The organism is Methylocystis rosea, from assembly GCF_003855495.1.
In the GTDB taxonomy this organism is placed as follows: domain Bacteria; phylum Pseudomonadota; class Alphaproteobacteria; order Rhizobiales; family Beijerinckiaceae; genus Methylocystis; species Methylocystis rosea_A.
Map to the genome: position 1 here is coordinate 115,343 of NZ_CP034087.1, position 57,671 is coordinate 173,013.

Below are 57,671 nucleotides of genomic sequence, written 5' to 3' on the forward strand. Positions count from 1 at the left end.
AAGAGCGCCTCTACCGCGCCGCCGCCTGGCTGGCCGAGCGTCACCCGGAGTGGAAGGGTCTACGCGCTCTCACCGCGATCACTGCAAGGCGCATCGACAAAAAATCCGGCGCGGAGAGCCTCGAGACAAGGCTCTACATCACTTCGCTCGAACCCGATCCAAGAGCCATCTTTGCTGCCGTGCGCGCGCATTGGCGGATCGAAAACAATCTCCATTGGACCATGGACGTAATCTTCGACGAGGATCGCTGCCGAACCCGCAAGGACATGTCGCCCCGAAACCTCGCCGCCATCCGCCACGCCGCCTTCAACATCCTCAAGGCCGACAAAACCAAAGGCTCCCTACCCAGAAAACGCCTCAGAGCCTGCGTCGACCCATGCTTCCGGACCAACCTCTTCGTAGCTTAACGATTTAGGATTTCCCCCTAACGGTACCCCGATCACGGAAGCAATGACCAACAAAAGGTATCCGCCGATCCGATCCCGTCATGAGAGTAGTGTGCGCTCCGGCGACCACGCGAGTTGAAGGTGCTGTTGCCTCCTTCTGTCGCTGCTTTGTTGTAGGACCCTAAGCCCCGGCTAAGAATCGTGTAGTACCAGCCGCGTCCTTGGACAAGGGCGGGGGACCGAAATGAATAAAATAGCTCCGATTCATGTTGCTTTTTGGCTTATGAAAATCAGGGCGACTCTTGGGAAGATAGTTCCCGCCTTGGTTGCGAAGCGCACCCGAACCGCATCGAGTTTCTGGCGAGAATTTGCTTCCGAGGCCTCTTCTTTGCTAATTCGAACGGGTACGAAAGCGCATCCGGCTAAAGCTTGATGGGTTCTTTCATTGCGCCTCCTTCTAATCGAAGACGACTCAATGATCGGCGAAAGCCTGACCCGTGGCCTTCGCTTGCAGGGCTTGTCCGTGGATTGGGTGAAAACGGGCCCTGATGGCGAAGTAGCCATGGCGGATGGCGATTATGCGATGGTGCTCTTGGACTTAGGCCTCCCCGGAAAAAGTGGGTTTGAGGTATTGCGGACGAGACGAGAAAGCGGTGACCAGACGCCAATTATCATAATCACCGCTCGGGACGCCCTAGAAGATCGAATCAAGGGGCTAGATCTCGGGGCGGATGATTACGTGATAAAGCCGTTTGAGCTTCGTGAATTAATCGCCAGAATGCGGGCCGTGCAACGACGGCGAAGCGGATCCGCGCAATCGATGCTAACTGCGGGGGAAATTTGCCTTGATATGGCGACGCATGAAGTCAGCTATCGCGGGCGACGCGCTGTACTGCCTGCTCGCGAATTCGCGCTCATGTCGGCGCTGATGGAGCGGCCCGGCGCCATCCTGTCACGTCATCAGCTTGAAGATCGGCTCTACGGTTGGGGCGAAGAGGTTCAAAGCAACGCCGTCGATGTTTTAATACATTCGATTCGGAAGAAGTTCGACAAGGACATCATCTTTAACGTCCGCGGAGCGGGGTGGATAATCCGCAAGGGCGCCCAATGACTTCTCTCAAGAAAACGATTCTCGTTTGGACAGCCTTCACCCTTCTTGCTATCGGAGCAATTGACGCTGCAGTTTCTTACTGGCGGGCCAGTAAAGAAGCAGATGATTTCCTAGATGGGCAATTGCGCCAAATTGCCTTGAACATCGGCGACCTTCCGGCAGAAGCGGTGAATGCCCCACATACGCAGATAGAGCCAGAAGACGACCTCTTGATTGAGGTGCGAAAAAAAAATGGCGACATTGTGCGGTCGCCTGGAGATTCCATAGAGTTACCGATTTCTGACGTCTCCGGCTTTTCTGTGATAACGGCCGGAGGCATAGATTGGCGAGCCTATACCCTGCACGGTCGGAAGCGCGCTGTCGTTGTCGCTCAGCAACTCATAGTCAGGCGAGAACTTGCGGAGCGCGCCGCAATTGGAGTCGCGGCGCCAATCGCCGTCACTATTCCGATGGCCTGGATCATAGTCAGCTGGGCGATGGCCCGTGTGTTCGATAGGCTTTCCGAAATCGGGCGTTCAATCCAAGCCAGAGGCCCGGATCGGTTGGATCCGATTCCGGTGTCCGACGTGCCTTCTGAGGTGCTGCCTCTGATCGACGGGATGAATGAATTGCTCGCGCGCCTTACAAAGGCGCTTGATCAGCAGCAACAATTTGTATCCGACGCGGCGCACCATCTTCGCACGCCGCTTTCGGCCTTGTATATTCAGTTAGAAAACCTTCGAATGATATTGGATCCTAGCGGAAGTGGGCGCGACTTTGATGAAATGAACCAAGGCCTGCGACGAGCGTCAAAATTGGTCGATCAACTTCTTCGGTTGGCTCGATTTGATGACCCACAGAAAGATCTACGTTTTGAATCCATCGATATTAGTGAGGTATTGATCTCCTGTATTGCGGACCAAATTCCGATCGCGGCCGCCAAAGGAATCGATCTTGGGGTGAAAGCGTTGCTGCCTGGTAGGGTTCGCGGGTCGCGGGATGATCTAGCCGTGCTTTTCAATACAATTTTGGACAATGCCATTCGGTATACGCCCACTGGCGGTTCCGTGGACGTGTCCGTTCGACGAGCGGATGAACGCATAGAGATTGAGATTTGCGACTCGGGACCTGGTGTTGAAGAACAATATTTGCCCAAATTGACCGAGCGCTTCTTTCGCAGCCCAGATGCGGCTGGTGAGGGAACCGGTCTTGGTCTCGCTATTGTAGCGGCGATCGCGAAGCAACATAGCTTCGATTTGACGATATCTAACCGACCCGAGAGCGGCGGCCTATGCGTCGCGATCCAATGTCCTGCGGACTAAGCAAAAGGCCACAGTCCGGATGGGATAGTCGAAGAAGTCGTGCCCGGTTGGGGTCAGTTTCTGACCAGTGTGAAACCTGCTAATTCCCGCCTAATTCTTTTTTGTTAGGTCCAAGCCCGCCCGAGGCGAAGGGCTTAAGGCGCGATGCTGTTTCTCGGAGGACCAGCTGACACATCCTTGGGCTTGCAATGTCCCGAGCGGCGCAGGGACTTTTAAAGCTTTTTCGGATCCAGGGGTGCGATCTTTGATCGTCACTGTATGGAGGAGCCGCGGCGCCCGGCGAGGGAGATCGATGCGCCTGAAGGGAGGGCCTGTTCTAGGTCTCGAGCATCGGCAAGGTGTGAATGGCGGAAAAGCCTGCAGGCAAGTCGAGCCGAGGTTGCAGCTTCGCGCAACAGTGCAACGGACTCATCGAGATATGGCGCTCAAATCGGCTGGCCCGGGAAAATATAAGCTTGGGCACAACGCCGCATGCAAATGTCATACTTGATCCTTTTGGTCTCGCGGACTGTCAAAGAAATGACGCTTTGGGCGTTGCTAACCCTTTGTGCGCATCTTGCGTTGTCGGGATGCGCCGTAGGCCCTGATTTTCAGTCGCCGAGTCCTCCGGAAACAACGAGATTCACCGCAGAAAGACTTACCCGCGCGGGTCAAGACAAAGCGACCGATATAGGTTTCGCTGTAGAAAAAGAGGTGCCGCAGCGGTGGTGGGAGGCATTTCAGAATAAAAAGCTCAATAGACTCATTGAGGCCGCAATTGAACACAATCCCTCGTTGCAGTCTGCCGAAGCGGCGATCAAGATCGCGTATTACAATGCAGAAAGCCAAAAGGGAGCATTTCTTCCAACACTTTTGGCTGGGGCAAACGAAAGCCTGAATCTGACTTCAAATGATCGTTCCCTCGGGACGATCAATCAGACTATATACAATCAATTGTTCCCTACGCCCGCCAATATTCTCCTGGACGCGCCATCCTTTAACACCCAAAACCCTCCGACTTGGGTATACTCTCTGTTTCTGAAACAGCTGACTGTGTCCTACACGCCTGACATCTGGGGCCAGAACCGGCGGGCCGTCGAATCGCTCGAGGCGCAGACAGACCTACAGCGATATCAATTAGAGGCGGCATATCTCGCGCTGACAAGCAATGTCGCCGTGGCGGCGATACGGGAGGCGTCTTTGCGAGGGCAACTCGCCGCCGTCGAGCGCGTCGTAAAAATCGCGCGGGAATTACTCGATATCATTCGCAAACAAAAAGGGGCTGGCGGGGCATCCGAGGCTGACGTCTTGACTCAAGACGCCGCCGTTGGTCAGGCGCAACAATTGATTCCACCCCTGAAAAAGCAGATCGCTCTACAACGGGATTTGATCACCGCTCTCGTCGGGCGTTATTCGTCGGACGAGATCATCGAAACCTTCGATCTCAGCGAACTGAAGCTTCCGCGAAGCGTGCCGCTCTCGCTTCCCTCGAGATTCGTCAGGCAGAGGCCCGACATTCGAGCCGCCGAGGCGAAATTGCACTCGGCCAGCGCAAACGTCGGCGTTACAATGGCCGCGCGGCTGCCCAACATTACTTTAAGCGCCAATGCGGGGTTCAGCGCCTTCAAATTAGCCGAACTCTTCGCGCCAGGAACGCAATTCTTTACCCTCGCCGCCAATGCCGCGCAGCCGCTCTTCACAGGCTTTTCCCTTCTTAATCAGCAAAAAGCCGCGCATGCCGCCCTAGAGCAAGCCCAGGCTCAATACCGCCAGACCGTAATCTCGGCGTTCCAAAATGTAGCCGATGCGTTGAAAGCGATTAAGGCGGACGCCGAAGCGGTCAACGTGGCCGCTCACGTTGTGAAGGTGTCAGGCAGCAATCTGGAGATTGTGCGGGGCCAGATGAATATAGGCAGCGTCGGCGTTCTAACGGTCCTTAACGCACAGCAAACCTATCTCCTGGCGATGGTCAACCGCGCGCAGGCGGAAGGCAATCTTCTCGCCGATGTGGCAGGGCTCTTCATGGCGTTGGGCGGCGGCTGGCAAGATCAGGCGCTCAAGAACTTACCGCCAAGCGTCCCTGGCGAATCGCCCTCCAGGGAGCAGATCGAAGCTATAAAAGCGCCTGTGAATCCGAGTTTGCTTCCCGATATCCTGTCGGATTTGACCATGCGCTGACACGTTAGGGAAGGCCTCCTCGAGCGAACAGCGTTGCAGGTTGCTCGGCACTTTTTTGAGTCCTGCTAATTCGCGCCTAAGTGGATGAGGCTACTTCTGATCCTAGGAAGTTTCTGGCAAAGGAGCCATTCAATGATTTCCCCGGCGCCACTGATGCCATCAAGCCCCACATTTTTTCGTGAACAGTCGTCGGCATGGAAGGGCCAAGCGTCCTTTCTGAAGTTTCATGGAAAAGAACCCCTATCCAAACGACTGGACGACAACTGGGCTTCCGATTGTTCTCGCAACGGCGGGAGCGCTGTCCTGTGCGCTATCCACGACTCTGAGAGAGCATACAGAACTCTTGCTATGGCGATTGACTTGGCGGAAACTCGCAAAGCACAACTCCATGTTGTCTGCGTTGCGGAAATGCTTCATGCGCCTCTCTTCATGAGTGAAGTTGACGAGGCCGTGGAAAACGCAATGAGCGAGGCTCAAAGCGTGCTGGCGGAGGCAACAGCTTGGGCGCAAACGCGAAACATAGCGATAAGAGGTCATGCTCTGACTGGGAGCCCGACCCGGGCAATCGTTGCACTGGCGTCTGCGGTCGACGCGCAATTGCTGGTGATCGGCCGGAGTAAACGATCCAGTCTATCGAGACGCCTGTTTGGAAGCGCCGCGGATGGCATCCTCAGCATGGCTCGTTGCTCCGTCGTCGTCGCGGCGTAGAATTGAATTGTGAGCGCGCCACAGCTGACTCGCTGCGGCGCGCGCGCTTCACTTACAGACCAGCGGATCTTTGAATGCCAGCCGACGCAAACAGCGTTGCTGTTAGATCTGCGCACGCCTTGCGCTGCACAGCGCTTGACGGAAATTCGACGAGAGAAATGCCTTGATCAATGGAAAATTCCGCGCTCACTCGAAGTTCATCGACCTTTCATCAGAACCGTCAACAAATATCCGCCGAGTAGAAATGCTGTGACTGGGCATCGCCGGCTGACTACGACTCGACAATTGTCCGCAATTTTCTGCATCGCCATTCTCGCGCTTGCTGGCTGCAGTGATGCGGTTCAAGAGAGCGACGAGGGCGCCGGAGGAGTATCCGTCCAGGTTGGGGCCATAACGAAAAAGGACCTACGAGCCCGCGTCGAGGCATACGGCGCCGTGGAGCCGGAACCCGCGAAAGCGGGTCATCCAGGCGGCGGCGCGAAACTTGCGGCCCCAATTGCGGGAATCGTGGTTGGAATACATGCCAAGGAAGGTCAGAGCGTCAAAGCGGGAGACGTCGTTGTAGAACTCGATAACCGGATCGCCCAGGCGGCAATAGATAAAGCACGACATGCGCTCGTTTTTGCTCAGCAAGCGGCTGAGCGCCAAGAAAAGCTGATCAATATCGGGGGCACGACGATGCAGGCCAAGCAAGACGCGGCGCAGCGTCTTGCGACGGCTCGCGCGGACCTTGCATCTGCTCAAGCGGCGATTGCGCAAGTGCAGTTAGCCTCGCCTTTGGACGGGCTTGTCGCGCGTGTAAACGCACTGCCAGGCCAGACAGTTGATTTGAATACCGTAGTTGCGGAGATCGTCGACCTAAAGCGACTTGTGGCGACAGTCGCCGTCCCAAGTGATGAGGCTGCACAAATAAAAAAAGGCCAGACCGCAGAAATTTACACCGATAGCAGCTCGAAGCCCATAACGACGGGTCACGTGTCCTTCGTTAGTCCCTCGGTGGATCAGAGGACCGGCGCGGCGCCCGTTCGAATATTGCTCCCGGAGGATTCAGGATTGCGACCCGGCGAATTCGTGAGAGCCCGCATCATAACGGAAGAGCGGATTGGCTGCTTAGCTGTTCCTCGTGAAAGCGTAGTGAAGGTGGCGGGCCAACCAGCTATTTACCTGGTCAAAGATCATAGAGCGATCCAAACGCCTGTCGACACCGGTCTACGGGATGGCGGTTTTATCGAAGTCAAAGCTAAAGGACTAAAGGTGGGCGATTCGATCGTGGCCATCGGGGCCTATGGGTTGCCCGATGGAACGAAAATAAAGACAACAAAACAATAAAGCCGTAACCCATGCGACCTACCGAATTTTTGAGCGAACGATGAGCGCTAAGTCATCCCTCGGACAGTTCGCGATACGCAACGCAACCGCGATCACGTTCATCACCGTGGCTCTGTGTCTCGCGGGGATCTATTCTGCGTTGCAGATGCCGTCCTCCGTTTTCCCGCAAACCAATTTTCCGCGCTGCGTCGTTCTAATCGATAATGGGGTCATGCCGGCGCAGGAAATGATGGCGACGATTACTCGTCCCATTGAGGAGGCAATGAAAGACGTTCCAGGGACGGTATCAGTTCGTTCCGCGACCGGTCGCGGCTCCGCCGAGGTCAATGTCTTCTTTAATTGGCAAGTGGACATGCTCCAGGCCGAGCTTCAGGTTAATAGCCGCCTTGCGCAGGTGAGAAGCACCCTTCCGGCGACCGCCACAACCGCGGTCTGGCGTCTAACCTTCGCTGCTTTTCCTATTATCGGCGTAAGCCTGACCAGTTCGACACACGATATCACCAGACTTTGGGAAATCGCGCGTTATGACATCAAGCCACGATTTCTGACGGTTCCGGGCGTCGCGCGGGTCGATTTGGTCGGCGGCCGGGCCCCTGAATATCACGTTGTCGTCGACCCGTTGCGATTGAGCGCCGCACGGCTCAGTCTCTCGCAAATTACCGATGCGCTCGTCAAAACCAATCTTATTGCGCCGACCGGACTGCATGAAGAGGACCACACGCTGTACCTCACGGTCGTCGATGGACGTGTGCATGATATCGATGAAATTGAAAATGTGACAGTAGCGGTATCGAACGGGCGTCCATTTCGAGTGAAGGATTTCGCGCGTGTCGAACGCGCCCCCGAGCCTGTTTTTAACGTCGTTACCGCCGAGGGCGTAAACGCCGTCCTACTCAACATCCGAAGTCAGTCCAACGGGAGCACGCTCGACATCGCGGATGGGATCGCCAACGAAATCCGCGCGCTGCAACGGGAACTGCCGCCGGGCGCAAAGCTTTCGTTCTTCTATGATCAATCACTACTGGTTCGAGCGTCTGTGAGAAGCGTTTGGGAAGCGATATTTTTCGGTCTGATACTTTCGATTGTGATCATCTATCTCTTTCTCAAGAACTGGGGGACGACGCTCACGGCGATCGTCGTTATTCCGGTCACAGTGCTCATTACCCTGGCCGCAATGCGCGTTGCGGGTTTAAGTTTCAACTTGATGACGCTCGGAGGCATTGCCGCGGCCATTGGTCTGGTCATCGACGACGCGATTGTCGTAGTGGAAGCTATCTACGCCAAATGCGCAACTGGCGTTCCTCGGATCGAGGCTATATGTCTCGCCATCGCCGAAATCTTCCGCCCCCTCGTGGCGTCTACCCTTACTCCCGTCGTCGTGTTCATTCCACTGGTGTTTCTCGATGGGATCACTGGCGTGTTTTTTCGGGCTCTGGCTTTGACGATGGTTGTCTCGTTGCTCACCTCGCTGGCGCTCGCGATCTTGCTTACGCCTTCTCTGGCGAGTTGGTTGGTCCGAGATCAGGGACGTGAGAGAAGCCATGAGGACACTGGATTTCTCTTTGCACACATTGTCCGCATCTATGAAACTGCTTTGCGCTTCGCTCTCCAGCACAAATGGTCGGCTTTAACTGGCTGCTTTCTCCTAATTCTTTTTGGGATCGTTTTTTATAGGAGCCTCGAAAATGATTTTCTCCCGCCGATGGATGAAGGTGGATTTGTCATCGATTATCATACGCCGTACGGAACAAGCTTGACGGAAACCAATCGCCAACTCCTACAGGCTGAGGAGATCCTTCGTCTTACGCCTGAGGTCGAGAGCTATTCCCGACGCACCGGCGCGAGACTCGCGCTTGCGCTTACTGAGTCGAACAAAGGCGATTTCCTGGTCAAGCTGAAAACGTCTCGTAAACGAAGCACGGATGAGATCATCGCCGAACTGCGCAGAAAGTTCCGTGCGGCCGTGCCTGGAGTGGAATGGGATTTCGCTGGGATTCTCAGCGACCTTATTGGCGACCTCACATGGTCACCGAAACCTATCGAAGTAAAAATATTCTCGACCGACGCTGAGCTTCTAAAACGCAAAGCTAGTGATATCGCCGCGGAGATCAAACAACTGAAGGGTGTTGTCGACGTCTTCGACGGGTTGGTTTATGCCGGTCCCACATTGAGTCTCCGGGTCCGCTCGATTGCTGCGCAACGATTTGGTTTAACGCCTGCCGATGTGGCAGCCGCTGTGAATACTGCTATGCTTGGCCAACAAGCGTCGAGCGTGCTCGAAGGCGACCGGGTGGTCAGAATCCGCGTCCGCGTTGATAACGGAAGTATCGGAGACGTCGCGACTCTTCATGAGCTGCCGCTTCGTGCGCCCGATGGCTCGCTGATAAAATTGTCTCAGGTCGCCGACGTAATCGAGATACCCAGCCAGCTCGAACTGCGTCGCGAGGATTTACGTCAAAACGTTGCGGTGACGGCGCGCTTGGAGGGCCGAGATCTCGGCAGCGCTATCGTTGAAATACGTGAACGGCTCAGCGCAGATAAGTCGCTCGCTCCGGGGATGATCGAATTTGGCGGGTTATATCAACAGCAGCAGGAATCGTTTCGGAATCTGCTCCTTGTCCTAATCGTAGCAGTTTTGCTGGTTTTCACTGTGTTGCTGATAGAGTTTGGTTCGTTCCGCGAACCGATCGCTATCGTATTTGGGGCCGTGCTCGCATTGTTCGGGACGGTTTTTTTGCTTTGGCTGACAAACACGACGCTCAATGTGGTTTCGTTTCTCGGCGCAATAATTGGCGTCGGCATCGTTGCAAAGAACGGAATTCTCATGCTTGATCTGGTCGACAGTGTTCGTTCGGATCGCCTAAGCATCGAAGAGTCATTGGTGCTTTCCGGCTGCCGCAGACTGCGACCTGTGCTGATGACGTCTCTCGCCGCAGCGCTTGGTATGCTGCCGATGGCCTATGGCGTCGGCTCGGGCGCTGATATGCTCAAACCGTTGGCGCTCGCGGTCATCGGCGCATTGTGTTTTTCCGTGATGCTTTCACTTATTGCGACTCCCGTTGTTTTCTGTTTGATGTGGAAACTAACAGAGAAGTCCACGTAAAATTATTCATTTAGGCAACACACCATGAAGTTCGGCGACGTCGTCGGCACACACCACGCATTTTTTGTCGCGCATGGATTGCCTTAGCCGGCTCACGCGCGCCAAAGCAGATAGAAACCCAGGAGGACAAGTGTCGATTTCGGTTTCAATGTGAGACTGCGAGCCATTCCGCATTTTTATTCGGTCTGAATCGAGACTCGAGTGTCAGATGAAACCGAATTGCTCGCGAGACCTCATTGACCATCAGATGTGCTGCCGCGTTGAATTTGTTGATCATCAGTCACACACCTGCTGCGATGGAGGTTGGTCGATCGCCCAGTCGAGGAATCTCAATTGAAACCGAAAATTTTGAACTCCGGTCTCAAATGAAGCCGAAACTGCAATGACAGTGAGCGACGACAACTCCTTGGATAATCACAAGGTGCCGGTCTCACATTGAAACCGAAATTGACACCTGTCGCTGTCGATCGGCTACTTCCTCGCCTCCTACGTGATTTACCTCCATGGCCACTGAAAGAATGACGCCACTCTGCTTGAAACAGCTTTCGCCGGGCGGCGGATTTTGGCGGAGCAAAGCGAGTCAGAAACGCACGAAGAATGAACGCCTGGGCGACCTCTCGCGTTCACTCCCCGAGGAGGGCGACCGCCTTCACCTGCGCCCAAACGGCCGATCCGACCGTGACGCCCAGTTGACGACGCGAGCGCTCGGTTATTCGCGCGAGCAGCGGAGCGCCGTCGCGCAAGGAAAGCTGGACAAGCACATGCCCCGGCGTGCCCGTCTGCGCGAAAGCGACGACCATCGCTGGCAGAATGTTCAGAATGCTCGTGTCGGCGCGAGGTTCGATGGCGAGGCTCACGTCACGGGCGTGGATGCGGCACCGTAGCCGGCGACCAACAGATTCCAGGCGACGGGAGACAAGAATCGCGCCGCCGTCGAACTCCAAACGGGTCAGTTCATCTACTTCATGTTGGGCGACGATCACGCTCAACACGACGCCAGCGTCGTCGGCGAAGGCCGAGGGAAGATCGACCCTTCCCAAAGTCTGCGAAAGCGGGCCGCTGGCGACGATCCGGCCCGTATCCATCAGAATGAGATGGTCCGCGAGTCGGGCGACCTCGTCGGGCGAATGGCTCACATATAGAATTGGAATATCCAATTCATCGCGCAACCGTTCGAGATAGGGCAGGATTTCGAGCTTGCGCTTGAGGTCGAGCGCGGCTAGAGGTTCATCCATCAGCACTAGCCTCGGGCGCATCAGCAAAGCCCGCGCGACGGCGACTCGCTGGCGCTCGCCACCGGACAGTTTCCCTGGCATTCGGTCAAGCAGGCCTTCGATGCCCAGCAGAGCGAGAATAGCGTCAAAGCTGGCCGACGCCTTTGTCGTGCCCGAGCGCTTCATGCCGTAGTTCAAATTGCCGAGAACCGTGAGATGAGGAAAAAGGGCGGCGTCCTGAAAAACCATGCCGAGCGGCCGGCGATGCGTGGGAAGAAAAAAGCCGCGCGTTTCATCCTGCCAAATTTCATCGCCGATCACGAGCCTTCCGCCGGGCGCGCGAATGAGGCCGGCGACGCAGCGCAAGGCGGTTGTCTTGCCCGAGCCTGACGGCCCGAACAGCGCCGTCACCCCTCGGCCGGGAATATCGGCGCCAAAATCGAGCGTGAATTGAGGGTAGTCGAGGCGGAATTTGGCTTGTATCGACGCTTGTGCGGGGACTTCAGACATCGCCCTTTTCCTTGCGGCGCGTGTAGAGGGCGAGCAGCACGAAAAAACTGAAGATCAACATGCCGCCCGCGAGCCAATGAGCGCGCGCATATTCCATCGCTTCGACATGGTCGTAGATTTGCACCGAAACGAGGCGCGTCTTGCCGGGAATATTGCCGCCGATCATGAGAACGACGCCGAATTCGCCAATGGTGTGCGCAAATCCCAAGATCGCCGCCGTGACGAAGCCCGGTTTCGCGAGCGGCAAGGCGACCGTGAAAAACGCGTCGAGCGGACTTGCCCGTAGCGTCGCGGCGGCCTCCAAAGGACGTTCGCCAATAGCTTCGAAAGCGTTCTGGATCGGCTGAACGACGAAGGGCATCGAATAGCAAACCGATGCGATAACGATTCCCTGGAAGGTGAACGGGAGCGCTTCAAGACCGAGCAAGTTTGTAAGCTTGCCGAGCGGGCCGTAAGGCCCCATCGCGAGCAGCATGTAAAAGCCGATCACGGTCGGCGGGAGCACGAGCGGCAACGCCACGACGGCGCCCACAGGCCCCTTGAGCCAAGACTTCGTGCGCGCCAGCCACCACGCGATCGGCGTGCCGATGAGGAGCAGCAGCGCCGTCACGATCGTTGCAAGCTTTAACGTCTGCCAGATCGCGGCGAAATCTTCGGCGTCAAGCATATGGCTTCTATTTCAGGGCCGTTTCGCTCGGCAGGACGAAGCCATAGCGGATCATGATCTGGCGAGATTCCTTGGCGCTCATATATCTGGCGAAGGCTTTGGCCAGAGCGTTTTCCGCGCCGTGCTTGGTGATGACGAATGCTTGTTCGAGCAGCGCGTGCAGCTTGTCGGGGATCAGCGCATAACCGCCTTTGCTCGCAAGTGCCGGGCTTTTCGCGAGCGAGAGCGCAATGACGCCAATATCTGCGGCGCCGGTTTGAACGAACTGCGCGGTCTGGGCGATGTTTTCGCCGAAAACGAGCTTGTCCTTCAATTTGTCCCAAAGGCCGACGGCCCCCAGCGCTTCTTCCGCCCGCTTGCCATAGGGCGCGTGGGCCGGATTGGCGACGGCGATTTTGTTCAGTTTGGGATCGTCTAAATCCTTCAGGTTCATTTTGCTGGCGTCACGCGTCGAACTCCACAACACGATGCGGCCAACCGCATAAAGTTTTGGTTCGGTGACAGCGAGCCCTTCGGCTTTTAAGCCTTCTGCAAAGCCCTTGTCCGCCGAGAAAAAAATGTCGAAGGGCGCGCCTTGCTGGATTTGCGTATGAAACTTGCCTGACGATCCGTAAATCACATCTACCTCTTCGCCGGGATGCGCTTTGCGGAACGACGCCGCGATTTCGTCCATCGCGAATTTGAGGTCGGCCGCCGCCGCGATCGTGAGCTTTTCGCCGGCGCGGGCCGGTCCCAACGCCAGCAAGCAAGCGAGAATGCCGGCGCTTAGAATCTTGACGAATTTCATCGCACGCTCCCGTTTACGAGTTCATAGCCATAAGCCAGTCGGCGCCGGGCGCGAGGAGGATCACGTCCTGCTTGATCGGCGGGTAAAGATCGGCCGGTGGCGCCCAGGCCGAGCCCTTTTCGATCTTTCCATCTTGGCCGACGACCTGGGACCAGGCGACGAAGCCAATTTCCGCATTGCCAGAAGCGACGAACTGGTACGATTGCGTGATGTTCTCTGCCAGAACGATCTTCGGCTGAACAGCGTCCCAGACGCCAAGTTTCTTCAAGACCTCTTGTCCCGCGGCGCCATAGACGGTGAGCTTTGGATTGGCCAATGCGAGATGCTGGAATGCGCCGCTCGTCAGAATCGCGCCTTTCGAATCAACCAAGCCGGGCGCAGCGCTCCAGAGAACGAGCTTGCCGACGGCGTAAGTGTAACGGGCAGCCTCGACCGCAAGCCCGTCGCGAACCAGCTTGTCGGGCGTCTCCTTGTCCGAAGACACCAGCGCCTCGAAGGGCGCTCCGCTCTTAATCTGCGCGTAAAACTTGCCGACCGTGCCGAAGGCAAGGAGCGGCCTGTGGCCGGTTTCTTTCTCGAAATCGTCGGCGATCTTACGCATCGGCGCCGTAAAATTTGCCGCAACCGCCACCTGAATCTCATCGGCGCGAGACTTCGAGACGCGCCAACACGATTCCGCTGCTTTACTCATGTCGCCAGACCTTCGCCGCTGAAATCAACAGAATGACCGCAAGCAGCGGCAGCAGAACCGCGCTCGGAACGACGTTGAGCATCTGCCCGCCGATGAAGCTCCCGACGATCGATCCCGCCGCCATGGTCAGGACAAAGCGGCGGCTTCGACCGAGAACCTTGAAACTGCTGTCGCGACTGTATCGGGTGAAGCCGACGATCATCGTCGGGAGACTCACCGCCAGCGAGAGACTTCCCGCGAGCTTGATGTCCGCGCCAAAGAGCAGCACCAGGGTGGGAATAAGGAGTTCGCCGCCGGCCACTCCAAGAAGGGAGGCGACGATTCCGATGGCGAAGCCCGCTGCGACGCCAGCAGCTGCTAGCGGAAGGCCGGTCAATACGGCGCTTGAACGCGCCGCGTCGTGACCGAACATCAGGGCGATGGCGATCAAGACCAGCAGAACCGCGATGATCCGGTAAAGCGTCTCGGCACTCAGTCGCGTCGCCCATCCCGCGCCGAACCATGCTCCGAGAAGGCTCCCGGCCAGAAGGTTGACGATGACGGGCCAACTGGCGGCTATCGCCGCAAGCGGCACGGCGCTTGCGCGAAACGGCAGGGCGAAGGCCACGACAATCAGGCTCATCGCCTTGTTAACAATGACCGCTTCGAGGCCAGGAAATCCGAACGCGCCGATGAGCAGCGGGAGCCGGAATTCCGCGCCGCCAAGACCGATCAGGCCGCCAAGCGCCCCAATGATCGCCCCACCGCCAAACGCCGCGCTCGCATTACCCTTCACGCTTTGTTCAAGCGCCTTGGAGTGAATAGCCGGGGCGGGCATGGCGGCTCCTATCGTTATAGCTCTATGACTATATCGACTGAAGCAATCCTGGGGCCAAGCCTTATTTTTGGGCGTTCGCGCCCATGCGCGCTAAACTCTTAAGCTCCGACTTGATTGCAGCCTCCGTCTTTTCCTGGACGCGGCGATAGCATTCCAGCACCGCGCGACCGGTATCCGTCAGCGACGCGCCCCCGCCGGCGCGGCCGCCCTTGCTTGAAACAACGAGCGGCTCATCGAAATAACCGTTCAATGTGTCGACGAGATACCACGCGCGCTTGTAGCTCATGTTCATGCGCCGCCCAGCGGCGGCGATCGAGCCGGTCTCAACGATTCCCTGCAATAGATCGGCCTTCCCCGGTCCGAGGAATACATCGGGAGCGAGATAAATGCGGAGCGAAAGTCGTGGGGAGTGGTATGAGGACATGAATCTGCGAACGTGTCTTGCGGCATCGTCCTTCTTGTTATGCGCTTGGCTCTTGGCGCCCAGTCTTTTCGCGGGGCGCTCTGTTTGCGTCATATCATTCTCGGGTGACCTTCGCGATGGCGACCAACTGATGTGCGACTGGGACGTCTGTGAGCATGCCGACGAGGATCGCGAGCGCGGCGAGCGAAACCCTTAAAATTCCCGATATCTCCTGGAGTAAGCGCTTCCTAGCGCGCCCGATCGCCCTGTCGCGCCAAGTTCGAAACCGACTTGCAGAAGAGTACGACAACGACAAAAAGAACAACATTCATACGATGTAGCATGGTTGACTTGAAGCTGATCACAGTTCCAGCCAGGAACCATAAGCAAAAAAGCGGCCGGCACGCAGGCTCTGAATTATCAGCCATTGGCTGATACCTTCGGTAGGCTGCGTAGCAGCGGATCCTGCCTTGATATGCTAAACTGCTTCATGAGGTTGTCACTGGAAGATCGGCTGTTCGGTTGCTTGTTGGGGCAGGCCGTCGGCGATGCGTTGGGGTTCCCAGTCGAAGGTCGGCCGCCAACAATCTGTGCCGCTTATGTTGACGACGTGCTGCGTCGCGGGCGCGCCCGCAGCGTGAGCGCCGAATCGTTCGCCTTCGGCCAGTACACAGACGATACACAGCTCGCCCGTGAACTGGTGATCAGCTACGTCAATCGTCAGGGTTTTGATCCTGCAGATTACGGCAAACGCATCGCCGCCATTTTTGTCGAAGGGCGGATTGTTGGACGCGGCCGGATCACGGAAGCCGCAGCGTGGCGTCTTGCACAGGGCGTCCCCTGGAACGAGGCTGGCGCGTCGGCTCCAGCTGTTGGTAATGGCGGCGCCTCGCGCGCAGGGCCCATCGGCGTGCTATACAACTATGATGGTGAACGGCGGAAACAGGTCGCCGCCGACCAAAGCCGTATTACCCACACCGATCCACGTGCCGTTGCCGGTTCGGTCGCGATTGCCTCCGCGGTTGCTCTTGCCGGCCAAACCATACAGTTCGATAGAACGAATTTCGTCGAGGCGCTGAGCGAAGAGGTAGCGTCCACGAATGACGGCTTCACTCAAGCCCTAAGGCGCCTTCCAACTTGGCTCAGATTACATCCCCATGGCGCTGCAACCGAGATCGCCGCGGCGGGCCTCGGCGCTGGCGAGTATCGAAAATGGGATGGCATCTCACCATTTGTTACCTCAAGCGTCCTCTGGGCGCTTTATAGCTTTCTGCGGTCGCCAGACGACTACTGGGAGACGATCCTAACGGCGATTGCTGTGGGCGGCGATGTTGATACCACAGCCGCCATGGCGGGTGCGATCGCTGGAGCTCGACTCGGGCCGGCAGCAATTCCAGCGCAACTCGTACGTCACATCCACGATCGAGGAACGTGGAAGGCTTTCGATCTCAAAAGTCTCGCGCGCGACGCGAGTCAGATTGCCCAAAGAACTACAACGCCGAGCCAACCAGCGCCCCAGGCAGGCGAATCTTCATCCTGAGGTCGAGTGGTCACACGCAGCGCGGGTCTATTCACTATTTCTGCCTGCGCAGCAGTATCGCTCCCCCGCTCTCGCGAAGGACGCGAGCGGCCGATAGGCGGAAGGAGGTCGCTTAGATTCGGTGAGCAGCAGCGGCGCGCGTCGCGGTCCTGAATGTCGACGGTGTGGATCAGGGCATGGACGAGGTTGCCCTTGGTTTCGGTGAGAATGTGCCGCTTGCGCCCCTTGATCTTCTCGCCCGCGTCATAGCCCCGAGGCCCGCCGCTTTTCGTGGTTTTGACGCTCTGGCTGTCGATCACCCCGCAGCTGGGCGAAGCCTCGCGCCCCTGTGTTTCCCGCAATCCCATGCGCAGATATTGGTTGAGCGTGAGCCACAGGCCGTTGTCCCGCCACAGGTAGAACCGGCGCCGCACCGTCGAGACCGGCGGAAGGCAAGGCGGCAGCGTTCGCCGCTGCAATCCGCCGCGCAGCAGATAGAGCATCGCTTCGACAATCGGCCGGATCGGCCACTTGCGCGGACGCCCCACGAACGAGGGGGTGGGAAGAACGGCTCCAGCACCGCCCATTCGCCGTCCGTTAAATCGCTTGGCAAAAGCAAGTCCTGCTCGCGCATGATGCGCGCGGCTGGTATCGGTCCACATCGCTGAAATCTTTTGGTTCATCGCAACCCAGTTAATTTATCGGTCCCATTTTTTCTCCGCTGGGCGCCGCGTCGTCCCCCTCCAACGACGCTCGTGGATCGGCCTGAAGCCGACGGAAGAGAAAATTTCCGACGCCTGCCCGCGGCCGACGACGTTTTCTGACTTCATTGCGATAGGCGCTGGCGCGACGCGATGTCGCGCTGCTCCCCACAAGCCTAAGCCGCCCCATAATGTCCTGACATGCCGGGGCTTGACAGTCGCTCGCGGTCCTGCGCGAAAAATCGCGGGGCCGCGCCGTGGGCTGTCATCCCTTCCCGAGCGGTTCGGCGGCCAAGAAGGAAGAAGCCCGTATGGAGAACTCGCCAGAATACAAAGGAACCTGGGCGGTCGCCTCCGACAAGGTTCTGCAGCAATTTGAAACGACGAGCGCGGGCCTGAGCGAAGCGGAGGCGGCACGCCGTCTGGCTGTTCGTGGCCCCAATCGCCTTGCGGCTCGCAAGCGGCGCAGCGCGCTGCTGCGCTTCGCGCTGCAGTTTCACAATGTTCTCATTTACGTGCTGCTCGCCGCCGGCGTCGTGACGGCGCTCATGGCGCATTGGCTGGACTCCGCAGTCATCATCGCGGTGGTCGTCATCAATGCCGTCATTGGCTTCATCCAGGAGGGAAAGGCGGAAGAGGCCATGGAGGCCGTCCGCAACATGCTGTCGCTGCACGCCACTGTCATTCGCGACGGAAAAAGGGTGGTCATTGATGCAGACGACCTCGTTCCGGGTGACATCGTCTATGTGCAGTCGGGCGACAAGGTTCCCGCCGACATCCGCCTTATCCGAGTCAAATCGTTGCAGGTGCAGGAGGCGGCGCTCACCGGCGAGTCGCTGCCGGTCGATAAGACCACGGAAGCAGTGGCGTCAGACGCCCTGCTCGGGGACCGCACATCGATGGCCTATTCCAGCACGGTCGTTACTTATGGCCAGGGGACCGGCGTCGTCGTCGCCACCGGAGCGGCGACGGAGATCGGCCGCATCAGCGAGCTTCTCTCCGAAGTTCAGACCTTGACGACGCCCCTGCTGCAGCGAATGGACGAATTCGCGCGTTGGCTCACCATTGTAATTCTCGCGATCTGCGTTCTCGTCATGGCCTTCGGCTCGCTGGTCTGGGGCTTCGACCTCGGCGAAATGTTCATGGCGGCGGTTGGCCTCGCCGTTTCTGCGATACCCGAGGGCCTGCCAGCGATCATCACCATCACGCTCGCGATCGGCGTGGAGCGGATGGCGCGCCGCAACGCCATCATTCGGCAGCTTCCGGCTGTTGAAACGCTCGGCGCCGTGATGACGATCTGCTCGGACAAGACGGGCACGCTCACGCGTAATGAATTGACCGTCCGTTCGATCGTCACCGCCAAGGCCGTCTATGAGGCGACCGGCACGGGTTATGATCCGCATGGCGGCTTTACACGCAACGGCGAGGAGGTCGTGCTCCGCGACGACTGCGATCTGATGGCCGTGCTGCGGCCGGCGGCGTTGTGCAATGACGCCGTCCTGCATGAGCGGGATGGCGTATGGAGCGTTGACGGCGATCCGACCGAAGGCGCATTGCGGACCGCCGCGGTGAAGGGCGGCGTCAGTTTGCGCGATCTCGCCCTGACGCTGCCGCGCACGGACGAAATCCCTTTCGAGTCCCAGCATCGCTTCATGGCGACGCTGCATCACGACCATGAAGGGGCCGGCCACATATTCGTGAAGGGCGCGCCGGAGCGGCTGCTCGACATGTGTTTCTGGGAGCACGGCGATGGGGAGGGGCAGCGCCAGCTCGCGCTCGATCGCTGGCTCGCATGCATCGACGAAATGGCGGCGAAAGGTCAGCGCGTGTTGGCGGTCGCATCGAAACCCGCCGCGAAGGGGCAGGAGCAGCTCGCCTTCGGCGACGTCGAAAGCGGCCTGACCTTCATCGGTCTCATCGGCCTGATCGATCCGCCGCGCCCGGAGGCGATCGAAGCCATTCGCGAATGCGCGGCCGCTGGCGTGGCTGTCAAGATGATTACGGGCGATCACGCCGCGACCGCCGAAGCCATAGCCCGGGAGCTTGGCCTTAAGAACCCGGAGGCCGTGCTTACCGGCCGCGACCTCGATTCCATTGCTGACGAGGAACTCGGCGCCGTGGCGCAGCGGACGACGGTTTTCGCCCGCACCAGCCCGGAGCACAAGCTGCGCCTTGTGCAGTCGCTGCAAAGCCGCGGGGAAATTATCGCCATGACTGGCGACGGCGTGAACGACGCTCCCGCGCTCAAGCGCGCCGACATCGGCATCGCGATGGGCGTCAAGGGCACCGAGGCGGCCAAGGAGGCCGCTGAAATCGTGCTCGCCGACGATAATTTCGCCTCCATCGTCCATGCGGTGAAGGAAGGCCGCGTCGTCTATGAAAATCTGAAGAAGACCATCCTCTATATTTTGCCGACGAATGGCGGCGAGGGTCTCACGGTTATGGCCGCCATTGCCATGGGCGAGGCGCTGCCGGTAACGCCGGTGCAGATCCTCTGGGTCAATCTCATCACCGCTGTGACGCTTGGCTTGGCGCTCGCTTTCGAGCCGCCGTCTCCCGGCATCATGTCGCGTCTGCCGCGTCCGTCGGGCGAGCCGATTCTGTCGCGGTACTTCGTCTGGCGGATCGTCTTCGTGTCTTTTCTGATGCTTGGCGCCACATTCGGTCTCTACGAATTGGAGAAAGCGCGTGGCATGGGCCTCGACAGCGCTCGGACCGTCGCGGTCAATACGCTGGTTGCCTGTGAGGTGGCTTATCTTTTCAACGCGCGCTTTCTGTCCGAGTCGTCGCTGTCACTGAAGGGCTTCTTCGGCAGCAGCGCCGTGCTGATCTCCATCGGTATCGTTGTCGCGCTGCAGGCGATGTTCACCTATGTGCCTTTCATGCATTCGCTGTTTCACACGACGCCGCTCGACGCCGAGATTTGGGGGCATATCGCCTTCGCCAGCGCCTTGTTGTTTCTGCTTGTCGAGATCGAGAAAGCGATCTTCCGTTCGCCGGCGGCGCAGGCCTGGGTTTCGGGCCTCGGCCCTGCCGCGCCGGCGCCGCGCGTCGCCGCCGTCGTCGCCCCCGGCGCATGGCGTCAGCCGGTTCTAGCCGGGATATTGGGCCTGATGATCATCGGAGCGAGCGGCGCGATTTATTTTCACACGCGCGCAAATCTCGTGCGTGACGAAGCGCGCCTCCCGCGCGGCGCGATTGCGCGCGTCGTCGTCGCGACAGGCGTCATCGCCCCAATCTCGCAAGCGTCGGTCTTGGCGTCTGCCGCCGGCGTCATCGCGTCGCTGCGCTGCGCGCCGGGCGACAGGGTGACGAAAGGGGAGATATGCGCGACCCTCGATCAGCGCCCCTTCGAGGAAGCGATCGCGCGCGAAAGGAAAGCTCTCGCGGCGGCCGAGACACAATGGATGCAGCGAATCGCCGCGCGCGACGAGGCGCAGGCCGCGTTCGAACGGAGAGAGCGGGCCTCGCAGCGGCGCACCGCGGCGCGCAAGGCGGTTCAAATGGCGCAGCGCGCGCTAGAACGCGCCAAAGCGCAGGTCGAGCGCGCGGAAAGCTTCGTCGCCGAGCGGCGCGCGGCGCTGGAAAAGGCCGAGACCGCCCGCGCCGGCGCCGAGATCGCCGCGCCACTCGACGGCTTTATCATCGAGCGGCGGGCGGCGGCGGGCCAACGCGTCGCCGCCGGCGCGCCGCTCTTCGTCGTCGGCGACGCAAGCACCATTCGTCTCCGCGCGACGGCGAGCGGCGACGGCGCCCTCGCCCTCGCGCCGGGCGCCGAGGCGACGCTGACCAGCGCGGCTGTGCCCGACCGGGCGTTCCCTGGCAGGGTGATCGAAGTGCGACGGCCGACGGCGCCGGAGCAGGGCGATGCGACGGTCGACGTCGTGATTGAGGCGGACAATCCCGACCTTGCTCTTCGGCCAGGGATGGAGGCGTCGGCGCGCATCGAAATAATCGAAGGGGAGGCCACGCTGCGCGCGCCAAACGCCGCCCTGCGCTATGGAGAAAGGCCCCCGCGAGGACAAGAACTGGTTCGGCGGGCGGCTAGCGAACGACCTCGATCATGACCTCGTTACGGCGCTGAAAGCGGAATGGTCGCCATGCCGACGCCGCAGCATCATCTTTCCAATAGGGCCGGTTTTTTCTCGACGTTGCTTTGACTGATCTTCTTTTCCGCACAGCTTCACGCGTCTGACCTCGTCATGGACTCATTCACACAAGGTGCGCTCCGCCGAGCTTAAAGTTCAGCGAGAAAGAGCGTTTGCGCAAGAGCAGCCTTTGAACTTCATGCGCATCTCACCGAAACTGGCTTAATTCGCCAACCCACGTTTTTCATGAATTCCGACTTTAAGGAAGTCCATCGTGAATATGCCGTCGAGCAGCATCCGCGCTACGAGCGTCACGGACGTGAGCGGCGTCCAACCAATGGGCCAGACTTGCCAAGCGCCCGAGACACGAACTCGAACGCCCGTGCCAAAGCTTCCACTTTGCGCTTTGAAGTTCGCGGATAGGATAATTGTGGAGGTAGGCTTTGTCTGTACCCGCTCCCAATCCGCGCGCCGCTTGCAAGGTGTGCTCAAAACGCATGGCGATATGAAACCAGTCGAGCACGAGTGTCGCTTCCGGCATAACCTGACGCTGCAATTTCCACAGGCCAATGTCGCCATCGGATAGCACTGTCGCCGGTGTGCCAAGACGGATGCCGGCGCTCACAATCGCGTCAGCGAATTCACTTGCCGAATTTCCGTTGCGCACAAAAGCGAATCGATGCTGCGATCCATCGAGATTGAGCACCTTGCCGGCGATCACTTCGAAATTGCGTTCGGGACGACGATGTCGACTGCGCAGATAACCGCCATCCAACCCAATCACGACCGCTGGGGTCACTGCGTCGATGTCGGGATCGGGAGTTCCAGCTGGACGCAGCCTTGCGATATGTTCTCCGATGCGGCGGGTTCGATTGCGCACCGTGCCGGCATTGATCGCTCCGCCTACCGGCAGCAACTCGGTGAGGAAATCGGCAACCCTCGCAAAAGGCGCGAGTGCGGCGAACTTGGCGGTCACATATGCGAGTTCGGGCGATAGACCGCCCTCAAGCGTCAGCACCGAAAAGCTTTTAGGTTTCTGGGAGATGTCGCGACACTGACAACTGACAAATCGTCGAATTCGAAGCGGCACGTTGCCGAACAGAGATCGAAAGGTGACGCGTCTGTAGCCCTTGCTGGAGACAGACGATCCGCAATGCCTGCAGTATCGGAAGCGTTCCCCCATCACCTCCGCTTGCGCGCGGACTATTTCGGCTTGGATAGCCGCAGTAAGTTGTTTTCCCTCAGCCAATGTCAGACCGAGCGTTTCGGGAACAGCCCAATCTTCTCTTTCGATCTGGGCCATCTGGATTTCAGTCGCCGCCCCGTCGCCAAAATCGGCCACGAGTTTCACCCGCCACACCAGCTTCTGCATCGCTACGTCTCCTGCCGAAAGAGCAGAAGCTTAATCCGAAAATCAGCAGACCCCACGACTTTGCATGCTCTCATCTCGGACTTCCAATTCACGGAACATCAGCGAGCCTCAAAGCGCTAATACGAATCCGTCTTTTGACGATCGGAGCGTTTTCGCTACCCCCGAGATCGAACATGACGCCGCGTACTTGGCCGCGTTGAAGGCAGCCGACGCTATCTTCGGCGGCAGGGAGGGTGAGCCTCCCAAAATGTTGACACCATTAACCGGCCTTCCGGGGCGAGTGCTCCCGAGCCTCGTGCAAGAAGCCGCCATCCCGATTCATCCAGCGAATGCCGCGCCGAAGAAGACGCGCCGTGTGCGCCAGTCTCTAAAAATCGCGAAATCTGTTTCTATCGAACCCGGTAAATTGGCGCAGAAGGCAGTGACCGTGACCACGGCTCCGGCCGCGCAACGAACGCTAGAATGCAAGCAGGACATTCTGCTCGATTCATCACAACGCGCGCGCAGAGCGATCCAGAAGAAATGGGTTTTGAAGACCGAACTCAAAGCCGGCGAAAAATGGAAGCGTCGCTTGAGCAAAGCTGCTCGTTGATTGCCGTTCGCTACTGAAGTCAGTCGCACAGTCGAGAGCGACAGGAATGAGACGCCGCACGCCGCGTCCTAGATCAAACGCATTTCGAAAATGGGATACAGACAGGTTTTCTCCTCACGCTTCGGCGCGCGATTGCCACGCGTCGATCGTAAGGAGCACCCCATACCGCGCATTGACACTGCTACGCGTGATCGCACCCGCGAATTGAATGATGCGTTTCGCAGGAGCTTCGCTAGCGATCTCGATCGGCCGCGCTTACGGCCAGCGTCAGTTCCCTAGCGAACAACGTGAGGGCCATGGCGATCGGCAAGACCGCTGCGACAAATAGCGGAATTGACCGAGGCAAAGCATACGCTGTTGTATCGGTAGCGTCCTGTTACGCCGTCTTTGACGGAACGTTTCCGATTGGTGTTCGGTATTTCCGCATCACTGAGCGCTTGTCGGCGGCCGCCCGCGAAGAGAAGTGCAACAGGGCGCACCGACCGGCGTGTGGTCGTAGAATGCGCGTATGCGTCCAGCCCGAAATAGCCGGCATCTTCAATAAGAAGCGGCATTAATCGTCGCGCGCTTTCGCTTGGCGTCCCTTCCCATTCTCCGGAAAACAGATCATGCTCTACCGTGTCGATCGACTTCCCGGCGCGCCTCCTTGAGGGTCAGCAGTGCGGTGTTCGGCAAAGGGAGCAACAACGCATTAGGAGTATCTAGCCATGACCCGTAGATTTATGATCGCTATGTTGGGCCTCGGCCTCGCTCTGTTTCTGGCGCCCAAGATTTCACTGGCCGCCGAAGACCATATCGCGGAAGCCATCAAGCACACCAAGGAAGCGATCGACCATGGCAAGCAGGGCCACGCCAGTGTTCTCGTCACGCACGCCGAAGCCGCGCTGACTCACGCCGAAGCCGGCGAGAAGGCAAAGGCAAATCCGCATACTGCCGAAGGAATCAAGCATCTGAAGGAAGCCATCGATCATGGCAAACAAGGCCATGCCGATGTCGCCACCACACACGCCGAGGCGGCGCTGGAGCATTTGCAGCAGGCCAAGTAGCGGCGCTCGTTCGGCTCGCCGAATTTGCCATTCATCACGAAGAACTGATGCGATGGGACGGGCAGTGCATCCGCTGCCCGTCTTTTTATTTTTATCCACTCTGAAACACCCGGCTTGGCAATGTGTGGATCACGGCGCGACGGACAAAACGAGGATTGTCACCTCGCTCCCCCATGAGGTGCGCTCTGGCCGACCTGTAGCTCAGCTCAGAACAATTCGGACACGTTCGACCGTCCCCCAGTGGATATCGCCCTAAATAGAGGTGACTGAGTACGGGGGTGAAATGCGCAACTTCTTTCGAACGCTCGCCCCGGAGCAATTCAATGCGAAGGTCGAAATTCACGCCGATGGAAGTTATAGCTATTCCTATGAGGGTATTCTCATCTTCGTGCCTGCCCTGATACAGGCGAGCCGAGGGAATGTGGACGCACACATGGAGGCGCAACTCACCGAAGCTGCCGTGCAATTGCGCCAAGAAGGATTTCAAAAAGCTGACTACCTCGGCCGGGGCCGCTACTCGGTAGTCCTGGAGCGCTCCGGCTCCAGAGGACAATCCTCATTCTTCCCTTCTCGCGAGATGAAAGTGTTCAGCATTCGGCCGCAACCTGACGGCGCCATCGTGATCGGCGGTTCGCGGCCAGACGCGACCGCTCCTTGTCAACTCAACGGGACGGACGCCCAAATCGACGGCCGGCTCATCGTGACGCTGGAAAGGGGCGTCAACGTTCTCAACCACAATGCGCAATGCAAACTGTCGACCCTGAACCTTTTCGGCGCGTTCCAATGGCACATCAGGTCGCCCGACGCCAATCCGTTCATGCTTGTTCGGCCGATCCAAGCAGAGACGTGAGCTGTTCCATGAACGACCGTGACGGATGTCAGGAGCCATCTTGGCTTGAGAATATTCGATGGGACCGTAAAATTAACTGGGTTGCGACGAACGTTAACGATTTCGGACGCAAGAAATGGCCGACCCTGCGGAGGACGGCGATGCGTTGGAAGATCACGATTGAAGGCTTGGACGAATTCAGCGGACGCGACACCGCCGAGATGGTGATCGAAAAGGACGTCGGCCGATTATCGAAGGGCGAGCTCGGGCTTACGATCGCGGATGGCAAGTCGATCATGACGTTATTGCAGCAGCTTATCGTCAAGCAGCAATGTGAGGCCTACGTCCTGACGAGCCGGTATTGCACCGATTGTCAGACGTTTCGGCGCATCAAAGACTACGGCAAGCGCAAGATCCGGACGGTCTATGGACGTGTCGAAGTCAGCAACCCGCGGATTATGAATTGTCGGCGCTGCGTTCCCTATTTTTGTGACGCTTCTACCGTTTTGCGCGACATCTGCCCCGATCAGGCGACGCCGGAGTTGATGGAATTGTCGGCTCGTTTGGGCAGCCTCATGCCATATCGAAAGGCAGCGGATGTGCTGGCCGAGTTTCTCCCGATCCCATCAACGGAATCGTTCATGACCTTGCGTCACCGGACGATGAAACTGGGCGAACGGCTTGATGAGAAAGCGCGCCAGCGCGAATGGTTCGAACCGCCGTCATCGTCCGAACACAAGCAAGCCGAGCTCGATCTCCCGAACGATCCGGAGCGAGAATTTGTCGTGAGCATCGACACGGCGCATGTGCGCTGCAGCCGGTCAGAAAAGGCGCGGACATTCGAGATCACCGTTGCGCGTTGCGGCCGTGGCCGGCGCGGCTCGCCGCCCGGTCACTACTTTGCGACAGCGGACACGTCGAAGCATGAATTGAGATCACGAGCGCTTCAAGCACTCCAACACGAGGGTTACGTTGGACGTGGCGAAGTGACCGTAATTTCCGACGGCGCCGAGATCATGAAACGTTTGCCAAAGGCTCTGCCGAAGCCGACGGCGCACATCATCGACTGGTTCCATATCGCGATGAAAATTCAGCCCATGCAGCAAATCGCCGATCATATCGTGTGCTGTCGCGACGAATGGACCAATGAAACGGTCGTTTTGGACGAAGAGATTCGCGCCCTGAAATGGAAACTGTGGCACGGACAGGTCGATCGAGCGATGCAGCAACTTGAAAAATTGATCGCCGACATGGCGATGTTACGCGAACAAGGCGACGAGAGCGCCGGGCGCATAGGGCAATTGGGTCAAGCTCTCCTGACCTACATCCGTCAGAACAAGGCGGCGATTGTCGACTACGGAGCTCGATATCGATCAGGGCGCCGGATCGCTTCGTCGCTCGCTGAGTCCGCCGTCGATACCCTTGTCGCCCGACGCATGGTCAAAAAGCAGCAGATGCAATGGTCGCTCAAAGGGGCGCATCGCATGTTGCAAGTTCGCGCGGCCATGCTCAACGGCGACTTGAGCAAGCGTTTGGCTTGGCAACCACCAAAGCCAACGCATCGGTATCACTTCGCGTGGATGTTCGAGCCCACTCCGCCATTGCTGAAAGCCGCCGCTTGAAACCCAGTTAATTTTACGGTCCCTGAGACTTTCTTGAGATCGAGTCTCAATTGAAAGCGCGCTCCGAGCCGCGCGAAAGCTTTGATGTAGCGCGGATTCTGATCGACCGTGCTGCGGTCGATCGACCGGTCGATGAGTCTCATTCGGAGTGACAAGAATCGCTGCCGCAGGCTCAATTGAAATGCCCTCGCGTACCTTGGTCTCATTCAAGGCGTTGAAATTCAACAACGTGTCAGTCTCATATTGAAGGGGTCTGCGTCACTTTACGTGCTTTGCATTGTCAAAGAGGAACTTTGTGCCTCAATAGCGCATGACGAAGAAAGCGAATTTCGCCTTTGGGCCCGGAGTGGTCGTGCGCGGCGTTGTATTTCGAGAGAACCGGTGGTTTGTATGGGCGGACGGAGCCGGGGCGCGGTCTTGTCCGGAGTGCGGAGGAGCATCAGCATCGCGTCATAGTTGGCATGTCCGGCGCCTGCACGATCTTCCAATCCAGGGCGCCCCTGTCGTTCTTGAGCTGCGTTCGGGGCGGTGGCGATGCTTGAACGAGCGATGCGCACGAAAGACTTTCGTCGAAAGACTGACGACGGCGTCACCCTTTGCGCGAAAAACGCGGCGCGTCAGCGATCTCGTGCGATTATTCGGCCACGCCGCTGGCGGCAGAACAAGCGAGAAATTGCTGGCGCGCCTGGCGATGCCAGTCAGCGACAATGCGATTCTGCGGCAGCTCAAACGTCATTCATACGAACGTCGCGATGGCGCTCCCCTGCGCGCCATTGCGATTGATGATTGGAGCTGGCGCAAAGGCTTCAATTACGGAACGATCGTCGACCTTGAGCGTCGGATCGTCGCCGACGTGCTGGAAACCCGCTCCGCCAAAGAGACAGCGGAATGGCTCAAGCAACATGCTGAAATCGTCGTCGTCAGCCGGGACCGCTGCGGGCGTTGCGCGCAAGGCGTCCGGCAGGGAGCGCCGCAAGCTCGACAAGTCGCTGACCGCTTTCATTTGCCTGCAGAACTTGCGCGAAAGCACGAGCGACACATGACCCGGATCAGTCGCTTTGCGGGGCGCCCCAAACTTCCAGCTGTCCCCGGAGATCGTCAAGCACCGTTGCGTGGTGAGCGCGGCCTTCGGTGAAAAGGCGGAAGCGGCCCGTCCGTCATAATTCTTGGTTGTGCCGAGCTTGTTTTCGTTGGCGCCCTCGAAGGCGCGCCAAAACTCCTGGTGCCCCCGAGGGTGAGTTTCCAATCTGGAAACAATGACCAGACATCCTGAACATAGAGGCCCTCGGTTTGTGTCTTGCCGACAGATCTTGAGGCCTGCTCGTATGACCATGACGACCACCACACGGGAGTATTTTACTGATATTGCTTTAAAGCATACTGATCGAAGTGCCCCCCGAACGAGATTTCATCAGCATCGCAAAAGTCCGTGTGATCGCGAACCACTGAGGCATTGGACGAGACTGCCGGAACGAAGCTGAAATGACAAGATAGCGCGGACGCGGAAAGCTGCCACCTCGCCGTTTTCCCGAGCGGGTCGCCCCTATTTCGAAGACAATCTGAATTTGCGGGACCCTGCACTTGAACATTGGGCCACGCGCAACATTCTTCCCTGACGCGAGCGTACTTTTTGAGCGGAGCGCCGGATGACGACTCTCGATTTAGCAGACCCTCTCCGCCGGGACGTTCTTTACGTCGCGACCGGCGCGTGCGCCATCGTGGCGACGGCGGCCGCGATCTGGCCTTTGATCGATGCGTTGAACCCTGACGCCTCCAGCGTTGCCGCTGGCGCGCCGATCGACGTCGATCTTGGCGGGCTCGAGCCGGGCGGGAAAGTGGTCGTGCGCTGGCGCGGCCTGCCGGTGGTGATCTTCAGGAGGCCGGATGCGGCGCTGGAGAAATTGAAGGACCCCGCGTTGCTCTCCGAGCTTGCCGATCCCGACTCGGAAGTCTTGCAACAGCCGCGCTACGCTCGGAACTGGCATCGCTCGATCGATCCCACCTACGCTGTTCTCGTCGGCGTCTGCACGCATCTCGGCTGCATTCCGCTCTATTATCCGACCCCGAGCAATGTCGAGCCGACCGCGGGCTGGCCCGGAGGGTTTTTCTGCCCTTGCCACGGCTCGAAATTCGATTTGGCCGGCCGCGTCTATAAGGGCGTGCCGGCGCCATATAATCTCCCCACGCCACCGTATCGGATGATCAGCGACAGAATCCTGAGGATTGGTGAGAATCCTCCAGGCGAGAAATTCGAGATCACGTCCGTCGTCCAAATATGAGCCGATGCTCCAGCGCAGGTGAAAAGAGGCCTCGATCTTTCGGAGATGCGCAAGGCGATCGCGGCGGCGATGAGCCGTTCGAAGCGCGAAATTCCGCATTATTACCTTACCGAAACAGCTGATCTCCACGATTCGTTATTGCGGCGCCGCGTGAAAGCCCGCGCCAAAGGCCATGCCTCCGATAAACCTCAACTACCCTAGCCCGTCTTATTCGCCCTGCCGACACGCATTTCTGATTTTCTTCGCGACATGATTGCGGACGCAATTCCGCGTTGCGTTATTTCCGCTGGGTCGATCTGCACATCTCGAACGCGCTGGAGTTGGATGGATGGGTGATCTGGGGCGTGCGGACACTGTCTCTGCCCCGTCGTTCACGGTCCCGCTGGCTGCAAGGCGTCGGCCAGATGTCGGAATAACCCTGCCTGAGGGCAGGCGGTGGCGAGCGCAAGTTTGATGCGGCTTGCGGTCTCGACGATGCGCGCGCCTATCTTCAGAAGTTTTTCGCGCAAGGTTACAAATTCAGCGACGGCGAGGGGATGGGTTTTGGGGATGGCGTCACGCAATTCGAGCATCAGCCAATAGGCGGCGGTGTGCAGAATGAGGCGTATCTGATTGGCGAGCGGCGACCGACAGGATGTGCGATCCGACGCCAGCTGGCTCTTGTGCAATTTGATTAGATTTTCCATCTGGCCGCGCGCGCAATAGAGCGTGTCGTAGATATGTTCGGCTGAGCCCGTCGTGATGTTGGTGACGACGTAGCGGATATCCAGCCCCAGTTCCGTCGCTTCGATGCGGGCGCAGACGCGACGCTCGCCTCTCCAGGATTTGGCGCCGTAGCTGGTTTGCGCATAGCCGCGCAGGACGAGCATCTGTTTCAACGCACGACGCGTGCGGATATCGTCGGCCTCGACATCGACGGCGACGGCGAGAATCCTGTTGCCCGACAGCCCGAAGACGTATTCGACGCCGTTGTCCTCGCACCAATCCATCACCTCGCGGCGGCCATAATGGCCGTCGCCCCGGATGGTCATCTTGGTCGTCGGCCAATGTGCGCGGATGCGGCGGACGATTCGGCGCAAATGGCCGCGCACTTCCTCGCCGGACGGTGTCTTGCCTGGCCGCAGAATGATCGCCACGGGGCGTCCGGTCGCGGTGTCGTAAACATGGATCGGAAGAAAGCAACGCTCATCATAATGCGCGTTGAACAGCGACAGCTGTTGATGACCATGCGCGACATCGCAAGTATCGTCGATATCGAGCGTGACGGCTTGTGGCGGCGCGGCGTAACTGGCGCAATAAAGATCGATGAGGACGCCGCTCAGCTTCACGATTTCGCGCAAGGTCGGCGCGTTCTCCCAACGCGACATGGTCGGCTGTGAGCACAGATCGTGTCCCGTATCAGGCAACCGCCCGCAGGCAAGCTTGAACGCTGGATCCTTGCGCAGATGATCGAGGTCGTCCGCGTCCTCATAGCCGCAGGCGATGGCGAGAATGCGCGCGCGAAAGATGCTGTCCAGCGAATGGGTGATCAGCAATGGATTGCGCGGATCGGCGATGACGGCGGCGAGTTTGTCCGCCAGTCCCAGCCGGCGCTCGGCTTGCCCCAGCAACATCACGCCGGCGTCCGAGGTAATGCGTCCGCCGTCGAATGCGGCGGTGATCTTCTTGCGGCCAACGGCTGGAAACGAAAACGGCAGAAGGCTATCTTCAATCATGGCGGGTGTGGCTGTGATGCGATGGCGTGAGGGATCAGCGTAAGCAACTAATCCATACGCTAAATCAACGCCTTACGCCACATCCGCCAGCCCAAAATTACCCCCTCGCTGAATAAGATGGGCTAGTGGTGAAAAAAGCCCGCAGCCGTGAAGCCGCGGGCAAGGACAGAGTGTGCCTGTCGCTGGAGGTTAAGCGCCGACGACAAGCGCGGGCAAGAATATGGATGGCGCCCTAAAGAGCAAGCGTGGCAGGCTCGTGAAGCGAAGCTTGGCCGATGCTTCCCGCCGCGTCCTTCAGGGGTCACTGCTTGCGCCGCAAATCCTCGGCAGGACTCCATTCGGCGAGATCGTCGAACACGCGCCCCCGCGCATCCCCAGCGCGCTAGTCGGATCCGCTGGATGCGGACGAAGAGCGCGGATGGTGGAGTCGGTGGGAGCGGTCATTCGGCCTATTGCACGCCGAAGCCATACTGCTCCGTGACTCCATAAAGCCGCGCTGCTCGCAGCCTTCTCGATTGGCCGCACGTCAAGCTTGCCAAGCTCTCAAACCGTGGCGAAAGCACGATAAAGAACTTCGAGCCAGGTCGATCTGTCCCAACGATAAACGCATCATGATCGACTCGACGCATCTGAAGCGCGTCGCACGGCGGTAAGCCTTCTAAAAAAGGGGTTCTTTCCCGCTGTATCGGGCGCGCGAAAGGCGGGCTGAACCGAAGGCCAGATGAGCGACCACAAGGGCGCCGGCCTTATGTTCCGCGCCCTGCCCAAGGCCAAAACGCTGATCGCCGACAAGGGCTATGACAGCGACGCCTTCCGCGCCGCGCTTAAAGCGCGCGGAACAGCGGCGTCCCGTCGCGCACAGTATCCGCCATGAAAATAGGGCGCGTCAAAATAGGCAAAAAAGCTCGTTGCTGCTTTATGCTTATTGGCGCACGTTCTTGCCAATCAAATTGAAGCGGCGATAATCTATTTTCCCACGGCGGGGCGCGCCAGCGGCATTTTCAATGGATCAACTCTCCGAAAAACGCCGGCCATATTCACCGGCCGCGGGGCTCTGCAACGCCTTACGCGACCTCGAAGGTGCGTGCGTCGAGGTTAGGCGGTAGCGGTTCTGGACTTGGACAGTGACATGTTCATCGTGGTGGATATTGGCGGCACCAAGACGCGGGTTGCGCGATCCCGCGACCTTGAAACCTTGGACCAAACCGTCATCGTCGCTACGCCCAACGATTATCGATCCGGACGCGACCGACTCATCGCCCTTGCACAGGAACTCAGCGGCGGCGAGCGCGTGGAAGCGCTCGCGGTCGGGGCGCCGGGGGTCATTTCACGCGACAGACGCACGCTCGTGCATGCGCCGAATCTTGCCGGCTGGAACGGCGCGTCGCTGGTAGACGATCTGCAACACGTCCTTGGCGCGCCCGTAATACTCGAAAACGACACCGCCATGGTTGGGCTCGGTGAGGCGACATTCGGCGCCGGCAGAGGCGCTACGATCCTCGCTTATGTGACGGTGTCGACCGGAGTCAATGGCGCGCGCATCGTCGATGGCGTCATTGACCGCGCAATATTCAATTTCGAGATCGGCGAACAGATTCTCGGAACCGTTCTCGATGCGCCAACTCTCGAAGACCTCGTGTCCGGTCATGCGATCGGCGAGCGCTTCGGCGCGCCGCCGGAGAGTTTGGCGAAGGATCATCCCGTTTGGGACGAGCTCGCGCGGATCGTCGCCATCGGACTGCACAATACGGTGGCCTATTGGTCGCCTGACCGCTTCGTTATCGGCGGCTCAATGATGAAAGAGGTTGGCGTTTCGATTGACCGAACTCGAAGCGCGCTGCTTCTATTGCGGCGGAAAAACCCGACGATTCCCGATATTGTTCACGCGTCGCTCGGCGATCTCGGGGCCTGTGGGGCGGCCTCGCGCGGCTACGAAACAAGAAATGAAGAGCGTCAGTTTGCCTAACAGCAATTGCCGATGGCGCGCGACGCGGCATTGCGACCGGCATGAGCCGTGATGAATGCCGCGTAGCTCCAGGCGAGGTTTTTCGCTGATGTCTGCACGCCGTCGTCGCGACTAAATTGTTCCGCCAACTCGCCGGTCGGCGGCGTATATGTTCTGACAGTGGCCATAAACATGTCGCCGCGCTTCAACGCCGCTTCCGCGAGTTTTCGTCGACCTCCCGGCGTGTTGAACGCTTGCCCCGGTGTCGCGTCAAACATGCCGGCGAACATCTCGCGCTGCTCCAGAGAAATCTCGATCGCCGGGAGCTGCGCCAGGCTTTCGGCGAGCAGGTAGTAGAATTGCGCGACGCCGAGCGTCGAAAAGTAATAGGCGCCGCCGCTGAAATAGACGTCGCCGCAATAGCGGCCCATTGCCGGCCCCCAATCGGCGGCGCGATCCTGATTAATCTTGTATTCCGACGTGAAGAGGCTCTCGAGTCGAAGAAGCGTCGAGAGCACCTTGGGGTCGAGCACGCCATGCCGGTCGCCGGAACGCGCGGCATGAATCACGCCGAGTACGACGGCGATGTCGAGACGGCGCGTGTCAGGAATTGTCGAGGGCTGGACGAGATCGGAAAGAAAAGCGCGATAAAAGCTCGCATCCTTATCCAAATGCGCGTCAAGGCATCGCGAAATGTCATCTGCGGCGGCTCTGAAGGCGCGCGGCCTGGCGGCGTCTCCCTTCTGTTCAAGCCATTCCGCGCCCTCAACGAGCACTGCAAGCTGAAGCAGACGCGTATAATAATGATGGCCGCGAATTTCCTCCCAGAGATCGAAACAGACGTCGCGCCAATGATTGAAGGTATAGTCGAGGTCCGCCTCGAGAAGTTGTTCGGCGATGCCTAAATCCGCTCGTTGACGAAACGCTTCCAGACGCCACGCGCGCAGCGCCGTCAACGCGCGCAGCGCCGGGCCGTCATTCTGAGGACGGGCCCACCCTAATATGTCGAGCGTTCCGTCGGGATTGTAACGTACTTCGCCAAGCACGCGGTCGCCGGTCACCTGACGAAGTTCCTCTTTCGAACGAACATGACGCAGGAAATCGGCGCTCACATTTCGGCGAAAATCGCCTCTATCCGCGACGACGCGGCCATCCAGCCGACAAAGGTCGAGGCTGAATTGCATGAAGTCGGAAATATGATCGAGCGCGTCAGGGCCGAGCGTTCTGTCCTCATAGAGAACGCGTAAGGCGTCGATGACGATCGCCGAATCTCGCAGCCAGTGGAAAAAGTAATCTGGATCGGGATCGTAAGCCGCGATTTGGGGAGACGCGAGAACCGAGCCGCGTGCAGGACGGATTTGTTGGCCAAAATGCGCACGATTCTTGACGAGTTGCGTTGCGGAAATCGCACGAAGCATCGCCTTCGCTGAGAAGGCGCATTGATGCGTCATCCAGTCAAGGAGACCATCGGCGCTCGAACTCATGCCACGCCACTCCGAGAAGAGATCGCTCTACTGCGACCCTTGATGGGTTCACGCCGTCGCCGCTATCAGATAGGTGGGGCAAGCCGCTGACCAGACACATCCAGCTTGAGGTTCACGACACGCCGGAAAAAGGCCCCCGTCGCAGAAACGTCACTGATCGAGATCAACGCCGAATCCGGCAGTTCCTTTTGGAAATTGGCGACAAATGTCCGCCTCGCTTCTGGCGCGAGCGTTTCGAGAGCGGCGTCGATGATCACCCACCGCGGCTTGTGAAGAAAGAGCCTTGCGAAGGCGAGCGTCTGTTGCTCGGGCGCCGTCAGCTCATGATCCCAGCGCGCCACCACGTCGAGAGAGGGAACAAGCTGCGTCAAACCAAGCTGCTCAAGCGCCGAAATGAACTCCTGATTCGAATATTTCGACGATGGATCGGGGTAGCCGAGCGCCAGAGCGCCAGCGATGATGCCGTAGACGCCCAGCTGCCGCCCGACCCCAGAAAGGTCCTTGCGGTTGATCGCGTCGTAAAATGGCTGGTTCCAGGCGTTTAGTTCGATCTGCGCATAGGCTGTCGCGCCGACGATGACCACCAATCCGAGAGCCAGCCAGACAATTGCGTTTCGCTGAGGCGAGACAAGCAGCACATGCGCCAACGCACGGAATTGTGAAATAAGTCCTGGCTCGATGATTGCCGCGTCGCCGACTTTCTGTTTCTCTCGTTCTTTTGGTCCATTCATTGGCAGCGCCCCCGTGCAAATCAATAAATCGTCGAGTCACGAAGTGTGGTTGACCAAACATGCGCGCCGGCGGCGCTGGCGACAACAATAAACTCGACTGCACCGGAAAGAACGGCCGGTTTCGGCTGGAATGCGATGCTTGGCAGCGCTTGGTTCGCAGCGCCAAGAATCGGGTATGCTTTTGATGTTGAGCCATTCGGTCCGAATGGGAGAGTGCTGCGAGTGGGTCGCGATGGATAGAATCGAAGCGCTTCTTGCGCGAATGACCCTTGATGAAAAGGTCGGCCAGCTCAATCTGGTGACGGCGGGGCAGACTGTGACCGGACCTCAAGGCTCCAGTGACGTGACGGCGAGCATCCGCGCGGGAAACGTCGGCGGAGTGCTCAATATCTGGGGTCGCGCGGCGATCGCTGAAATGCAGAAATGCGCGGTCGAGGAAACGCGACTTGGCGTTCCGCTTTTTTTCGCTCTCGACGTGCTTCATGGGCACAAGACGATTTTTCCCATTCCGCTCGCCGAGGCCTGCGCCTTCGACCCGTCTCTGTGGGAGAGAACGGCGCGCGCGGCGGCGCGGGAGGCCTCGGGCGACGGGATTGATCTTACCTTCGCGCCCATGCTCGACGTGACGCGAGATCCCCGTTGGGGACGAATTGCCGAAGGCCCTGGCGAAGATCCCTTCGTCGCGATGAAATTCGCGGAAGCAAAAGTCCGGGGCTTTCAGGGCGCCGATCTCGGGAACGCCATGGCGATCGCCGCCACTGCCAAACACTTCTGCGGCGGCGGGGCGGCCACGGCCGGCCGCGACTATGCGCCAGTCGATATTTCCGAACGGACTTTGCGTGAAGTTTATCTGCCGCCTTTTAAAGCGGCCGTGGCCGCAGGATGCGCCGCGATCATGCCGGCGTTCAACAGCGTCGCCGGAATTCCGATGACGGCCGCGACAAAGCTGCTGCGCGACTATGTCAGGGGTGAACTCGGTTTCCAAGGAGTGGTTGTCAGCGACTACACCGCCATCCCGGAGTTGATCGAACATGGCGTCGCGGCCGATGTCGTCGAGGCGGCGGCGCTCGCTCTTAGAGCCGGCGTCGACATGGATATGGTGAGCGGCGCCTTTCTTCGTCTGCCGGAGGCGCTGGCGCGCGGACTGGTGTCGATTGCTGATATCGACGCCTCTGCGCGTCGCGTTCTCGCACTCAAACAGAAGCTTGGCCTATTGGACGATCCCTATCGACGTGTTTCTATATCGGCTGTCCCACAATTCGATACAGAGAATTTGGCGCTTGAAGCGGCGCGACGCGCAATCGTGCTTCTCACCAATGACGAGACTTTACCTCTTTCGCCAAGAGCGAAACGGATCGCAGTCATCGGGCCACTCGCAGAGACGCGCTCTGAAATGCTGGGGCCATGGGCGGCGGCTGGCGACCCTGAAAAGGGCGTTACAATTCTTGACGGCCTTCGCGCATTGCTTCGCGATTGCGACATTATGCATGAATCAGGGGGCGGAATTGACCATGCCGATTCTGTCGCAATCCATGCGGCTTGCATGTTATGCGAACAGGCGGAGTTGATCGTCCTTTGTGTTGGAGAAGCGTCCTGGATGAGCGGCGAGGCTGCGAGCCGCGCGTCACTCGATCTACCGGGTCGACAGCGAGAGCTCGCGGAACGCGTTCTCTCGATTGGGAAGCCCGTCGTCGTCATTCTTTGTTCTGGACGTCCATTGACCGCGCCATGGCTGGTTGAGCGTGCGCAAGCCGTGTTGGCGACATGGTTTCTCGGTCACATGGCGGGCACCGCCATCGCAGACGTTCTGACCGGGCGGTTCAATCCCGCCGGGCGTCTCGCCGTGACGTGGCCTCGGGACGTTGGCCAAATCCCGATATCATACAGTGAACGCTCGTCGGGCCGGCCTTTCGATTCTTCCAATCCCTTCACGTGCAGATATCTCGATCTTTCAAGCGAACCACTCTTTCCTTTTGGTCACGGCCTTTCTTATGCGCATGTCGTTTTGTGCAATCTGCGCGTGGAGCCCAGAACCTTCAGGCTGGAAGATGCAGTCCGGATTTGCGTGGACGCGCGCAACGAGGGCGACGTCGCCGCTGAAAGCACGATTTTTCTTTTCGTGCGAGACCGGGTCGCCACAGTCGCGCGGCCTGCGCTCGAACTGAAGAACTGGAGCAAAGTTTTGCTCGACGCAAAAGAGACCAAGACGGTCGCGCTTACCCTGTCGACGAGCGAACTTTGCTACCTTTCCGAGAACTTCACTTGGGTGGCTGAAGCAGGTGAATTTGAAATCTGCGTTGGCCTTGATGCGCAACGAAGCTCAATCTTGACCCAGAGAGTGGTTCTTTTGTGAACCTTGCGCCGCCTATAGCACGATCGAAGGTCATGCACGCAGTGTCGCGGGATTTATCGCCGGTAAACTGCGACGCTTGGGCAAAAGCGTGGATGTCGTCGATTGGATCGGGTCGCTTGCGCCCGAGGCGCGCAAAAAAACGTTTTCACATCCTCGAAAAAGAATTGGCGACGACGACCCTCGTTTGTATCAGCGCACCGCAGGCGCAGGACAAGTTCTACGCGCGTGTTCTGCACTCAGCGTCTCACGGTCCCTTGCCCGCCTCGTGCTTCGACCCCGAAAAAGGAGCAAGTCGTTTCTGCGAGCCCACGCTAAAACATATCCTGGCGAAGCAAGCAGCTTCGCCGTCTGAAAATGTTACAGAATGAGAATATCGCATCCATTCGCGCGCCACGGCTGATTCCAGTTTGGCATGACGAGCACCCAAGACGTGCAGGATCCGTCGACGATGACAGCCAATCAGATACGCCGCGTCATCCCCAGCCAAAAACGGGCGCTGTCGGACGCGGAGCTGATCGATCTCGTGCAGCGGCAGATATTCCTTTATTTTTTGGGACGGGGTGCATCCATCGAGCGGCCTTGCGCGCGATAGCAGAGGGCTCCATTCGGATCCGAAGGATGATGCCGTCGCGGTCGGCGGTTCAGTTTTGGCGTCATGGCCATCATCGTCGCAAGGAAAGAGGATGGATTACGCGGGAGGACGCCGTAGCGCGTCTTGCGCTCATGCTCGATCTTCTCGAGCGCGCGACTTGCCACCAAGGACATTTTCCGCACTTTATGAATGGTCGCAATGGCGCCACCGTGCCGTTCAGCCCAAAGGACGATGGCGGCTGATATCGTCGAGACCTCGTTTCTTTTTCAAGGACTGCTGCGAGGCCGCGGCGGCTTCTTCGATCACATCGGATCTATCGAATCCCCGCGAAGCGATCTACTCCGTCACGACAAGTTGCTTTTAATGTCGGCTACGCGCGCCGCAACCATTGATCCTCCGTCTCCCTGAGCCAAATGACGCCTGTTCAAGATTGGGCGAGCCATCAAGCCCCTCTAGGGCGCGGCAAATGAGCTCGCCGAAAGGAGGAGCGGCCATGACCGACCAAAGGCCATCTGGCGAAAAGGAATGGGAAGTCACAACCAACACCTATATATTCGCAGGTGTGGGCGCCGTCATTTTGGGCGGCCTCGCCTATGCGAGCCTTGGCGGCGTTCCAAATACAATCGCCGCCGCCGTAGTGGGCGCATTAGCAGGCGGCGCCTTGGGCCTCTTTTTCTAGAGCGAGGATGCTGACGCGGGGTCGGAGATGCGGCTCCGCGCCAGAACAGCCATGCAGCTGGATAAGACAACAATCGACAGAGCGTTTGACCTTGCTCGCTCCGGAGCGAGTCGCACGATCACTGAGCTCATCGCGCGCCTTGATCGCGAAGGCTGTGACGGGCATCAGATCCAAGGGCGCTTTCTCCGAAAGCAACTCACGGCTTTGATGGAGGCGGAAGCTAATGCGCGTGATGGGAATTGCTCATGTGAGACGCGATCCATGGCCGTGAAAACTGACCAGAATTCCGCATTACACCGCAAGCGGCGGGAGCGCCGGGCGAACCTCAGCGCTGGTGTTCGTGCCACCACTTCAGAGCAATGCTAGCGTTGCTTGTTACGCTTGTGCCATGGCAGCTAGTGGATAAAATCTGACGATTGAGTCCTTGGAGGGATTCCTATTGCTTTTTGCGCGTGCGAGTCTCGGCGATGCGCACGGGAATCTCCATCACGTTGTCGTCGGCCGATCGGAAGCGGCTTCAGACCATCGTTAAGGACCGGAACGCGGCTCAAAAGCATGTCTGGCGGGCCGGGATCGTTCTGCTTTCCGCCGACGGCGTCGGCACGAACGAGATCATGCGCCAGACTGGCACGTCGAAGACCTGCGTCTGGCGCTGGCAGGAGCGGTTCATGGAGGAAGGCGTTGACGGCCTTCTTCGCGACAAGACCCGCCCGTCTCGCGTTCGACCGCTCGGGCAGGACGTCGCCGAACGGATCGTCGCCTTGACGCAGCAAGACCCGCCTTGCGAAGCGACGCATTGGACCGGCGCGATGATGGCGAAAGCCATCGGCGTGTCCGTCAGCTCGGTTCAGCGCATCTGGCGCGCGCACGGGCTTCAGCCACACCGCCTGCGCCTGTTCAAGCTCTCCAACGATCCGGACTTCGTCGCGAAATTGCGCGATGTCGTGGGGCTCTATGTCGATCCGCCGGCGCACGCCATCGTGCTGTCCGTCGACGAGAAGAGCCAGATACAAGCGCTCGATCGCACCCAGCCCGGTCTGCCGATGAAGAAGGGCCGCGCCGGAACCCTGACGCATGACTACAAAAGGAACGGAACGACCACGCTGTTCGCCGCGCTCAACGTGCTCGACGGCAAAGTGATTGGCCGCAACATGCAGCGTCACCGCCATCAGGAATTTATCCGCTTCCTCAACGCCATCGAGGCGGAGGTTCCCGCCGGCAAGCTCGTGCATGTGATCCTCGACAATTACGCCGCTCACAAGCACCCCAAGGTGCGCCAATGGCTCCAGCGCCACGAACGCTTCACCTTCCACTTCACGCCGACATCGTGCTCCTGGCTCAACGCCGTCGAAGGCTTTTTCGCCAAGCTCACAAAGCGTCGGTTGAAGCGCGGCGTCTTCCGATCGATCGTCGACCTTCAGGCCGCCATCCATCGCTTTCTCGAAGAGCACAACGAACAGTCAAAACCCTTCACCTGGACCGCCAATCCTGACAAAATCATCGCCGCCGTCAGACGCGGGCATCAAGCGTTAGATTCGATCCACTAGCATCGATCCTCTCCTCACATTTATTTCAGCGAGGGTGAATGCAGTTCGTTTCGACCATCATCTGTCCGTTGCGGCCTTCGATCGGCTGAGGCGATGCCGCCTGACGCCTGCCAAATCATTTGTGAATGCAAAGGATGTGGCGCGCTGCTGAGGCCGAGGGCGGGAGATTGCTGTGTCTTCTGCTCATATGGCAACGTGCCATGCCCGCCGATTCAGGAAGCAAAGGAGCGCGGGCGCGCCGGCGGATGCTGTTCTCAGGCTTAGAAGCCTGCCGATTGCCATCACAGTCTGGTAAGCGCCAACGACGCGATGCCGACTTCGGCCCCGGCGGAGGGATTGTACTGCGATTTGGACAATCGCTTGTGAGATCAGCGCTTTCGCGCGTATCAACCGCTTGCCCAGCTCGGCATCTTGCCCGCATTGAAGACTGGCGCTTGGATTTGCTGAGTCTTTTCAGAACGACTTGAGGGAAAAAAGGCTGGAGAAATGAGCTCCGAAAGATCCGGTCACTTGAATCATCGCCTGACAATTTCGGTCGACGACCAATTCATCCGAGCTCTGCAAGCTTACATGAAAGCGAGACGATACGCAGGCGTTTCTGAGGCAATTAGAGATCTCGCTTGGCGCGCCTTTATGGAGGTCGAGATTGCGGTGTCAGAAGATGAAAAGTGCATGGCCGCTCTGGCGTATGCCTATGATTTCAAAACACGAAACCTAGCCAGCAGACTTAGCGGCCTTTATGCCGAATCTGAACTTGTCGTTTCCGTTTCAAAAAGCCAATCCTCGGCTAGAAAATTTGTGGAAGTGGCCATCTTAAAGGGCCAAAGAAAAGATGTAGAGCAATTCGCAAAAAAAATACTCGCAGAGCGAGGCGTTACCGACGGTCAATTGAGTCTTTTTCGTATTTGAACCGCTACTACTGCGAAAAAGTCATGTGTGACCCATTTGCCACAGATGGCGCACAATCGCGATGCCGTCGAAAAATCACCCTTCAACTTTGGCGGTTAACGTCTGAGAATAAGCTAAATAACATCATTCCTCATACGTGAGCCGCCCTGTGAACCGCCGTCTTCTGACCTCTACCTCTCGTTTCGTCCTTATCGTCAGTTTGGCGTCGTTCGCGGGCGATGCCCTTGCTCAAACGGCATTGCCGACAATCAATGTTGGCGGACACGCGGCGAGGCGGACGACGCATAGGCAGGCGGCGCGTCCGCAAGGCCCTGCGCGGCCAACCACGCTTGTCGAAGTCGCGCCGGGGCCTTCGTCAGAGCAGGATACCGCGCTCGGGCCGAAGATCGATTATCCGACGGGTCCGAAGGAAATGAATTCGTCGAGCGAAAGGTTTTTTACTGGCGGACAGGTCAACGCCATCCCCTTCTATCGTCCTGGAGAGGCGCTCGAAGTCGTGCCGGGTCTGGCCGTGACCCAGCACAGCGGCGAGGGCAAGGCCAACCAATATTTTCTACGCGGCTTTGATCTCGATCACGGCACCGATCTCGCGCTTTATCTCGACGGCATGCCCATCAACATGCGCACCCATGGCCATGGCCAAGGCTGGGCCGATGCGAATTTCATTATGCCCGAACTGTTGGCGTCGGTGGATGCGCGAAAAGGTCCATATAACGTCGAGGATGGCGACTTCTCGAACGCCGGCACCATCCGCATGCAGTATCTGAACCGTGTGCCTACGGGCGTATTCACGACGAGCGCCGGCGAATTCGGATTCGCGCGCCAGTTCGGCATGAAGTCGTGGGCTTTTATGGACGGCGACATTCTCGGAGCTGCAGAGGCGTCCATTTATGATGGCCCCTGGGTCGTGCCCAACAGAGCGCGCAAGGTCAACGCTGTGTTGCGCTGGATTCGCGGCGCCGAGGCCGACGGCGTCGGCATTACCGGCATGGCCTATGCCAATCGGTGGAACTCGACCGACCAGATTCCCTTGCGCGCCGTCGAGCAAGGATTGATGTCTCGTTGGGGGACGATGAACCCGACGGATGGCGGCGACGCGACGCGGTTCAGCATATCCGGTCACTGGAGCCAGCTCAGCGAAACGAACTATTCTCGAATCGAAGGTTACGCTGTTCATTCGACGTTGGATTTGTTCAGCGACTTCACCTATTTTCTGAGTCATCCCGTTCTCGGCGACCAATTCCGTCAGTTCGATCGAAGAACGATCCTGGGTTCGAACGGCATTCACGGCATTAAGTTCAACGTGGCGGAAACGCCCTTCGAATTGCGCTTCGGCTACCAGACGCGCTGGGACGACATCCGTGTCGGGCTGCAGGACACTTATGTGCGCCGGCCTTACGATACTGTGCGTAACGATCGCGTGGGGGAGGCGAATTTTAGCTTATTCAGCGACATAAAAACCAAATGGACTCCCTGGCTGACGACCGTCGTCGGCACGCGCTGGGATTATTATTGGGCGAGCGTCGGCGGCATTCAGACCTACTTAGCGTCACCCATCGTTGGTTTTGTCGGTGACAATCCGGCTCAACCGGTCCGCCTATGGACCGCGCCGTTTAACAACGGGGCGAGCACTGGACAACTGCTCAGCCCCAAGGCGTCGGTGATCATCAATCCGTTCGACGACAAGACTGATTTTTATCTCAACTTTGGGCGTGGATTCCATTCGACGGACGCGCGCGGCACGACGCAGACGTTTTCAACAACCGAAGCGTCGGACGATCTCGGCTATGTGTTCGCGCAGCGTCGGCCGCTGCTTTCGCCGTCAACGGGCGCCGAAGTCGGCATGAAGACCAGAGCGATCGATAATCTGGAATCAGCGCTGACTCTCTTTTGGATCCAGCTGCAGTCGGAAAATGTTTTTGCTGGCGACGAAGGCAATACGGTGTTTGGCCCTCCGAGCCGCCGCATCGGATTTGAATTCACGAATCATTATCGGCCGTTTTCGTGGTTAGGATTCGAAGGCGACCTGACCATGACAGATGCGCGTTTCCTTGGTTTCGATAAGGATCAGGCAGACCTCTACCTTCAGCTGCTACAGCCTGATGCGCTGCCCTGGGGCACGTTTCTTGGAAACAAGCCCGGGAATTTTCTGATCAACGCCGCGCCTATTATTGCGACCGCGGTTCTGGAACTGGGCGAACCGACAGGCTGGTTTGGCGCGCTGAAATATCGGTATATCGGCCCGCGAGCTTTGACCCAGGACGGCTTCTTCAAAAGCCCCGCGATCGGCACGGTGAATGCGCGCATAGGTTATCGCTGGAAGGAGGGTTGGAAATTCCAGCTCGACGTCTTCAACATGCTCAACTCGCGTTCGATGTCGATCGCCTATGGATATGGCTCATTGATTGGAACGGACCTGCTCTACCAAGCCTGCAACGGCCTCATAGCCGTGCCGGTGACGGGCGCCAACTGCGGCGTTGGCCGGATGGATATTCACGCGCATCCGATTGAGCCGCCGGCCTGGCGCCTCACTTTCGGCGGACCGATTGAAACTGATCCGTCCGTCAAGGGCCCCGACCTGATGGAGCCTTTCAATCTCGTAAAATTCTGGGAATGAGTGTCTCTGCCTCATCGCGCGCTACCGGAGCCTGTGCGTGCGGATCGCGCGGACCTTTGAAGGGCGTTCCGAGGCGACGCGCTGGCTGGGAACAGGTTGATTTGATAACTCCAGCGCTTATGGTGTTGTCTCCGCAGGACCTGCAGCCCTCTCCCAGGACCGAATGTTTGATGCTCAGCAAACGACCGCGCGACCTCATCCTGAGGGCATGCTTGAGCATGGCGACAGCCTTGGGGCTTAGCGGCTGTGCTCTCACGCCCCCTGGCACGACGGAGGAGCAAGCCAAGCTGAGTGAAGTTTCCGAGCGCTTCGAGCCGCCGATTGAGGCTCGGGAGTTGCCGGCTTTGCCTGCGGTTGCCAACTGGCGCGACGTGCTGCACAGGGCGTTCCTGGCCAACGGCGAATTGGAATCGGCCTATTTCGAGTGGAAGGCGGCTTTGGCCCGGGTCGACCGGGACGCGACCTGGCCCAACACCAATTTGATGTTCGGCTACCGCTATCTGTTTTCGCGTGACCAGATGAAGACATGGGACCGCATGACGCTCAGCGGCTCCTTCATGCCGTCCACGACCCTGCAGTTGCCGATCAAAACGTGGACCGCTGGAAAAGTAGCGCTGGAGGCGGCCAGAGCGGCCAGCGAGAGATTTCGAACCGTCAAGTTCGAGCTTCAGCGGAAGGTTCTCACCGCTTATTTGGATTTGGCGCTGGCCAGGGAAAAAGTCCGCATCGAGCGCGACAACGTAAATCTTCTCAAGCTCTTGACGAGCTCGGCCGCCGCTCGGAGCCAAGCTGGCGCTCCCCTGCAAGACATGCTGAAGGCCCAGACCAACTGGGAGCTGGCGAAGAACAACCTGCTGAACCTGGAAGCCGAGGTCCGCTCGGCGCGCAGCAAGCTCAACGGTCTTCTTGCTCGCGACGCAGAGGAGCCGCTGAACCTTCCGCCGACTTTGCCCGCCGCGCGTCCCGTGATCGGTAACGATGCTCGCCTCATAGAGGTCGCCGTCGACCAAAACCCGGAATTGGCCGCTCTCGCCCGCCAAGTGGCCGGACGCAAGGACGCCATAGAGCTCGCCAGGCTGGAATTTCTGCCGGATCTCGTGCCTGCCGGGAGCATCACCGGCAATATTGAAAGAGCGGCCGAAATGTTTGTGATGGTGCCGACGAGGATCCCGGCGATTCTGGCGATGATCCGGGACACGGAGGCAATGGCGCGCTCGACCGAAGCCGTGCTGCGGCAAACTGAGAGGGACCGCGCTGCGAGCTTCGTCGCCAACCTTTACTTCATGCGCAACGCAGAGCGACAAACGAGTTTTTACCGGCGGCGGGTGGTCCCTGTCGTCGAGCAACTGATCAACAGTTCGCGGGAAGCTTACGCAGCGGGAAGCGTGCAGTTCGCGGATCTCATCGACAGCCAGCGGACTTATATTTCAGTGCGAGTCTTGGTCGCCGAAGCCAGGATCGAGCGAGAAAAGCGGCTAGCGGAACTCGAAGCTCTTGCGGGCGTGGACATAGAAACGCTCGGTCGGCCAGAGATGGCGCCGCCGGAGCCGCCGGAACAAGCCTCTCGGCAATAACCTGGACTGCAATAGGCCGGAGCGGCGACACATGACCACAATGGGGATACGCATGCCGGCAAAGCGACGCGGAAGTTTGAGCGGGCTGGCGCTCGCGACGCTGTTGGCTTCCAGCGTCGCTTACAGAGTTAGCGGGCAAGAAACTGGGGCGCCGGACAACACCATGTCCCAGATGAAAATGCCGACATCGAAGGATGCGTCCAAGGTCGGCGCGCTGCCGCCGGGCTATGCGGAAGTCAGCATTGCTGCAGATGTTCAGCAGCGCATCGGGGTCACGCTGGGAACCGTGCGCCGGACGCCGTTGACAATGACGATACGCACTGTCGGGATTGTGCGCCCGGATGAAACCAAACTCGCGCACATTCACCTGAAAACGGAAGGATGGGTCGAGAAGCTGTTTATCACCTTCACCGGACAGAAAGTGAAAGCTGGCGAACCGATGCTCTCGATTTACAGCCCCGCCTTCTACGCGGCGCAACGGGAGTTCTTGGTGGCGCTGCAGTATAGCAGGTCCGCGCCCTCGTCGGGTCAGCAAAACGTGGTCGACACTGCCCGCCAACGGTTGGCGCTATGGGACGTTCCAAAGAATACGATCCAGGCGCTGGAGAAGACCGGCAAGCCGAGCAAATCACTTATCATGCGCAGCCCGATTTCGGGGACGATTTTGGAAAAGAAGACGTTCGAAGGCCAATACGTCGCACCCCAAGGCGAATTATATGTGGTCGGCGACCTTTCGACAGTGTGGGTGCAGGGCAAGGTCTTCGCGTATGAATTGCCGCATATTGCGCTCGGAATGCCGGCGACGGTCACATTTCCGTCGTTGGCGACGCGAAATTTCATCGGCAAAATTGTGTTTATCGATCCGGTCGTCGACGAGATGACCCGATCGGTGCAAGTTCGCGTGGAAGTGCCCAATCCCAATGGACTGATCAAGCCCGGCATGTTTGCTCATGTCTTGATCAGCCACGCCATGGGTAGTGGTTTGACCGTTCCAACATCCGCCGTCATCCGCACCGGCGAGCGCAACATAGCCTTTCGCGCCGTCTCCGCCGATCGCTTCGTGCCGGTGCAGGTCGAGATCAGCCCCTTGCGGTTCGACGATCGATTTCAGATTCTCGGGGGGCTCAAAGCCGGGGACGAAGTGGTCACTTCCGCCAACTTCCTCATCGACTCGGAAAGCCGATTGCGCGCCGGCGGCGGCGGCATGGTCGGTATGCCCGGGATGGGTGTTGACGAAAAAGGCGCCGGCGAAAAGCCCCAGAAGCAAAAGGACACGAAGAGCGCGCCGGAAGAGGACGCCGATCACTCCAAGATGCGGCACTGACTTGGCCTCCCGATTCCACCGACGCGCCTCAAAGGCTAGGCCATGATCGCCCGCATCATCGAATTCAGCGCTCGCAACGCTTTCCTTGTCCTCTTGCTGGTCGTCGCCATCCTTGGGGGCGGGTTATGGGCTGTCCTCAAAACGCCCCTTGATGCGCTTCCGGATCTGTCGGACGTGCAGGTGATCGTTTCCACCCAATGGGAAGACCGCAGCCCCAATATCATTGAAGACCAAATCACCTATCCGATCGTCACGCAGCTTCTCTCCACTTCCCATGTCAAAGCGGTTCGGGCCAGCAGCTTCTATGGCGAGTCCCTGGTTTATGTGATCTTCGAAGATGGTACGGATCTCTATTGGGCGCGCACCAGGGTTTTGGAATATCTCAGCGGCATGGCCGGCAAGCTGCCGCCGGGCGTTTCACCCAAGCTCGGACCGGACGCGACCGGCGTTGGATGGGCGTTTGAATACGCCCTGATCGATAAGACAGGCAAACACTCGTTGGCCGATCTTCGGACGTTGCAGGATTGGCAGGTCCAATACCAAATTCGAGCCGTTCCGGGTGTAGCGGAAGTGGCCGCCGTCGGCGGCCTCGTGAAGCAATATCAGGTCACGATCGATCCGGACAAGCTGCTGGCGTACAGGATACCGATCAATAAGGTGGTCGAACAAGTTCGCCGAAGCAATCAAGAGGTCGGCGGGCGGGTATTGGAGTTCACGGGCAAGGAATACATGGTGCGCGGCAGAGGCTATATTCAGAAGCCCGCCGACATTGAGAACGTGGCGGTGGGGGCGCAGTCTGACGGGACGCCCATTCTCGTGCGGGACGTAGGGTTCGTCCAGATCGGCCCGGACATCCGCCGGGGAGTGGCGGACCTCAATGGCATGGGCGATGTCGCTGGCGGCATTGTCGTGGTCCGCTATGGCGTTAGCGTCTATGACGTGTTGAACCGCGTCAAAGAAGTGATCAAGGACACGGTCCAACCATCCTTGCCTGAAGGCGTGGAGCTGGTCGTCACCTATGACCGCTCCGAGCTTATCAAGCACTCGGTGGAGACGCTGCGCGAGAAGCTCATCGAGGAGGGCATCATCGTCAGCCTGGTCTGCCTGGTGTTCTTGTTCCACCTCCGCAGCGCCCTTGTCGCGATCATTACGCTCCCCCTGGCGGTCCTGATGGCGTTGGTGGCGATGCAATGGATCGGGCTCACGAGCAACATCATGAGCTTGGGCGGCATCGCCATCGCCATCGGGGCGATGGTGGATGCTGCCATCGTAATGATCGAGAACGCCCACAAACACATCGAGCGTGAGCAGGCAAAGCCTCCCGAAGCGCGTCGCCCGCGGCTCGAACTCGTGATCGAAGCCGGCAGGGAGGTGGGGCCGTCGCTATTCTTCTCGCTTTTGATTATCACCGTAAGTTTCCTGCCGGTTTTTGCCCTTCAGGACCAGGAGGGGCGGTTATTCAAGCCGCTCGCCTACACCAAGTCGTTCAGCATGTTCTTTGCGGCGATCCTGTCGATCACCGTCACGCCGTTCCTTATGGTGCTGCTGATCCGCGGCAAGCTTCCACCTGAAGAAGCAAATCCGATCAACCGCTTCTTGATTTGGATCTATCAGCCGGTCGCCAAGCTAGCATTGAAATTCCGTTACGCGATGGTCATCGTGGCGCTACTCGCTATTGCCGCGATCGTGCCGATCTACGCCAGTCTGGGCAGCGAATTCATGCCGCCGCTGTGGGAGGAATCGATCCTTTTCATGCCTGCGACGCTGCCGGGGTCGTCGATCCAGACGATGAAGCAGACCATCCAGGAGCAGGATAAGATTTTGATGGACTTCCCAGAAGTCGCCACCGTCTTCGCCAAGGCCGGGCGGGCCAATAGCGCCACCGACCCCGCGCCGCTCGAAATGGTCGAGACAGTTATCTCCCTCAAGCCCGGGGACCAGTGGCGCAAGGGCATGACCCCCGAGAAGCTCATCGGCGAAATGAACCAGGCGCTGAAAACGAATATCCCGGGCTTCTCCAACAGTTGGACCATGCCGATCAAAGCGCGCATCGACATGCTCTCCACCGGCATTCGGACTCCCATCGGGGTGAAAGTGTTTGGGCCGGACCTTGCGGAAATAGGGCGGATACTCACGCAAGTTGAAGCCGCCGTGAGCTCGGTCCCGGGCACGCGAAGCGCCTTCGCCGAACGCGTGAGCCAAGGCTATTACCTGGACTTCGACATCGATCGTGCGGCCATCGCCCGCTATGGGCTATCGGTGATGGACGTGCAGGACGTCATCGTGGCGGCGGTGGGCGGCGCCAATCTCACGCAAACGATCGAGGGCCGCCAGCGCTTCCCAGTGAACGTCCGCTATGGGCGCGAATTACGCGACGATCTTGGCAAGTTGCGACGGGTGCTGGTCGCCACGCCGACGGGGACTCAAGTGCCCTTAGAAGAATTGGCTGAACTGCGTTTCGTGGATGGCCCGACCTTGATTAAGAGCGAAGCGGCGCAGCTTGTCGGCTACGTCTATGTGGATGTGGCGGGTCGGGACACCGGCGGCTACATGGATGACGCCCGAAAGGCGGTCGCCGAGATGGTTAAGCTGCCTCCGGGCTACAGGCTGGAATGGAGCGGCTCGTTCGAAGGAATGCAGCGGGCGGGGCGGATGCTGAAATATGTCATCCCGATTACGCTGGCCCTCATCGCCGTGCTGCTCTACCTGAACGCTCGGTCGCTGCCTAAAGTGCTCATCGTGCTGACTGCTGTCCCTTTTTCCTTAGTCGGCGCGTTTCTGCTGTTGTGGCTGTTGGGCTATCATCTCAGCGTGGCGGTTTGGGTGGGGATCATCGCCCTGGCCGGTGTGGACGCCGAAACCGGCATGGTGATGCTTCTGTATTTGGATGTGGCCTTTGAACGCTGGAAGCGGGAGGGCCGAATGAACAGCATCGGCGAACTGGAAGGCGCTGTGATGGAAGGCGCCGTTCAGCGCGTTCGGCCGAAAATGATGACGGTTCTCGCGATCCTGATGGGGCTCCTGCCCATCATGTGGGGCAGCGGGACGGGGTCTGACGTGATGAAGCGGATCGCCGCCCCGATGGTGGGCGGGGTCGTCACGAGTTTTATCCTAGAGCTGTTGATCTATCCGGCCATCTATGTCCTTTGGAAATGGTGGAGCGACGTGCGGCACGCGCATGCAGCCGTTAAGTGAAAAATGAACTCGGCTCTGGTTCACATTCAGTCGTAATACTCGTGATAAATGTTCATTTCGGCCTGACTTCAGGAGCGGCGACTGATAGCTAAGCAATGCGCCTACCAAACAGGCTTGTTCGCTAGCTTCGCTGTATTAGGCTCAAGCAAGCATAACGACTAAAATTCGCCCTAGGTGCAGTAGGCGAGGAGTATGGGATGAAGGCTTTTATTCTAGCTGCCGGTATTCTTGCGGCGGGTGTAGGGACCGCTTATGCCGACTGTCGTTCGGAAATCGAGAAAACGAAGAGCGATTGGGCAGCTCTACGACTTGAGCCTGGGAGCAAGCCAAGCTCGCTCTCCAAGGGGGTCGGCCGCCATGAGCACATTCAGGCGGCTGTCACATCTATGCGCGTCCACCTGCACGAGGCCGACCGTCTCTGCGCAGAGGGCGAGGAGCACAAGGCTCTTCTCCACTTGAACGTAATTCGCGCCTTCCTCGAGTTGCCAGAGATTCAGCATCCCACGAGCCATCGTTATCTATATAGAGGGCGGAGGTAACCGAAGGTAACATATTTGAGACACGACGAGCGGGGTCCCATCGAAATTACGCGCTTCCGTCGCAGGCAGAGGGTTTCGTTGGGAAAGGCTCACCGTCAATCGCGCAAGGTCGTGAGACCGCGTCTGGAGAGACGACGCGATGGCGCGCGAACTCATCCGTTGTTCAGCGCTTCGGCGCCGGTAATGAGGTCGATGAGCTCGGTAGTGATCTCCGATTGGCGGGCCTGATTAGCCTCTTGGCGCAACTCCTCGAGCTTCTTCGACACATTGTCATAGGCGGATTCCATGGCGGCGAAGCGCGCGGCGTTTTCGCTTGCGATCGATTCAACCGCCGCCTCGGTCAGGAGCGCGAAGACATATTCCGCCATCAACTTTTCATGAAGGGGTATCGGCTGCAGGTTATGAAGTGGCGGCTGGCGTGGTTGTTTGGCCGAAAGCATGGCGAGATCGAGCGGCAGCAGCAAGCGCCGGTCGATCGTGGGCGCGCCGCCCTGACGGTAACGGTAGAACATCACCTCGACGCGGCCGACGCCGCCATGGGCAATCCCGTGATAGAGCGCGTCCATGAGCCGACGGATCGTTTCCGGCGCCCCGGCGCCTCGGCTCGCCATTGGATGCGTCCAGACAGGCGGCTGCAAGCGTTCGAGCGCCAGCGCCGCGCCCCGGCTGCCGATTACGAACAAGGCGTCACCCGGAGCGAGATTTGCCTTGGCGTCCCCGATCAGACGTTCATTGAAGCCGCCAACGAAGCCATGTTCGGCAGTGCAAAGTACGAGCGCGCGCCTGCCCTCCGCAGCCTTCGCCGGCTCCGGCTCGGCCATGAGGAGCAGCGTGCTGGCGAGCCCAGCCGCGACCGCCTCCGTATAGCGACGAACCCCGGGGAGCGCGCGCTGCGCCTCCTGCAGGCGCAAGCCAGCAAGTGAGCGCATGGCGCCGACGATGTCGCGAAGCTCGCCCATGCCGCCGATATGCGACTGGATCTCGACAAGCCGCGTCATAGAGGATCGCCTGTTGCTCCGAGCGAACCGGCCAGCGCTTCAAGCGACGCTTTGAGGCGTGTGCGGAGTTCGTCCCGCAGCGCCTCTGTTCGATCGTCAAGCGCGGCGATCTCGGGGCAACGTTCCATCAACCAACGTCCAAGCTTCGCTCGGAACACTGCCACTCGATCGAGCGACACGCCATCGAGCACGCCTTCGCTCAGCGCCAACAGTAACGCCACTTGCTCGCCGAGCGGCAGCGGCGCAAATTGTTGTTGGCTGAGTACGGCGCGGATGCGCCTGCCGTGCTCGATTACTTTGCGCGTGCGTTCATCGAGCATGCCGCCGAAACGGGTGAACATTTCGAGTTCGAGAAATTGGGCGTATTCCAGCCGCAAACTCTCGGAAAGCGTTTTGAGTGTCGCGGCCTGCGTTTTGCCGCCAACGCGCGATACGCTCTTGCCGACGTCGACCGCTGGCTTTTGATCTTCGTGAAAGAGGCGCGGGTCGAGATAGATTTGGCCGTCGGTTATCGAAATCAGATTGGTCGGAATATAGGCGCTTATGTTGCCGGCCTGAGTCTCGGCTATCGGCAGCGCCGTCAGCGATCCGCCGCCGAGCTCGGGCGCAAGTTTCGCGGCTCGCTCGAGCAAGCGCGAATGGATGTAGAAAATGTCTCCCGGATAGGCCTCGCGTCCTGGCGGCCGGCGCAGCAGCAGAGAGACCTGACGATAGACCGCCGCATGTTTGGTGAGATCGTCGATCACCAACAGCACGTCGCGGCCGCGCGACATGAAATATTCGGCCATGGCGCAGGCCGCATAGGGGGTCAACCATTGCAGGCCCGGCGCCGCGTCGGCTGCTCCGATAACGAAAAGACAATGTTCCGGCGCGCCGTACCGGCGCACCGATTCGATCACCTGCGCGACCGACGAGGCCTTTTGGCCGACCGCGGCGTAAACGCATATCACGTCGCTGGAACGCTGATTGATGATCGTGTCGACGGCGATGGCGGTCTTCCCCGTCGCTCGGTCGCCGATAATCAGTTCGCGCTGCCCGCGACCGAGCGGGATCATCGCGTCCACCACCAGAAGCCCCGTCGCCAGCGGTCGCGTGACGAGCGCGCGATCGACGATCGCAGGCGCGGGCTGGTCCATCGGCGCGAAGGCATCGGCTGCGACCGGACCGCCGCCGTCCAGTGGCGCGCCGAGCGCGTCGACGACGCGGCCGAGCAGCGCTTCGCCGACGGGGACGCGCGCCACCTCGCCCGTCCCGCGCACGACGCTTCCAGCGGAAATTCCGCTGGCGTCGCCCAGCAGCATGCATCCGATCATGTGCTCGCCGAGATCGACCGCTAGGCCGCGAACGCCGCCTTCGAACACGAGCAGCTCGTCGAGCCTTGCTTCGGGCAGTCCAGAGACCATCGCCACACCATCGCCGACTTGCGCGACCCGACCAATCCATTCGATTTGCGGTTCGAGCGCTAATTCGCCGATGGAGCCACGGGCTCGATCAATCGAATTGCGCAGATCTTCAGCAAGCGTCGCCATTAGCCCTGATCTCCGACCGCGCGGTCGCGAGCGCGCTCCGCCACGAAAAGCTCAAATTGGCGTTCGGCAAGCGCAGCTCCGCCCCAGCAACGAGGTTGGGGTCGACGATGAAGGTGATATCCACCGCATCGCCGAACCGTCGACGGAGACGGGCGCGCCACGTTTCGGCCGTTTCCGACTCGAGCGCCGAAGCCGTGGCCACGGTGAGGCCCGCGCTATCCCCGAACTGACGAACGAGGCCTTCCATCTCGGCTTTCGAAAGCCCTTCGAGATATTCGTCGATCTGTTCGAGCCATGCCTCCGACTGCAACTTCGTCGGCGCATCGGCGAGGAGCCGAAGCGCGATATCGGCGCCGAGATCGAGCGCCAAGTTTCGCGCCTCGGCGAGGGCCGTGGCTCGCTCCGTGGCGAGCGTCTTGCGCGCCGCATCTAGGAGCGTCGCGACTTCGACTTCGGCCTGAGCGCGCCGCGCTTGCGCCTCCTCCTCCGCTTGCGCCGCGGCAGTCCGGAGCGTGGCCTCGCGCTCTTTGGCGATGTCCTTGAATTCGGCCTCGATGGAGGCGAGTTGGTCTTTCGCCTTGTCTTCGGCCGCGCGGGCCTCGGCGTATTGCGTTTCGATCTCTGCGTGGCGCGCATCAAGCATGCGTAGCACCGGTTCGTATAGAAAACGGCGCATGAGCCAGACGAGGATGCCGAAATTGACCGTCTGGAGCCCGAGCGTCCACCAATCGAATTGCATTGTCAGCCCGTATATGGGTTGGCGAATAGCAACAGAAGCGCCACCACCAAGCAATAGATCGCCATGGTTTCGATCATGGCGAGCCCAACAAAAAGCGTGCGCGAAATGGCGCCGGCCGCCTCTGGCTGACGGGCGATCGCGTCCATGGCGGCGGCTACCGAGCGTCCTTCTGCAATCGCCGGCCCGATGGAGCCAAAGGAGACGGCGATGACTGCGCCGATGATGCTGATCAGCTTCAAGTCCATGGAACCCCCCTTAGCCCGCTTCGACAGTGCCGATGGCGGCGCCGATGAAAACGGTTGCAAGCACGGTGAAGATGTAAGCCTGGACGATACCGACTAGAATCTCAAGGGCCATGAGCGGAATCGGGACGAAGAGCCCGGAGAGCGCCACAACGAGAGCGATGACGAACTCGCCGCTCATGACATTGCCGAAGAGGCGGATCATGAGCGAAAAGGTCCGTGTCAGTTGCGACACGATGTTGAGCGGCAGCATGATCAGCCGCGGCTTGGCGAAACTGGCGAGGTAGCCGAGAAGACCCTGCGCGCGCACGCCGAAATAATGCACCGATGCGAACACAACGAGCGCCAGCGCCGCGGGAGTCTCGAGCTTACTGGTCGGCGCTTCGGTGCCCGGCAGCACGCCGGAGAGATTGGCCGCGACGAGAAAGGTGAAAAGCGTGCCGAGCAATGGCAGATAAGGCCGCGGGTCGGTACGGATGACTTCCTCGATCTGCTCCATGACGCCGGTCACGAGAACCTCGACAATTGTTCCCGATCGATCCCTCCGCTGTCGCAGTCGGCGCGTCATCAGCCAGGCGCAGATCGTCAAGGCGAGCATGATCGCCCAGGTGGTCACGACGGCCCGCGTGATAGTGGCGGGACCGATCCGGAACAACACGGCGCTCGCCAGGGGCGAAGGCCGCTCCAAGCGGTCCGGGGGCGCTTTCGCTGCAGGCGCAGCCGGGGCCGCCGGAGCCGCAGGGGGCGGAGCAGGGGCGTTCTCCGCGATGGCCCTGTTCACTTCATCGAGCGCTTCTCGCGCCGAGGCGAGCTGGGGGTCGAGTTTCAACGCCGCTTCGAGATCTTGTCTCGCGCGATCGAGATCCTGGTTACTTTGAAAAACCTTGGCCCGATCAAGGAAAGCGACGGCGAACTTGGGATCAAGGGTTATGGCCTCGCTGAAATCGGCAAGCGCCTTGTCGAGATCGCCCTTGGCGGAAAAGGTCAGGCCGCGACCGTCGTAGGCGCTCGCTAGCCCGGGATCGCGTTTGATCGCCTGGTCGTAATCCGCGATCGCGTGATCGAGATCGCCCTTGGCGAGATACGCTCTGGCGCGGCCGCTGTATGCCGTCGTCAAATTCTTGTCGAGCTGCAGCGCTCTGGCGTAATCTGCAATGGCAGGGTCGAGATCGCCTTTCGCGAGATGGATCGACGCGCGCTCCGCAAGGATGAAAGCCGACTTCGGGTCGAGTTGCGCCGCCTTGTCGAGATCGGCGATGGCGCGCGCGAAGTCGCCCTTCGCTCGATAAGCGCCGCTCCGATTGACATAGGCGATGATCTGATTGCGCTTCGCTTCTCGATTCCCGCGAGCGATGATTTCGGCGCAGCCGGCGATCCGCGCATCGGTGTCGGCGCCGCGACATCTGGTCCAAGGGCCGCTCGCGGCCAACGTTGTCGGGCCCGTCGCGACGCACAGGGACGCCGCGAGCGCCAGGCGAACGAAAGGCGATTTCACGGATTTGACGAGAGAGGAAATGATCGAACGGCGCGCCATGCGTATGACCCAGCTCCTAACGGCGTCGTATATTGGCGTGTCGCGCCGCTCGCCGACTCGACCGCGTAACCCGCTTCACCCTCAACGCTTGGCGGTTCATCACTTCCTCCATGGTCGGCGCACACAAGGCCGATGCGCTGGCGTCACTCGTCCTACTTCGCCGAATGCAGGGCGACCCCACGCGCCGCGAGGAAACCAAGAAACATGCTCAACAGTGGAATCGCGCCGAGCTGCGCGGAAAGCCCCAAGAGGATTATCGCCGCCCCGTAGCGACCTAATGTGAAGGCCAAGAGAAACATCCAGCGGTTCCCCGCGGCTATCCCCACTGCGGTTCGACGCAAGGCGGCAAAATAGACGCGCCCAAAGACGAATCCGGCGCACGCCATCGCCAAAGCGAGCCCGGCGATCGAAGGGAAGGCGTCATGAGTCATTCGCGGTAAATTCTCTTCCAGGCAAGGGTGCAGCCGAGCGCCAGGCCGGCCACGAGCAGTCCCAAGGTCCAGAATATCCCCGAGGCGAACCGGTGGTCGAGCCAGCGCCCGGCGAAAACGCCGAGCAGAGTCGGCGCAACGATCGTCCAACCGAGCACGCCGATCATCGCCAAGTTCAGGCCAAGCGGCCGTTCACCCTCCTGCCGCCAGCGCGCGCGCCGTTCGCGCCGCCTCTTGACGGCTTCATGGAGGCGCTCGTGGTTTTCTGGCTGCTGGGTCATTGGCCGAGACCATCGAACCGCGGAGCGCTTGTCCCGCCGGGAGAGCCCGGAACACGTTCGGATTTGAGAAAGTGGCAAATCTGCCGTATCGCCGCAAGATGGAGCCGCTCGCTGTCCGTCCGTGCAGCCCGCTCTTCCTCGATTCCCCGCCGGAAAGTAACGAGCACCTCGGTTTCGAGGCGGTGCAGGTCGTCTCCAAAAACCGCCTCCCGCGTTGCGACGACGATGGCGTCGCCGCCACGCACTTCAAGCATTCCGCCATATACGGCGACGTGATGCTCGGCTCCGTGCTGATCACGCCATGTCACCACGGAGACCGCGAGCGCAGTCAGAAAGTCAGCATGCCCGGGCAGGAGCCCGAATGCTCCCGTTTCATCTTCGGCTCGCAGATGCAAAACGTTGTCGGCTTCCAAGACGATCGCGAGCGGCGTGGCGACGGTGAGCTTCATGAAACCGCTCCCGTTGTCTGGGCTTCTTTGCGCCGGGCCTCGTCCAAGTCGCCTACCATATAGAGAGAGCTCTCGGCCCAATCATCGGTCTCGCCGTTCAGAATGGCGCGGCAACCGGCAAGCGTCGCCTCGAGTTCCACCGAGCGGCCGGACTTACCGGTGAAGGCGACAGTCACCATGAAGGGTTGGGTCAAAAATCGCATCAGGCGACGCGCGCGCTTGACCGTATCCCGGTCTGCGGCGCTCAACTCCTCGATGCCGAGCAGTGCGATAATCTCCCGGAGCTCACGGTAATGGGCGATCGCTTTGCGAACGTCCTGGGCAATCCGGTAATGAGTTTCTCCGACGAGGCGAGGATCGAGAAGGCTCGATGTCGAGGCGAGCGGGTCGACTGCCGGATACATGCCTTCGCTCGCCATGTCGCGCGACAGCACGATCGATGAGTCAAGGTGACTGAAAATCTCCGCCACCGCCGGATCCGTGAAGTCGTCCGCTGGCACATAGACCGCTTGAATCGATGTTATGGCCGCGCCCGCGACGGAAGCGATGCGTTCCTCGAGTTCGGCGATCTCGCTGGCGAGCGTCGGTTGGTAGCCGACGCGCGAAGGCAATCGGCCGAGTAGACCCGATACCTCGCTACCGGCCTGAACCAGGCGGTAGACGTTATCAATGAGCAACAGCACATTCTCGTGAGCCGTGTCTCGAAAATATTCGGCCATGGTGAGCGCCGTCAGCCCCGCCCGCCAGCGGGCGCCGGGCGGCTCATTCATCTGTCCGAATACGAGCGCGGTGCGCTCGAGCACGCCGGACTGCCGGAGTTCGAGCAAAAGCTCATGTCCCTCGCGGGAGCGTTCGCCGATCCCGGCGAAGACCGAAATTCCAGCGTGTCGCTCAACGGTCGTGCGGATCAATTCCATGATGAGCACGGTCTTGCCAACGCCGGCGCCGCCGAACATGGCCGCCTTGCCGCCCTTCACGAGCGGCGCGAGGAGGTCGATGACCTTAATGCCGGTTGCGAACGACTCGAGAGTT

At 59.3% G+C, this 57,671-nt stretch carries 43 protein-coding genes and 4 pseudogenes (2 of these 47 running past the window's edge); 27 read left to right on the forward strand and 20 right to left on the reverse strand.

Annotation, left to right across the window (positions count from 1 at the left end; genetic code table 11):
- The 7 genes and pseudogenes from EHO51_RS21000 to EHO51_RS18420 all read left to right on the forward strand — a co-directional run.
- Positions 1–407: pseudogene (locus EHO51_RS21000) on the forward strand (ISAs1 family transposase); it begins 663 nt to the left of the window's first position.
- Between the two features lie 424 nt (positions 408–831).
- A complete protein-coding gene (locus EHO51_RS18395) occupies positions 832–1,497 on the forward strand; it encodes a response regulator transcription factor (protein WP_124740320.1) in 666 nt (221 codons plus the stop codon).
- On the forward strand, positions 1,494–2,798 hold the full coding sequence (locus EHO51_RS18400; protein ID WP_124740321.1) for an ATP-binding protein: 1,305 nt from the start codon (positions 1,494–1,496) through the stop codon (positions 2,796–2,798). The genes EHO51_RS18395 and EHO51_RS18400 overlap by 4 nt, the downstream gene beginning before the upstream one ends.
- A gap of 471 nt (positions 2,799–3,269) precedes the next feature.
- Positions 3,270–4,955, forward strand: coding sequence for an efflux transporter outer membrane subunit (locus EHO51_RS18405; RefSeq protein ID WP_245435029.1), 1,686 nt, complete (start codon positions 3,270–3,272; stop codon positions 4,953–4,955).
- Between the two features lie 348 nt (positions 4,956–5,303).
- Positions 5,304–5,663: a universal stress protein gene (locus EHO51_RS21460; RefSeq protein ID WP_432431936.1), complete on the forward strand. Its 360-nt coding sequence runs from the start codon at positions 5,304–5,306 to the stop codon at positions 5,661–5,663.
- A gap of 96 nt (positions 5,664–5,759) precedes the next feature.
- On the forward strand, positions 5,760–6,992 hold the full coding sequence (locus EHO51_RS18415) for an efflux RND transporter periplasmic adaptor subunit (RefSeq protein ID WP_164479474.1): 1,233 nt from the start codon (positions 5,760–5,762) through the stop codon (positions 6,990–6,992).
- Positions 6,993–7,032: 40 nt separating this feature from the next.
- Positions 7,033–10,095, forward strand: coding sequence for an efflux RND transporter permease subunit (locus EHO51_RS18420; RefSeq protein WP_124740324.1), 3,063 nt, complete (start codon positions 7,033–7,035; stop codon positions 10,093–10,095).
- 623 nt (positions 10,096–10,718) lie between these two features.
- Here the strand turns inward: EHO51_RS18420 and modC are convergent.
- The 6 genes from modC to EHO51_RS18450 form a co-directional block, all read right to left on the reverse strand.
- On the reverse strand, positions 10,719–11,819 hold the full coding sequence (gene modC, locus EHO51_RS18425; protein ID WP_124740325.1) for a molybdenum ABC transporter ATP-binding protein: 1,101 nt from the start codon (positions 11,817–11,819) through the stop codon (positions 10,719–10,721).
- Positions 11,812–12,486, reverse strand: coding sequence for a molybdate ABC transporter permease subunit (modB, locus tag EHO51_RS18430; protein ID WP_124740326.1), 675 nt, complete (start codon positions 12,484–12,486; stop codon positions 11,812–11,814). The genes modC and modB overlap by 8 nt, the downstream gene beginning before the upstream one ends.
- Positions 12,487–12,493: 7 nt before the next feature.
- Positions 12,494–13,273 (reverse strand): molybdate ABC transporter substrate-binding protein, encoded by a 780-nt coding sequence (gene modA, locus EHO51_RS18435; RefSeq protein ID WP_124740327.1) that lies wholly within the window; start codon positions 13,271–13,273, stop codon positions 12,494–12,496.
- Between the two features lie 13 nt (positions 13,274–13,286).
- Positions 13,287–13,964 carry a molybdate ABC transporter substrate-binding protein gene (gene modA, locus EHO51_RS18440; protein WP_124740328.1) on the reverse strand — a complete coding sequence of 226 codons (678 nt, stop codon included), beginning with the start codon at positions 13,962–13,964 and terminating at the stop codon, positions 13,287–13,289.
- Positions 13,957–14,781 (reverse strand): sulfite exporter TauE/SafE family protein, encoded by an 825-nt coding sequence (locus EHO51_RS18445; RefSeq protein ID WP_124740329.1) that lies wholly within the window; start codon positions 14,779–14,781, stop codon positions 13,957–13,959. The genes modA (EHO51_RS18440) and EHO51_RS18445 overlap by 8 nt, the downstream gene beginning before the upstream one ends.
- Before the next feature lie 61 nt (positions 14,782–14,842).
- Complete coding sequence (locus EHO51_RS18450; RefSeq protein WP_124740330.1) at positions 14,843–15,205, reverse strand: winged helix-turn-helix domain-containing protein; 363 nt, start codon at positions 15,203–15,205, stop codon at positions 14,843–14,845.
- A 469-nt stretch (positions 15,206–15,674) separates the two neighbouring features.
- On the opposite strand from EHO51_RS18450, the gene EHO51_RS18455 reads away from it, so the two are divergent.
- Complete coding sequence (locus EHO51_RS18455; protein WP_124740475.1) at positions 15,675–16,724, forward strand: ADP-ribosylglycohydrolase family protein; 1,050 nt, start codon at positions 15,675–15,677, stop codon at positions 16,722–16,724.
- 140 nt (positions 16,725–16,864) lie between these two features.
- Here EHO51_RS18455 and EHO51_RS18460 read toward each other — a convergent pair.
- A pseudogene (locus tag EHO51_RS18460) lies at positions 16,865–17,365 on the reverse strand (IS5 family transposase); the annotation flags it as partial.
- A 350-nt stretch (positions 17,366–17,715) separates the two neighbouring features.
- On the opposite strand from EHO51_RS18460, the gene EHO51_RS18465 reads away from it, so the two are divergent.
- Positions 17,716–21,471 (forward strand): HAD-IC family P-type ATPase, encoded by a 3,756-nt coding sequence (locus EHO51_RS18465; RefSeq protein ID WP_124740331.1) that lies wholly within the window; start codon positions 17,716–17,718, stop codon positions 21,469–21,471.
- A 280-nt stretch (positions 21,472–21,751) separates the two neighbouring features.
- On the opposite strand, the gene EHO51_RS18470 is transcribed toward EHO51_RS18465, so the two are convergent.
- Positions 21,752–22,864, reverse strand: a complete 1,113-nt coding sequence (locus EHO51_RS18470; RefSeq protein ID WP_124740332.1) for a hypothetical protein — start codon at positions 22,862–22,864, stop codon at positions 21,752–21,754.
- A gap of 187 nt (positions 22,865–23,051) precedes the next feature.
- Here EHO51_RS18470 and EHO51_RS18475 point away from each other — a divergent pair, with 187 nt between their 5' ends.
- The 7 genes and pseudogenes from EHO51_RS18475 to EHO51_RS21005 all read left to right on the forward strand — a co-directional run.
- Entirely contained in the window at positions 23,052–23,456 is a 405-nt protein-coding gene (locus EHO51_RS18475; protein ID WP_124740333.1) for a hypothetical protein, read from the forward strand.
- A 707-nt stretch (positions 23,457–24,163) separates the two neighbouring features.
- Positions 24,164–24,502: a small metal-binding protein SmbP gene (smbP, locus tag EHO51_RS18480; protein ID WP_124740334.1), complete on the forward strand. Its 339-nt coding sequence runs from the start codon at positions 24,164–24,166 to the stop codon at positions 24,500–24,502.
- Between the two features lie 283 nt (positions 24,503–24,785).
- Entirely contained in the window at positions 24,786–25,352 is a 567-nt protein-coding gene (locus EHO51_RS18485) for a hypothetical protein (RefSeq protein WP_124740335.1), read from the forward strand.
- Between the two features lie 140 nt (positions 25,353–25,492).
- Positions 25,493–26,953, forward strand: coding sequence for an ISKra4 family transposase (locus tag EHO51_RS18490; RefSeq protein WP_245435047.1), 1,461 nt, complete (start codon positions 25,493–25,495; stop codon positions 26,951–26,953).
- A 310-nt stretch (positions 26,954–27,263) separates the two neighbouring features.
- The gene (locus tag EHO51_RS18495; RefSeq protein ID WP_124740336.1) at positions 27,264–28,088 is read left to right on the forward strand and encodes an ISL3 family transposase; all 825 of its coding nucleotides are present in this window, start codon (positions 27,264–27,266) and stop codon (positions 28,086–28,088) included.
- 511 nt (positions 28,089–28,599) lie between these two features.
- Entirely contained in the window at positions 28,600–29,232 is a 633-nt protein-coding gene (gene petA, locus EHO51_RS18500; RefSeq protein ID WP_124740337.1) for a ubiquinol-cytochrome c reductase iron-sulfur subunit, read from the forward strand.
- A gap of 39 nt (positions 29,233–29,271) precedes the next feature.
- Positions 29,272–29,358, forward strand: a pseudogene (locus EHO51_RS21005) (2-oxo acid dehydrogenase subunit E2); the annotation flags it as partial.
- 245 nt (positions 29,359–29,603) lie between these two features.
- Here the strand turns inward: EHO51_RS21005 and EHO51_RS18510 are convergent.
- Entirely contained in the window at positions 29,604–30,947 is a 1,344-nt protein-coding gene (locus EHO51_RS18510; protein ID WP_124740338.1) for an IS1380 family transposase, read from the reverse strand.
- Between the two features lie 608 nt (positions 30,948–31,555).
- On the opposite strand from EHO51_RS18510, the pseudogene EHO51_RS21465 reads away from it, so the two are divergent.
- Positions 31,556–31,785 (forward strand): annotated as a pseudogene (locus EHO51_RS21465) (IS5/IS1182 family transposase); the annotation flags it as partial.
- A gap of 291 nt (positions 31,786–32,076) precedes the next feature.
- The gene (locus EHO51_RS18515) at positions 32,077–32,913 is read left to right on the forward strand and encodes an ROK family protein (RefSeq protein ID WP_124740339.1); all 837 of its coding nucleotides are present in this window, start codon (positions 32,077–32,079) and stop codon (positions 32,911–32,913) included.
- Here EHO51_RS18515 and EHO51_RS18520 read toward each other — a convergent pair.
- The gene (locus tag EHO51_RS18520; protein ID WP_124740340.1) at positions 32,910–34,376 is read right to left on the reverse strand and encodes a glycoside hydrolase family 15 protein; all 1,467 of its coding nucleotides are present in this window, start codon (positions 34,374–34,376) and stop codon (positions 32,910–32,912) included. The genes EHO51_RS18515 and EHO51_RS18520 overlap by 4 nt on opposite strands.
- A 65-nt stretch (positions 34,377–34,441) precedes the next feature.
- Positions 34,442–35,107 carry a hypothetical protein gene (locus tag EHO51_RS18525; protein WP_124740341.1) on the reverse strand — a complete coding sequence of 222 codons (666 nt, stop codon included), beginning with the start codon at positions 35,105–35,107 and terminating at the stop codon, positions 34,442–34,444.
- A 232-nt stretch (positions 35,108–35,339) separates the two neighbouring features.
- Here EHO51_RS18525 and EHO51_RS18530 point away from each other — a divergent pair, with 232 nt between their 5' ends.
- The 9 genes from EHO51_RS18530 to EHO51_RS18580 all read left to right on the forward strand — a co-directional run bounded on the left by EHO51_RS18530 (position 35,340) and on the right by EHO51_RS18580 (position 49,897).
- Positions 35,340–37,460 (forward strand): glycoside hydrolase family 3 N-terminal domain-containing protein, encoded by a 2,121-nt coding sequence (locus EHO51_RS18530; RefSeq protein ID WP_124740342.1) that lies wholly within the window; start codon positions 35,340–35,342, stop codon positions 37,458–37,460.
- A 1,085-nt stretch (positions 37,461–38,545) separates the two neighbouring features.
- Positions 38,546–38,731 (forward strand): hypothetical protein, encoded by a 186-nt coding sequence (locus EHO51_RS18540; RefSeq protein ID WP_109026196.1) that lies wholly within the window; start codon positions 38,546–38,548, stop codon positions 38,729–38,731.
- Positions 38,732–39,198: 467 nt separating this feature from the next.
- On the forward strand, positions 39,199–40,278 hold the full coding sequence (locus EHO51_RS18550) for an IS630 family transposase (protein ID WP_124740344.1): 1,080 nt from the start codon (positions 39,199–39,201) through the stop codon (positions 40,276–40,278).
- A gap of 93 nt (positions 40,279–40,371) precedes the next feature.
- Entirely contained in the window at positions 40,372–40,542 is a 171-nt protein-coding gene (locus EHO51_RS21275; RefSeq protein WP_281024526.1) for a GDCCVxC domain-containing (seleno)protein, read from the forward strand.
- A gap of 246 nt (positions 40,543–40,788) precedes the next feature.
- Positions 40,789–41,187, forward strand: a complete 399-nt coding sequence (gene nikR / locus EHO51_RS18560; protein ID WP_164479477.1) for a nickel-responsive transcriptional regulator NikR — start codon at positions 40,789–40,791, stop codon at positions 41,185–41,187.
- A 412-nt stretch (positions 41,188–41,599) separates the two neighbouring features.
- Positions 41,600–43,804 (forward strand): TonB-dependent receptor, encoded by a 2,205-nt coding sequence (locus tag EHO51_RS18565; RefSeq protein WP_245435031.1) that lies wholly within the window; start codon positions 41,600–41,602, stop codon positions 43,802–43,804.
- Between the two features lie 218 nt (positions 43,805–44,022).
- The gene (locus EHO51_RS18570; protein WP_245435033.1) at positions 44,023–45,378 is read left to right on the forward strand and encodes a TolC family protein; all 1,356 of its coding nucleotides are present in this window, start codon (positions 44,023–44,025) and stop codon (positions 45,376–45,378) included.
- 76 nt (positions 45,379–45,454) lie between these two features.
- Complete coding sequence (locus tag EHO51_RS18575) at positions 45,455–46,702, forward strand: efflux RND transporter periplasmic adaptor subunit (RefSeq protein ID WP_245435034.1); 1,248 nt, start codon at positions 45,455–45,457, stop codon at positions 46,700–46,702.
- Between the two features lie 42 nt (positions 46,703–46,744).
- Entirely contained in the window at positions 46,745–49,897 is a 3,153-nt protein-coding gene (locus EHO51_RS18580; protein ID WP_124740349.1) for an efflux RND transporter permease subunit, read from the forward strand.
- Positions 49,898–50,588: 691 nt separating this feature from the next.
- Here the strand turns inward: EHO51_RS18580 and EHO51_RS18585 are convergent.
- The 9 genes from EHO51_RS18585 to atpD form a co-directional block, all read right to left on the reverse strand.
- Positions 50,589–51,434, reverse strand: a complete 846-nt coding sequence (locus EHO51_RS18585) for a F0F1 ATP synthase subunit gamma (protein ID WP_124740350.1) — start codon at positions 51,432–51,434, stop codon at positions 50,589–50,591.
- A complete protein-coding gene (locus tag EHO51_RS18590) occupies positions 51,431–52,963 on the reverse strand; it encodes a F0F1 ATP synthase subunit alpha (RefSeq protein ID WP_124740351.1) in 1,533 nt (510 codons plus the stop codon). Before EHO51_RS18590 ends, EHO51_RS18585 begins: the two co-directional genes overlap by 4 nt.
- On the reverse strand, positions 52,947–53,702 hold the full coding sequence (locus EHO51_RS18595) for a F0F1 ATP synthase subunit delta (protein WP_124740352.1): 756 nt from the start codon (positions 53,700–53,702) through the stop codon (positions 52,947–52,949). The genes EHO51_RS18590 and EHO51_RS18595 overlap by 17 nt, the downstream gene beginning before the upstream one ends.
- 2 nt (positions 53,703–53,704) lie before the next feature.
- The gene (locus tag EHO51_RS18600; protein WP_124740353.1) at positions 53,705–53,947 is read right to left on the reverse strand and encodes a F0F1 ATP synthase subunit C; all 243 of its coding nucleotides are present in this window, start codon (positions 53,945–53,947) and stop codon (positions 53,705–53,707) included.
- A gap of 10 nt (positions 53,948–53,957) precedes the next feature.
- Positions 53,958–55,478: a F0F1 ATP synthase subunit A gene (locus EHO51_RS21335; protein WP_124740354.1), complete on the reverse strand. Its 1,521-nt coding sequence runs from the start codon at positions 55,476–55,478 to the stop codon at positions 53,958–53,960.
- A gap of 152 nt (positions 55,479–55,630) precedes the next feature.
- Positions 55,631–55,909, reverse strand: a complete 279-nt coding sequence (locus tag EHO51_RS18610; RefSeq protein WP_124740355.1) for an ATP synthase subunit I — start codon at positions 55,907–55,909, stop codon at positions 55,631–55,633.
- Entirely contained in the window at positions 55,906–56,190 is a 285-nt protein-coding gene (locus tag EHO51_RS18615; RefSeq protein WP_124740356.1) for an AtpZ/AtpI family protein, read from the reverse strand. The genes EHO51_RS18610 and EHO51_RS18615 overlap by 4 nt, the downstream gene beginning before the upstream one ends.
- Positions 56,187–56,639 (reverse strand): F0F1 ATP synthase subunit epsilon, encoded by a 453-nt coding sequence (locus EHO51_RS18620; protein WP_124740357.1) that lies wholly within the window; start codon positions 56,637–56,639, stop codon positions 56,187–56,189. Before EHO51_RS18620 ends, EHO51_RS18615 begins: the two co-directional genes overlap by 4 nt.
- On the reverse strand, positions 56,636–57,671 hold the 3' portion of the coding sequence (gene atpD, locus EHO51_RS18625; protein ID WP_124740358.1) for a F0F1 ATP synthase subunit beta. The gene runs 401 nt beyond the window's last position; the window shows 1,036 of its 1,437 coding nt (coding positions 402–1,437); its start codon lies beyond the right edge, outside the window; the stop codon is at positions 56,636–56,638. The genes EHO51_RS18620 and atpD overlap by 4 nt, the downstream gene beginning before the upstream one ends.

Excerpts from the sequence above, each read along its gene's own strand:
- EHO51_RS18400 (WP_124740321.1), top strand. The coding sequence starts at position 1,494 with ATGACTTCTCTCAAGAAAACGATTCTCGTTTGGACAGCCTTCACCCTT.
- EHO51_RS18405 (WP_245435029.1), top strand. The coding sequence starts at position 3,270 with ATGCAAATGTCATACTTGATCCTTTTGGTCTCGCGGACTGTCAAAGAA.
- EHO51_RS21460 (WP_432431936.1), top strand. The coding sequence starts at position 5,304 with ATGGCGATTGACTTGGCGGAAACTCGCAAAGCACAACTCCATGTTGTC.
- EHO51_RS18420 (WP_124740324.1), top strand. The coding sequence starts at position 7,033 with ATGAGCGCTAAGTCATCCCTCGGACAGTTCGCGATACGCAACGCAACC.
- modC (WP_124740325.1), bottom strand. The coding sequence starts at position 11,819 with ATGTCTGAAGTCCCCGCACAAGCGTCGATACAAGCCAAATTCCGCCTC.
- modB (WP_124740326.1), bottom strand. The coding sequence starts at position 12,486 with ATGCTTGACGCCGAAGATTTCGCCGCGATCTGGCAGACGTTAAAGCTT.
- modA (WP_124740327.1), bottom strand. The coding sequence starts at position 13,273 with ATGAAATTCGTCAAGATTCTAAGCGCCGGCATTCTCGCTTGCTTGCTG.
- modA (WP_124740328.1), bottom strand. The coding sequence starts at position 13,964 with ATGAGTAAAGCAGCGGAATCGTGTTGGCGCGTCTCGAAGTCTCGCGCC.
- EHO51_RS18445 (WP_124740329.1), bottom strand. The coding sequence starts at position 14,781 with ATGCCCGCCCCGGCTATTCACTCCAAGGCGCTTGAACAAAGCGTGAAG.
- EHO51_RS18450 (WP_124740330.1), bottom strand. The coding sequence starts at position 15,205 with ATGTCCTCATACCACTCCCCACGACTTTCGCTCCGCATTTATCTCGCT.
- EHO51_RS18455 (WP_124740475.1), top strand. The coding sequence starts at position 15,675 with ATGAGGTTGTCACTGGAAGATCGGCTGTTCGGTTGCTTGTTGGGGCAG.
- EHO51_RS18465 (WP_124740331.1), top strand. The coding sequence starts at position 17,716 with ATGGAGAACTCGCCAGAATACAAAGGAACCTGGGCGGTCGCCTCCGAC.
- EHO51_RS18470 (WP_124740332.1), bottom strand. The coding sequence starts at position 22,864 with ATGCAGAAGCTGGTGTGGCGGGTGAAACTCGTGGCCGATTTTGGCGAC.
- smbP (WP_124740334.1), top strand. The coding sequence starts at position 24,164 with ATGACCCGTAGATTTATGATCGCTATGTTGGGCCTCGGCCTCGCTCTG.
- EHO51_RS18485 (WP_124740335.1), top strand. The coding sequence starts at position 24,786 with ATGCGCAACTTCTTTCGAACGCTCGCCCCGGAGCAATTCAATGCGAAG.
- EHO51_RS18490 (WP_245435047.1), top strand. The coding sequence starts at position 25,493 with ATGCGTTGGAAGATCACGATTGAAGGCTTGGACGAATTCAGCGGACGC.
- EHO51_RS18495 (WP_124740336.1), top strand. The coding sequence starts at position 27,264 with ATGACGAAGAAAGCGAATTTCGCCTTTGGGCCCGGAGTGGTCGTGCGC.
- petA (WP_124740337.1), top strand. The coding sequence starts at position 28,600 with ATGACGACTCTCGATTTAGCAGACCCTCTCCGCCGGGACGTTCTTTAC.
- EHO51_RS18510 (WP_124740338.1), bottom strand. The coding sequence starts at position 30,947 with ATGATTGAAGATAGCCTTCTGCCGTTTTCGTTTCCAGCCGTTGGCCGC.
- EHO51_RS18515 (WP_124740339.1), top strand. The coding sequence starts at position 32,077 with ATGTTCATCGTGGTGGATATTGGCGGCACCAAGACGCGGGTTGCGCGA.
- EHO51_RS18520 (WP_124740340.1), bottom strand. The coding sequence starts at position 34,376 with ATGAGTTCGAGCGCCGATGGTCTCCTTGACTGGATGACGCATCAATGC.
- EHO51_RS18525 (WP_124740341.1), bottom strand. The coding sequence starts at position 35,107 with ATGAATGGACCAAAAGAACGAGAGAAACAGAAAGTCGGCGACGCGGCA.
- EHO51_RS18530 (WP_124740342.1), top strand. The coding sequence starts at position 35,340 with ATGGATAGAATCGAAGCGCTTCTTGCGCGAATGACCCTTGATGAAAAG.
- EHO51_RS18540 (WP_109026196.1), top strand. The coding sequence starts at position 38,546 with ATGACCGACCAAAGGCCATCTGGCGAAAAGGAATGGGAAGTCACAACC.
- EHO51_RS18550 (WP_124740344.1), top strand. The coding sequence starts at position 39,199 with ATGCGCACGGGAATCTCCATCACGTTGTCGTCGGCCGATCGGAAGCGG.
- EHO51_RS21275 (WP_281024526.1), top strand. The coding sequence starts at position 40,372 with ATGCCGCCTGACGCCTGCCAAATCATTTGTGAATGCAAAGGATGTGGC.
- EHO51_RS18565 (WP_245435031.1), top strand. The coding sequence starts at position 41,600 with ATGAATTCGTCGAGCGAAAGGTTTTTTACTGGCGGACAGGTCAACGCC.
- EHO51_RS18570 (WP_245435033.1), top strand. The coding sequence starts at position 44,023 with ATGGCGACAGCCTTGGGGCTTAGCGGCTGTGCTCTCACGCCCCCTGGC.
- EHO51_RS18580 (WP_124740349.1), top strand. The coding sequence starts at position 46,745 with ATGATCGCCCGCATCATCGAATTCAGCGCTCGCAACGCTTTCCTTGTC.
- EHO51_RS18585 (WP_124740350.1), bottom strand. The coding sequence starts at position 51,434 with ATGACGCGGCTTGTCGAGATCCAGTCGCATATCGGCGGCATGGGCGAG.
- EHO51_RS18590 (WP_124740351.1), bottom strand. The coding sequence starts at position 52,963 with ATGGCGACGCTTGCTGAAGATCTGCGCAATTCGATTGATCGAGCCCGT.
- EHO51_RS18595 (WP_124740352.1), bottom strand. The coding sequence starts at position 53,702 with ATGCAATTCGATTGGTGGACGCTCGGGCTCCAGACGGTCAATTTCGGC.
- EHO51_RS18600 (WP_124740353.1), bottom strand. The coding sequence starts at position 53,947 with ATGGACTTGAAGCTGATCAGCATCATCGGCGCAGTCATCGCCGTCTCC.
- EHO51_RS21335 (WP_124740354.1), bottom strand. The coding sequence starts at position 55,478 with ATGGCGCGCCGTTCGATCATTTCCTCTCTCGTCAAATCCGTGAAATCG.
- EHO51_RS18610 (WP_124740355.1), bottom strand. The coding sequence starts at position 55,909 with ATGACTCATGACGCCTTCCCTTCGATCGCCGGGCTCGCTTTGGCGATG.
- EHO51_RS18615 (WP_124740356.1), bottom strand. The coding sequence starts at position 56,190 with ATGACCCAGCAGCCAGAAAACCACGAGCGCCTCCATGAAGCCGTCAAG.
- EHO51_RS18620 (WP_124740357.1), bottom strand. The coding sequence starts at position 56,639 with ATGAAGCTCACCGTCGCCACGCCGCTCGCGATCGTCTTGGAAGCCGAC.